General features: G+C 64.0%; 51 protein-coding genes (1 of these 51 running past the window's edge). 14 read left to right on the top strand and 37 right to left on the bottom strand.

Features of this window, described 5'->3' with window-relative positions:
• Together JVX98_RS08960 and JVX98_RS08955 are read right to left on the bottom strand one after the other, a co-directional pair.
• Window positions 1-932, bottom strand: the start of a protein-coding gene (locus tag JVX98_RS08960; protein ID WP_371826539.1) for an efflux RND transporter permease subunit. It extends 2242 nt beyond the left edge of the window; 932 of the gene's 3174 nt are visible here — the first part of the coding sequence; it begins with the start codon at window positions 930-932; its stop codon lies beyond the left edge, outside the window.
• Window positions 929-2110, bottom strand: coding sequence for an efflux RND transporter periplasmic adaptor subunit (locus JVX98_RS08955; protein WP_205238358.1), 1182 nt, complete (start codon window positions 2108-2110; stop codon window positions 929-931). The genes JVX98_RS08960 and JVX98_RS08955 overlap by 4 nt, the downstream gene beginning before the upstream one ends.
• Window positions 2111-2425: 315 nt before the next feature.
• Here JVX98_RS08955 and JVX98_RS08950 point away from each other — a divergent pair, with 315 nt between their 5' ends.
• Window positions 2426-3247 carry a cyclase family protein gene (locus tag JVX98_RS08950; protein ID WP_192446711.1) on the top strand — a complete coding sequence of 274 codons (822 nt, stop codon included), beginning with the start codon at window positions 2426-2428 and terminating at the stop codon, window positions 3245-3247.
• Window positions 3248-3431: 184 nt separating this feature from the next.
• Here JVX98_RS08950 and JVX98_RS08945 read toward each other — a convergent pair whose 3' ends face one another.
• Entirely contained in the window at window positions 3432-3746 is a 315-nt protein-coding gene (locus tag JVX98_RS08945) for an EthD family reductase (RefSeq protein ID WP_205238357.1), read from the bottom strand.
• Between the two features lie 414 nt (window positions 3747-4160).
• Between JVX98_RS08945 and JVX98_RS08940 the strand changes: the two genes are divergently transcribed.
• From JVX98_RS08940 to JVX98_RS08930, 3 genes are all read left to right on the top strand, one after another.
• On the top strand, window positions 4161-4733 hold the full coding sequence (locus JVX98_RS08940) for a hypothetical protein (RefSeq protein ID WP_205238356.1): 573 nt from the start codon (window positions 4161-4163) through the stop codon (window positions 4731-4733).
• Window positions 4734-4855: 122 nt separating this feature from the next.
• Window positions 4856-5263, top strand: coding sequence for a carboxymuconolactone decarboxylase family protein (locus JVX98_RS08935; RefSeq protein ID WP_205238355.1), 408 nt, complete (start codon window positions 4856-4858; stop codon window positions 5261-5263).
• Between the two features lie 186 nt (window positions 5264-5449).
• Window positions 5450-7915, top strand: coding sequence for an ATP-dependent helicase (locus tag JVX98_RS08930; RefSeq protein WP_205239411.1), 2466 nt, complete (start codon window positions 5450-5452; stop codon window positions 7913-7915).
• Between the two features lie 27 nt (window positions 7916-7942).
• Here the strand turns inward: JVX98_RS08930 and JVX98_RS08925 are convergent, their stop codons facing one another.
• The 3 genes from JVX98_RS08925 to JVX98_RS08915 form a co-directional block, all read right to left on the bottom strand.
• Window positions 7943-8404, bottom strand: a complete 462-nt coding sequence (locus JVX98_RS08925; RefSeq protein ID WP_205238354.1) for a GNAT family N-acetyltransferase — start codon at window positions 8402-8404, stop codon at window positions 7943-7945.
• Between the two features lie 48 nt (window positions 8405-8452).
• Complete coding sequence (locus JVX98_RS08920; RefSeq protein WP_192446717.1) at window positions 8453-9088, bottom strand: cysteine hydrolase family protein; 636 nt, start codon at window positions 9086-9088, stop codon at window positions 8453-8455.
• Window positions 9089-9258: 170 nt separating this feature from the next.
• Window positions 9259-9930 carry a phosphoribosyltransferase gene (locus JVX98_RS08915; RefSeq protein ID WP_205238353.1) on the bottom strand — a complete coding sequence of 224 codons (672 nt, stop codon included), beginning with the start codon at window positions 9928-9930 and terminating at the stop codon, window positions 9259-9261.
• 327 nt (window positions 9931-10257) lie between these two features.
• On the opposite strand from JVX98_RS08915, the gene JVX98_RS08910 reads away from it, so the two are divergent.
• Window positions 10258-11502, top strand: a complete 1245-nt coding sequence (locus tag JVX98_RS08910; RefSeq protein ID WP_205238352.1) for a diguanylate cyclase — start codon at window positions 10258-10260, stop codon at window positions 11500-11502.
• Between the two features lie 169 nt (window positions 11503-11671).
• Window positions 11672-12166, top strand: coding sequence for a CreA family protein (locus tag JVX98_RS08905; protein ID WP_205238351.1), 495 nt, complete (start codon window positions 11672-11674; stop codon window positions 12164-12166).
• A gap of 241 nt (window positions 12167-12407) precedes the next feature.
• On the opposite strand, the gene JVX98_RS08900 is transcribed toward JVX98_RS08905, so the two are convergent.
• From JVX98_RS08900 to JVX98_RS08890, 3 genes are all read right to left on the bottom strand, one after another.
• Window positions 12408-12710 carry a hypothetical protein gene (locus tag JVX98_RS08900; protein WP_192446721.1) on the bottom strand — a complete coding sequence of 101 codons (303 nt, stop codon included), beginning with the start codon at window positions 12708-12710 and terminating at the stop codon, window positions 12408-12410.
• A 258-nt stretch (window positions 12711-12968) separates the two neighbouring features.
• Window positions 12969-13433 (bottom strand): chemotaxis protein CheW, encoded by a 465-nt coding sequence (locus tag JVX98_RS08895; RefSeq protein ID WP_034792537.1) that lies wholly within the window; start codon window positions 13431-13433, stop codon window positions 12969-12971.
• Between the two features lie 2 nt (window positions 13434-13435).
• A complete protein-coding gene (locus JVX98_RS08890) occupies window positions 13436-15535 on the bottom strand; it encodes a methyl-accepting chemotaxis protein (protein WP_205238350.1) in 2100 nt (699 codons plus the stop codon).
• Between the two features lie 369 nt (window positions 15536-15904).
• Here JVX98_RS08890 and JVX98_RS08885 point away from each other — a divergent pair, with 369 nt between their 5' ends.
• The 3 genes from JVX98_RS08885 to JVX98_RS08875 all read left to right on the top strand — a co-directional run bounded on the left by JVX98_RS08885 (window position 15905) and on the right by JVX98_RS08875 (window position 17965).
• Entirely contained in the window at window positions 15905-16063 is a 159-nt protein-coding gene (locus JVX98_RS08885) for a hypothetical protein (RefSeq protein ID WP_205238349.1), read from the top strand.
• A gap of 266 nt (window positions 16064-16329) precedes the next feature.
• Window positions 16330-16929, top strand: coding sequence for an SCO family protein (locus tag JVX98_RS08880; RefSeq protein WP_205238348.1), 600 nt, complete (start codon window positions 16330-16332; stop codon window positions 16927-16929).
• Between the two features lie 160 nt (window positions 16930-17089).
• Window positions 17090-17965: a 50S ribosomal protein L11 methyltransferase gene (locus tag JVX98_RS08875; RefSeq protein ID WP_205238347.1), complete on the top strand. Its 876-nt coding sequence runs from the start codon at window positions 17090-17092 to the stop codon at window positions 17963-17965.
• A gap of 212 nt (window positions 17966-18177) precedes the next feature.
• Here the strand turns inward: JVX98_RS08875 and JVX98_RS08870 are convergent, their stop codons facing one another.
• Complete coding sequence (locus tag JVX98_RS08870; RefSeq protein ID WP_205238346.1) at window positions 18178-18450, bottom strand: hypothetical protein; 273 nt, start codon at window positions 18448-18450, stop codon at window positions 18178-18180.
• A gap of 579 nt (window positions 18451-19029) precedes the next feature.
• Between JVX98_RS08870 and JVX98_RS08865 the strand changes: the two genes are divergently transcribed.
• On the top strand, window positions 19030-20865 hold the full coding sequence (locus tag JVX98_RS08865; RefSeq protein WP_205238345.1) for an aminopeptidase P family protein: 1836 nt from the start codon (window positions 19030-19032) through the stop codon (window positions 20863-20865).
• An 84-nt stretch (window positions 20866-20949) separates the two neighbouring features.
• Here the strand turns inward: JVX98_RS08865 and JVX98_RS08860 are convergent, their stop codons facing one another.
• From JVX98_RS08860 to panC, 4 genes are all read right to left on the bottom strand, one after another.
• On the bottom strand, window positions 20950-21264 hold the full coding sequence (locus tag JVX98_RS08860) for an AzlD family protein (protein WP_043615991.1): 315 nt from the start codon (window positions 21262-21264) through the stop codon (window positions 20950-20952).
• A 2-nt stretch (window positions 21265-21266) separates the two neighbouring features.
• Window positions 21267-21980 (bottom strand): AzlC family ABC transporter permease, encoded by a 714-nt coding sequence (locus JVX98_RS08855; RefSeq protein WP_043615959.1) that lies wholly within the window; start codon window positions 21978-21980, stop codon window positions 21267-21269.
• 211 nt (window positions 21981-22191) lie between these two features.
• Window positions 22192-23013 carry a 3-methyl-2-oxobutanoate hydroxymethyltransferase gene (panB, locus tag JVX98_RS08850; RefSeq protein ID WP_192446728.1) on the bottom strand — a complete coding sequence of 274 codons (822 nt, stop codon included), beginning with the start codon at window positions 23011-23013 and terminating at the stop codon, window positions 22192-22194.
• Between the two features lies 1 nt (window position 23014).
• Window positions 23015-23890 (bottom strand): pantoate--beta-alanine ligase, encoded by an 876-nt coding sequence (panC, locus tag JVX98_RS08845; protein WP_192446729.1) that lies wholly within the window; start codon window positions 23888-23890, stop codon window positions 23015-23017.
• Window positions 23891-24139: 249 nt separating this feature from the next.
• Here panC and JVX98_RS08840 point away from each other — a divergent pair, with 249 nt between their 5' ends.
• The 3 genes from JVX98_RS08840 (at window position 24140) to JVX98_RS08830 (ending at window position 26037) form a co-directional block, all read left to right on the top strand.
• Entirely contained in the window at window positions 24140-24439 is a 300-nt protein-coding gene (locus JVX98_RS08840; protein ID WP_192446730.1) for a hypothetical protein, read from the top strand.
• 330 nt (window positions 24440-24769) lie between these two features.
• A complete protein-coding gene (locus JVX98_RS08835) occupies window positions 24770-25177 on the top strand; it encodes a VOC family protein (protein WP_192446731.1) in 408 nt (135 codons plus the stop codon).
• Between the two features lie 206 nt (window positions 25178-25383).
• On the top strand, window positions 25384-26037 hold the full coding sequence (locus JVX98_RS08830) for a CatB-related O-acetyltransferase (protein ID WP_205238344.1): 654 nt from the start codon (window positions 25384-25386) through the stop codon (window positions 26035-26037).
• A gap of 31 nt (window positions 26038-26068) precedes the next feature.
• Here the strand turns inward: JVX98_RS08830 and ligA are convergent, their stop codons facing one another.
• The 10 genes from ligA to aqpZ all read right to left on the bottom strand — a co-directional run bounded on the left by ligA (window position 26069) and on the right by aqpZ (window position 39562).
• Window positions 26069-28222, bottom strand: a complete 2154-nt coding sequence (ligA, locus tag JVX98_RS08825; RefSeq protein ID WP_205238343.1) for an NAD-dependent DNA ligase LigA — start codon at window positions 28220-28222, stop codon at window positions 26069-26071.
• 75 nt (window positions 28223-28297) lie between these two features.
• The gene (locus tag JVX98_RS08820; protein WP_205238342.1) at window positions 28298-29287 is read right to left on the bottom strand and encodes a hypothetical protein; all 990 of its coding nucleotides are present in this window, start codon (window positions 29285-29287) and stop codon (window positions 28298-28300) included.
• Window positions 29288-29446: 159 nt separating this feature from the next.
• Window positions 29447-31120 carry a DNA repair protein RecN gene (gene recN / locus JVX98_RS08815; protein WP_192446735.1) on the bottom strand — a complete coding sequence of 558 codons (1674 nt, stop codon included), beginning with the start codon at window positions 31118-31120 and terminating at the stop codon, window positions 29447-29449.
• 36 nt (window positions 31121-31156) lie between these two features.
• Entirely contained in the window at window positions 31157-32023 is an 867-nt protein-coding gene (locus JVX98_RS08810) for an outer membrane protein assembly factor BamD (protein WP_043615925.1), read from the bottom strand.
• Between the two features lie 173 nt (window positions 32024-32196).
• Window positions 32197-33150, bottom strand: coding sequence for a UDP-3-O-acyl-N-acetylglucosamine deacetylase (gene lpxC / locus JVX98_RS08805; protein WP_205238341.1), 954 nt, complete (start codon window positions 33148-33150; stop codon window positions 32197-32199).
• A 334-nt stretch (window positions 33151-33484) separates the two neighbouring features.
• A complete protein-coding gene (ftsZ, locus tag JVX98_RS08800; protein ID WP_192446737.1) occupies window positions 33485-35272 on the bottom strand; it encodes a cell division protein FtsZ in 1788 nt (595 codons plus the stop codon).
• A 97-nt stretch (window positions 35273-35369) separates the two neighbouring features.
• Window positions 35370-36701, bottom strand: a complete 1332-nt coding sequence (gene ftsA / locus JVX98_RS08795; protein WP_034792498.1) for a cell division protein FtsA — start codon at window positions 36699-36701, stop codon at window positions 35370-35372.
• A complete protein-coding gene (gene ftsQ / locus JVX98_RS08790; protein WP_205238340.1) occupies window positions 36698-37648 on the bottom strand; it encodes a cell division protein FtsQ/DivIB in 951 nt (316 codons plus the stop codon). Before ftsQ ends, ftsA begins: the two co-directional genes overlap by 4 nt.
• Window positions 37636-38562: a D-alanine--D-alanine ligase gene (locus JVX98_RS08785; RefSeq protein WP_043615911.1), complete on the bottom strand. Its 927-nt coding sequence runs from the start codon at window positions 38560-38562 to the stop codon at window positions 37636-37638. Before JVX98_RS08785 ends, ftsQ begins: the two co-directional genes overlap by 13 nt.
• A gap of 313 nt (window positions 38563-38875) precedes the next feature.
• Window positions 38876-39562, bottom strand: coding sequence for an aquaporin Z (gene aqpZ, locus JVX98_RS08780; RefSeq protein ID WP_192446739.1), 687 nt, complete (start codon window positions 39560-39562; stop codon window positions 38876-38878).
• Between the two features lie 323 nt (window positions 39563-39885).
• On the opposite strand from aqpZ, the gene JVX98_RS08775 reads away from it, so the two are divergent.
• A complete protein-coding gene (locus tag JVX98_RS08775; protein ID WP_192446740.1) occupies window positions 39886-41196 on the top strand; it encodes an MFS transporter in 1311 nt (436 codons plus the stop codon).
• A 167-nt stretch (window positions 41197-41363) separates the two neighbouring features.
• Here JVX98_RS08775 and JVX98_RS08770 read toward each other — a convergent pair whose 3' ends face one another.
• The 13 genes from JVX98_RS08770 to mraZ form a co-directional block, all read right to left on the bottom strand.
• On the bottom strand, window positions 41364-41921 hold the full coding sequence (locus JVX98_RS08770; RefSeq protein WP_205238339.1) for a hypothetical protein: 558 nt from the start codon (window positions 41919-41921) through the stop codon (window positions 41364-41366).
• 150 nt (window positions 41922-42071) lie between these two features.
• Window positions 42072-43046, bottom strand: a complete 975-nt coding sequence (gene murB / locus JVX98_RS08765) for a UDP-N-acetylmuramate dehydrogenase (protein ID WP_205238338.1) — start codon at window positions 43044-43046, stop codon at window positions 42072-42074.
• A gap of 2 nt (window positions 43047-43048) precedes the next feature.
• Window positions 43049-44458, bottom strand: coding sequence for a UDP-N-acetylmuramate--L-alanine ligase (gene murC / locus JVX98_RS08760; RefSeq protein ID WP_205238337.1), 1410 nt, complete (start codon window positions 44456-44458; stop codon window positions 43049-43051).
• Window positions 44455-45579 (bottom strand): undecaprenyldiphospho-muramoylpentapeptide beta-N-acetylglucosaminyltransferase, encoded by a 1125-nt coding sequence (gene murG / locus JVX98_RS08755; RefSeq protein ID WP_205238336.1) that lies wholly within the window; start codon window positions 45577-45579, stop codon window positions 44455-44457. Before murG ends, murC begins: the two co-directional genes overlap by 4 nt.
• 3 nt (window positions 45580-45582) lie before the next feature.
• Window positions 45583-46737: a putative lipid II flippase FtsW gene (ftsW, locus tag JVX98_RS08750; RefSeq protein WP_192446744.1), complete on the bottom strand. Its 1155-nt coding sequence runs from the start codon at window positions 46735-46737 to the stop codon at window positions 45583-45585.
• Window positions 46738-46833: 96 nt separating this feature from the next.
• A complete protein-coding gene (murD, locus tag JVX98_RS08745) occupies window positions 46834-48225 on the bottom strand; it encodes a UDP-N-acetylmuramoyl-L-alanine--D-glutamate ligase (RefSeq protein ID WP_205238335.1) in 1392 nt (463 codons plus the stop codon).
• Between the two features lie 7 nt (window positions 48226-48232).
• Complete coding sequence (mraY, locus tag JVX98_RS08740) at window positions 48233-49333, bottom strand: phospho-N-acetylmuramoyl-pentapeptide-transferase (RefSeq protein ID WP_043615886.1); 1101 nt, start codon at window positions 49331-49333, stop codon at window positions 48233-48235.
• 233 nt (window positions 49334-49566) lie between these two features.
• On the bottom strand, window positions 49567-51021 hold the full coding sequence (locus JVX98_RS08735) for a UDP-N-acetylmuramoylalanyl-D-glutamyl-2,6-diaminopimelate--D-alanyl-D-alanine ligase (RefSeq protein WP_205238334.1): 1455 nt from the start codon (window positions 51019-51021) through the stop codon (window positions 49567-49569).
• Between the two features lies 1 nt (window position 51022).
• Window positions 51023-52486 carry a UDP-N-acetylmuramoyl-L-alanyl-D-glutamate--2,6-diaminopimelate ligase gene (locus JVX98_RS08730; protein ID WP_205238333.1) on the bottom strand — a complete coding sequence of 488 codons (1464 nt, stop codon included), beginning with the start codon at window positions 52484-52486 and terminating at the stop codon, window positions 51023-51025.
• Between the two features lie 66 nt (window positions 52487-52552).
• Entirely contained in the window at window positions 52553-54301 is a 1749-nt protein-coding gene (locus JVX98_RS08725; RefSeq protein WP_192446748.1) for a penicillin-binding protein 2, read from the bottom strand.
• Window positions 54301-54684: a hypothetical protein gene (locus JVX98_RS08720; protein ID WP_043615877.1), complete on the bottom strand. Its 384-nt coding sequence runs from the start codon at window positions 54682-54684 to the stop codon at window positions 54301-54303. Before JVX98_RS08720 ends, JVX98_RS08725 begins: the two co-directional genes overlap by 1 nt.
• Before the next feature lie 6 nt (window positions 54685-54690).
• Window positions 54691-55716 (bottom strand): 16S rRNA (cytosine(1402)-N(4))-methyltransferase RsmH, encoded by a 1026-nt coding sequence (gene rsmH / locus JVX98_RS08715; RefSeq protein ID WP_205238332.1) that lies wholly within the window; start codon window positions 55714-55716, stop codon window positions 54691-54693.
• Between the two features lie 14 nt (window positions 55717-55730).
• Window positions 55731-56171, bottom strand: coding sequence for a division/cell wall cluster transcriptional repressor MraZ (gene mraZ / locus JVX98_RS08710; RefSeq protein WP_192446750.1), 441 nt, complete (start codon window positions 56169-56171; stop codon window positions 55731-55733).
• Between the last annotated feature and the right edge of the window lie 600 nt (window positions 56172-56771).

The raw sequence follows: 56771 nt of genomic DNA, 5'->3' as shown, positions 1-56771 counted from the left end.
CGCACGATGCCAAGGCCGATGCCCTGGCGACCATTGGAGCGCAGCGCTGTCGTGCCGGTGTCGGGCCCGAGCGTCACGGTGGCAACGTCGCGCAGCCGCACATTGTTGACGAGGATCAGGTTTTCGAACTGCTCTGGCGTCTGCAGGTCGGCCGTGGCGCGCACCGAGATGTCCTGGCTGGCGCTGGTCAGCTTGCCGGCGGGAACGTCATAGGAGGCATTGGCGAGCGCTGTCCTGAGGTTTGCGACCGTCACCCCGCGCCCGGCGAGCTTCGCCTGGTCGAGGTCGATGCGGAAGATCTTCTCCTGGTCGCCATAGACCGCGACGTCGGCCACGCCTTCGACGGCAGCGAGCCGGTCGCTGATCTCGTTTTCGACGAGCAGCGTCATGTCTTCCATCGACATGGTGTCGGAGGTGAGCGCGAGGCGCATGATCGGCTGGCTGTCGGCATCGGCCTTGACGATGCTCGGCTCGTCGACATTGTCGGGCAGCTGGTTGCGCACCCGGCCGAGCGCATCGCGGATGTCGTTGGAGGCCTGGCCGATATCGGTCGTGTCGGAGAACTGCAGCGTCACGCGGCTGCGACCGAAGGACGAGGTCGAGGAAATGTCGCGGATGCCCTGCACGCGCGAAACGGCGCCCTCGACCACCGAGGTCACCTCGCGGTCCATCGTTTCGGGTGCTGCACCATCGAGCGTCGTCGTTACCGAGATCACCGGCTGGTCGACCTGAGGCAGTTCGCGGATTTCGATGCCGTTCCAGGCCGCAAGGCCGGCAACGACGATCAGCGTGTTGACGACCAGCGCAAATATCGGCCGGCGGATGAAGAGTGCGGTGAAGCCGGTCTTGCCGCGCTCGCGGGCCGACGCCTTGTCGCCGCCTCCCCCGTGACCGCCGCCGTGGCCGCTCGACTGACTGTCGCCGCCGCTCACTTGGTTTCCTCCGCAACCTTCTGCGGTTCCTGCTTATTCTCGCGGCCGGCAATGCGCACGGCGCCGCCGTCGCGCAGGCGCTGCACGCCCTCGGTGACGATCTCGTCGCCTTCCTTGAGGGCAGCGTCGACGAGCACCTTGTCCGGGTTGCGCTGGATGATCTTGACCGGCACCTTCTCGCTCTTGTCGCCCGAGACGCGCCAGATATAGGAACCCTCCGAGCTCCACTGGATCGCCAGCGGATCGACGGTCGGATAGGTGTCGCCGTCAAACGCGACGGTCACGGAGAAGGACATGCCCGCGCGCAGCTTGTCGTCAGGGTTTTCGAGCCGTGCGCGCACGCGCAGCGTCCGGCTCGCCTGGTCGAGGCGGTTGTCGATCGCGTGGATCGCGCCGTCGAGCTTGTTTGCCGGCTCGGCAATCGCAAAGGCGGTGACCGGCTGGTCGACGCTGATCTTGTTGGCGAAACGCTCCGGCACCCAGAAATCGACGAGAATTTCCGAGCGGTCGTCGACGACGGCAATCGGCGTCGTCGTCGTGACGTAGTCGCCGACATTGACGGTGATGATGCCGACAACGCCCTTGGAGGGGGCGACGATGTCGCGGCGCTTGAGGTCGAGCTCGGCGGTCTTCAGCGCCAGTTCGGCGGTCTGCATGGCGATCTCGGCGTCGCGCACATCCACCGCCGACACCGCCCGCGCCGTGCTGAGGTTGCGGTAGCGCTCGACCTTTTCGCGGGCGCTGTCGCGTGTCAGCCGCGCCTGGTCGGCGGCGATCTTCTGGTCGTCGCTGTCGAGCCTGGCGATCACCTGGCCTTGCGCCACTTTCTCGCCGGAACGCACGAGGATTTCGGTGAGGTTGCCGGTTGCCGTCGGCGTCACGGTGACGGAATGGATCGCCTCGCCGTTGCCGATCGCGTTCAGCCGGTCGTTGACGACGGACGTGCCCGAGGGGCGGACCATGACGAGGATGGCATTGTTGCCAGCCTGCCCGCGGCCGTTGCCGCGTTCGCCGCCCGCGCCGCCTTCGGCGCCGGGCTTGGACAAGGCATCGATCAGCGGGTGCGAAACACCGATCGCCGCCAGCGTTTCACCGGCGCCGGGCACAAACCGCACCCAGACGCCTGCGCCCACGAGAAGCACAGCGGCGCTCACCGCAAGCTGTTTCCAAACCCGCATTCAAGTCTCCGAATTAAGCAAAAAACACGCCCCAGCGCGGCGCGGCCGGCGGTTCGTTCCGATTGCCCGGAGTATCCCTGTTCACGCGTGTCGGGGCAATGACAGAATACCATCATTACGCAATTGTAATAAAAGCGAATTTGTTGGCGGGATGATGACGCACCGACGCTTCGTTCGACGCTTCGCAGCTTTGTCCAGAAATTCAATAGACAATTACCATTTACAGCCGCCGACACTGCGCTATCCTGCAACCGCCGGCAGCGTCTTTCGGCCGGCTTTGCGCCTGTCTTCAGGCCTCTTGGGGGAGAGAAGTCGATGTGCGATGCCTGTGTCATGGAAACGGTGAAAGAGCGCATGCTCTCGCGCCGCAGCTTCTTCAAAGCCGCCGCGGTCGGCACCGCGGGCCTTGCCGCCGCAAGCGTGGGCGCGGCACCGCCGGCGCTCGCGCAGGGGCATTCAAGCGTCACCGACCTGACCCACGAACTGCACGAGGACTTCCCGACCTTCTTCGGCCAGCAGCAGTTCTTCCGCGAGGAAAAATTCAACTACGCCAAAGACAAGTTCAACATGTTCGAGCTGCGGGTGAACGAACACACCGGCACCCATGTCGATGCGCCGCTGCACTTCTCAGCCGATGGTCTCTCCGTCGCCGAATTGCCCGTCGACAAGCTGGTGGTGCCGCTCGTGATCGTCGATATCAGAAAGAAGGCCGAGAACGATGCCGATGCGCAGGTGACGCCCGACGATCTCAAGGCCTGGGTCTCAGCCAATGGCGAAATCCCGGAAAACGCCTGCGTCGCCATGCTGTCAGGCTGGGGCGCCCATTTGGGCACGGACAAGTTCCGCAATGCCGATGGCGCCGGCAAGCTGCATTTCCCCGGCTTTCACGTCGAGGCGGCCAAATATCTCCTCGAAGAGAGCAAGGCGGCCGGCATTGCCGTCGATACGCTCTCGCTCGACCACGGCCCCTCGCCCGATTTCGCCACGCACTATGCCTGGCTGCCGGAGGGACGCTGGGGGCTGGAGGCGGCAGCCAATCTCGACAAGCTGCCGGTGAAGGGCGCGACGCTCATCCTCGGCGCACCGAAACACCGCGGCGGCACCGGCGGCCCGGCCCGCGTCTTTGCACTGGTCTAGGTCACGGACTTAGGTTTTGGATGAAGCGAGCCTGACGGGAGCAAGGTGGTTCGCTTCCACGGCGAACCACATGCTCGCGATCGTCGACCAGCTCGACACCGGCTGCGTCACCATGGATCATGGTGCGCCAACACGACGCCGGTCTCGGAAAGGTCAACGGCGACGCCTGACGCGCCGAAGCACCCTACCCGCCAGCGACTTCACTGATCTGCACGATGGGCGCGATATCCGTATAGTTGGCGACATCCGCGGAGATCTCGGCGCGGTGCGGACCTAGCGCCTCCTGGAATGTCTCGAGGCACGGCGCGTAGACGTGGCACGCCGCGACGAACTGCGGCGCGCTTCCAGGCTCGCGCCCCGCAAGGCCCTTGTCGATCTCGTAGCGCAGACAGGCATCGCCGAGCCGCTCCTGAAGCAAGGGCATGTGGGTGGTGCGGTAGTAGTCGTGGTCGAACTTCGTGCCGCCATCGGCCGGATAGTAGACGCTCATCTTGATCATGGTCGGGCTCCTGTCTGAACGCCGCTCCGAGCGTCCGAAGCTACTTCTAGGTCACCGACCTATGGAGCACAACCAGCTTTTGGCTGGAACACGTTTGACGAGAGCAAGGTTGTTTTCGCTATGCTTTTCGAAGTGGGTGACGACGGCACGCACGTGCCTGAGTTTGCTGACGCAGGCGTTCGGCGAAGTTGGCGGCGGAAGACGGTGCTGAAGGCGGGCAGCGTTTCTGGGCGGCAACAATGCCGCGGGGCTGATCGAGCGCGGCAAAGGAAGGCGCCGGTTTGCGGCGGCCTGCCTTCGGGCGTATCTTGAGCGGCGGTACGGACAATGGCGGGGTCGTCATGGTGCCACGCGCTTATCGCCTGACATTTGCACTCCTCGGCGCGGGCCCGATTCTTGGCGGGCTGTCAAACCGTGACTGTCCAGGCGGACGACACGACCGGCCCGACCACAAAACTCGAAATCACCGGCATCCTGGACGACCACGGCAACCCCGACCCTGTCTTCAACGACAGCCGTTGCTGCGACCGGCGGCGAAGCGTTCCCGATCTGGCGCCGCTCACCATCGCGACTTCGGCCGAGGATCCCGAGAGCGGCGTGCGCGACATTGCCGTCTGGATCTGGGCGATCAAGCGGTGCCGCTACGACGACAGCACGGGCGATTTTCAGATCACGCAATCGACCGTCGCCGCTGCAGGCACGGCTTCGGGTACGTTTCCATCAGGCAGTTCCGTGCCGCTCAGCCGCGCCTCGACGGCAACTGTCCGCATGGCCGACACACCCTATGGGGCCTGCAACCCCAAGACCGTCACGAACGCCAGCGGCCAGACACGCGTGGTCGCCGCGCGGCCGACGGGCTTTTGCGGCCGCAGGGTCTTCATCGTCACGCAGAACGGCAACGCCTATCAGGGCTCGAGCAAGGGCGTGCTGTTTACGACGGGACCGTTCGGCGCGAACAATCAGCCCTGCAGCGAAATCCCCAACTGAACGCATCGGCGACGGCTCCTCAAACGCAACGCTGGCAATCGCTGCAACGTCGGCTATCGTCGTCGCATCAAGCGACCGGCCAGCCGGCGTGCCGCCACCAACGACAACAGCGAAGGAGCCCCATGAGCACCGTAACCCCGCCCCCAAATCCGGAAGCCCATCCACGCGTCAAGGCCGTGTTCGACGACATCCGCGCCACCCGCAAGTCCGATTTCATCAACAATATGTGGCTGTGGCTCGCCTTCGACCCGGAGCTTCTGGAACAGACCTGGCGCGACGTGAAGGCGGTGATGGCAACGCCGTCTGCGCTCGACCCGCTGGTCAAGGAGATGCTCTACATCGCCGTTTCCGTCACCAATGGCTGCGGCTACTGCGCCCATTCCCATACGGCGGCGGCAAAAGCCAAGGGCATGAGCGATGCCGAGCACGCGGACCTGCTCCGGGTGATCTCGCTTGCCGCTCGCACCAACCAGCTGGCGACCGCGTTGCAGGTGCCCGTCGATCCCGCTTTCGACAAAACGGCTGGGTGAAGCATGTCGCGCAAAAGTGTGAAGCGGTTTTGTGGCGACGACATGCGACAAACGAAACAGGCCCAAGAATAAGCGGTCTCGAAATCGCCTGTCTTTCCACAGGCTTGGTACGGCCAGCGCAGAAAACGGAATAAAAGAAGAACATCCTTTCTGGCCTTTCCCCACCGAATCACTACATTGAGCCGCATGATGAGTGGTTTCGACGACATTCCCTTCTTCGACGAGGAGCCGGCGCCGCGCAAGCAGCAGCCCGCCCCCGCAGGTGTTCCGGCAACTGGCGGCATTGCTGCGCGCGCCATGGCGGCGCGCGATCGCGCCCAGCCGCGCCCGGATTATCTCCAAGGCCTCAACCCGGAACAGGCCGAAGCCGTCGAGACGCTGGATGGTCCAGTCCTTGTGCTTGCGGGCGCCGGCACCGGCAAGACCCGGGTGCTGACGACGCGCATCGCCCATATCCTGACGACCGGCCGCGCCTTCCCCTCGCAGATGCTCGCGGTGACCTTCACCAACAAGGCGGCGCGCGAGATGAAGGAGCGCATCGGCGTGCTCGTCGGCCATGCGGTCGAAGGCATGCCCTGGCTCGGCACCTTCCACTCGATCGGCGTCAAGCTCCTGCGCCGCCATGCCGAACTCGTCGGCCTGCGCTCCGATTTCACCATTCTCGACACCGACGACGTGGTGCGGTTGATCAAGCAGCTGATCCAGGCCGAAGGCATCGACGACAAGCGCTGGCCCGCCAAGCAGTTCGCCGGCCTGATCGACGGCTGGAAGAACAAGGGGCTCGATCCCGCCCAGATCCCCGAGGGCGACGCCCGCGCCTTTGCCAACGGCAAGGGCCGCGAGCTTTACGCCGCCTATCAGAACCGGCTGTTGACGCTGAACGCCTGCGACTTCGGCGATCTTCTGCTGCACCCGATCCGCATCTTCCGCATGCACGCGGACGTGCTGAAGGACTATCACGACAAGTTCCGCTACATCCTCGTCGACGAGTACCAGGACACCAACACGGCCCAGTACATGTGGCTGCGGCTGCTCGCCCAGCGGCCGAAGGGCGTCCCGCAGAACGTCTGCTGTGTCGGCGACGACGACCAGTCGATCTATGGCTGGCGCGGCGCGGAGGTGGACAACATCCTGCGCTTCGAGAAGGATTTCCCGGGCGCCAAGGTGATCAAGCTCGAGCGCAACTATCGCTCGACCGAACATATTCTGGGCGCCGCCGGTCACCTGATCGCCCACAACGAGGGCCGGCTCGGCAAGACGCTCTTCACCGACCGCACCGATCCGGATGACGAGAAGGTGCAGGTGCACGCGGCCTGGGATTCCGAAGAGGAAGCCCGCGCCGTCGGCGAGGAAATCGAGCAGCTGCAGCGCAAGGGCCACAAGCTCAACGACATGGCGATCCTGGTGCGCGCCTCCTTCCAGATGCGCGAGTTCGAAGACCGCTTCGTCACGCTTGGCCTCAACTACCGCGTCATCGGCGGCCCGCGCTTCTACGAACGCCTCGAAATCCGCGATGCCATGGCCTATTTCCGCCTGGTCTGCCAACCGGCCGACGATCTCGCCTTCGAGCGCATCGTCAACACGCCGAAGCGCGGCCTTGGCGACACCACCGTGCGCACCCTGCACGACTATGCCCGCGCCCGCGACATTCCGATGCTGGCGGCCGCTTCAGAGATCATCGAGACCGACGAGCTGAAGCCGAAGGCGCGCAAAGCCCTGTTCGACGTCGTCACCGACTTCCGCCGCTGGCAGAGCCTGCTTGAAACAACCGTGCATACCGAGCTTGCCGAGCAGATCCTCGACGAGAGCGGCTATACGGCGATGTGGCAGAACGACAAGACGGCCGAAGCCCCCGGCAGGCTCGAAAACCTGAAGGAACTGATCCGCTCGATGGAAGCGTTCGAGAGCCTGCGCGGCTTCCTCGAACACGTGGCGCTGGTCATGGATGCCGAGCAGAACGAGAACCTCGACGCCGTCTCGATCATGACGCTGCACTCGGCCAAGGGCCTGGAGTTCGACACCGTCTTCCTGCCGGGCTGGGAGGAAGGCCTGTTTCCGCACCAGCGCGCGCTTGACGAAGGCGGCCGCTCGGGCCTCGAGGAAGAACGCCGCCTTGCCTATGTCGGCATCACCCGCGCCAAGCATCGCTGCCACATCTGGTTCGTCTCCAACCGCCGCATCCACGGCCTCTGGCAGTCGACCATGCCGTCACGCTTCCTCGAGGAGCTGCCGCTTGCCCATGTGGACGTTGCCGAAAACGAACAGTCCTATGGCGGCTACGGTCGCGGCGGCTACGGCCAGTCGCGCTTCGACAAGGCCGACCCCTTCCAGAACAACTATTCGACCCCCGGCTGGAAGCGCGCGCAGCAAAACCGTTCCGACGCCACCCGCGACAACTGGGGCACCCGCTCCGGGCACGCGGTCGAGCGCATCGGCTACGGCGAAAGCGGCCCGCGCGGCCGCACCATCGACGGCGAGCTGGTGGCGAAATCGACAGCTACCGAACCCTCGCGCTTCTCGGTCGGCGACCGCGTCTTCCACATGAAGTTCGGCAACGGCAACATCGCCGCCATCGAAGGCAACAAGCTCACCATCGACTTCGACCGCGCCGGCCAGAAGCGTGTGCTGGACGGGTTTGTCGAGAAGGCGTGAGACCTGGGTAGGCGCGGCCCGCCGCCCTCAAACCACCTTGCGATACACCAGAAACCCCGACTTCTCCGCCACCTTGTCGTAGAGCGTCATCGCCGTCTCGTTGGTCTCGTGGGTCATCCAGTAGACGCGCGGCGCGCCGATGGCCCGTGCCGCCTCGTAGACGCCCTCGATCAGCGCCCGGCCGACACCCTTGCCGCGCGCCTGCGCGTTGGTGAAGAGGTCCTGCAGGTAGCAGTTCGGCTGGATCATCGTCGTCGAGCGGTGGAAGAGATAGTGGGTCAGCCCGATCAGCCGCCCTTCGCTTTCGGCCACAAGCGCGTGAACGGGCTCATAGGCATCGAAGAAGCGCGACCAGGTCATCGCAGTGATCGCCGGGTCGAGCGCCGTTTCGCCGGAGCGGCCGTAAAAAGCGTTGTAGCCGTCCCAGAGCGGCAGCCACTGCTCGTAGTCGGTGCGGGCGATCGGGCGGATGTGAAGGTTTTCGGTCATTGCAAGATCCTGAAACGGGATGAAATCGAAGGAATAGCTGAAGCGGTGTTACCGTTTGGTCATCGCCGCGGTGATTGCCTGAACGTCGGTCATGATCGCATCGCCCATGAAGGCGATGTTTTCCATCGCGCGCTCGCCGGCCTCGTGATGCCCCGCCCCGCAGGCGTCGCGCACGACGACCGGCACGAGGCCGAGATCGGTCGCATGGCGCACGGTTGGGTCGATGCCGATTTCCGTGGCGATGCCGCAGATGGCAAAGGAAGTCAGCCCGAGGTCGCGCAGGATCATGGCGAGCGGCGTGCCCTCGAAGGCGGAAAACGTGATCTTGTCGAGGATCGCCTCGTCCGCGCGCGGCGCAAGTTCGGGCACCAGCTCGAATCCGGGCGTGCCGCGCAGGAACCAGGGATGCACCGCTTCCGGATTGTCCGTGCGCTGCCAGGCCATTGCTTGGCGCAGCTGGAAGGCGCCCATCAGAGGCTTCGGCATCGATAGATGCCTAAGAAAGATCACCGGAAATCCGCCGGCCCGCGCAGCGTCCAGCACCTTCAGCACCTTGGACAGTACCGCCGGGCCGTTCTTGACCTGATTGGTAATCCCCACCTGCATGTCATAGACGATGAGCGCCATCCGATCAGGCCGACAGAAATCCTCAAGCGTCTTTCCGATTTCCAGTTTCGCGGCCATGACATCTCCTCCGGGCACCTCCTCCGGCGCCCCTCTCCCGGCAACATCGCGCGCCGGGAATGTGGCGCGGCAGAAGGAGGCTTGCAAGACGATTTCGGCCGCCTCACGCAACTATTCGGATGCCTGGCCAAAGTCGCGGCAACCGGAGCCGAGCTTGACCGGAACAGGGATCAATCGCGCTCATCGCGCAGCCGCGCCTTCTCCATCAACGCAATTACCTCCTCGTCCGCCGTCTGCTCGAAATTGCGGTAGTAGAGCCCGACAGCACGGAAGGCAAAGGGTGTGGCGAGACAGACGACACGATCGACCTCGCTGCGCAATTCCGTGAGCTCACTTTTCGGCGCCACCGGAACGGCAAGCATGATGCGTCCCGCCCCCATGCGCCGCAGCGCCTTGATCGCTGCGCGCACGGTGCCGCCGGTGGCGATACCGTCGTCGACGAGGATCACGTCGCGGTCCCGGGGCGACGTCGGCGCACGGTCGCCGAAATAGAGGGTGCGGCGGCGCAGGATCTCGGCGCGCTGACGCTCGATCTCGGCCTCCAGATAGCCTTTCGGCGGGCGGACCAGCCGGATCGCTCGGCGGTTGAGCACCAGTTCCGGCTCCTCGCCGTCGACCAGCGCGCCCAGACCGAATTCTTCATGCCCCGGCGCGCCGATCTTCCGAACGATCAGGATTTCCAACGGCGCGGCGATATGGATCGCGATTTCATAGGCGACCGGCACGCCACCGCGCGGCAGCGCCATCACGAGCGGATCGTCAAGGCGCTCGCCTTCGACCGCGTGCGCCAACTGGCGCCCGGCATCCGCCCTATCCTCGAAGAGCCACGTTGCCGTGAACATGTCGCCTCTCCCGCCTTGTTTTCCTGCTCCATCATCGGCTTGAAAGGGGACGGAAATACCCGGCCCGGGGTTCAAATCGCACCGTCTGAAGAGCATCATCCGGGCCTACCCGCGCCACCGCTTGCGCGCGCCTCATCGCCTGTCGGCGCGCCCTCTCCCGGTTGATCCGGCGCCGCTGTGAACAACCGCGCCAATCCCGGCCAATCGCTAAAATTGCAACGGATTTCGCCGGGTTTCGTTAAGGCGCCATCGCTACCAATTGGCGTCACATATCTGGCTGAGACGCAAGCCGCCTTTGTTGATTTTAGCACGACAGGCCGTTTCGAAATGAGCTTTCTCCCTGCCATATCGATCATCGCTCTTTTGGCGATGCTCCCTGTGCTGATTTCCCTGCGGGCCTCGATGGTCGAGGGAGGCACGGATTTCGCAGCCGCCTGCGCCATCGCAGCCGCGGCGACGCTGTTTCTGATGCTGTCCGAGATCCCAGCGCTGCGGCCGTTGTCGCTGATCGGCATCGTCTTTCTCGTGGGCGCCTGCCTTTTCGTGCTCTCGGGCTTTCACCGGGCGCTCGGTGTCCTCCGGCCGATATCGACGCCGCTGGTCGCTGCCGCCTCGATTTCGGCCGTGGTGCTGCTGATTGCCGCCTTCGGCCCGCAGAGCGCGACATTGCACGCGCTGTCGGCCGTCGGCATTGCCGCCGCCTTCGTGCTGATCATCGCCGTCTGTTCGCAGCATCGGCGCACCGCGCCGGGGCCGATCGAGCGCCTGTGCGTCATCGGTTGCGCCGCCGTCGGCTGTTCCGCCCTGATCGCGGTCACGATCTTCTCGCCGATTGCCCACGGGACCGACGAAACCCCGCTGGCGTCGGCCAGCTGGGACTTCGCCTGCGTCGCGCTCAGGTACTTCTACCTGCCTGTGCTGTTCCTCGGCGTGATCCTGATGATCCAGAACCGGGTGATCACCGACCTCAAGAGCGCCATTGCCCGCGACGAGTTGACGGGCGCCTTGTCGCGCCGCGCCCTGCTCGACCTTGGACAACGCACCCTGGCCGTCGGTTTCGCGCGCCAGAGGCCCGTCACCTTCCTGCTGCTCGATCTCGACTATTTCAAGCAGATCAACGACCGCTACGGCCACGCAGTTGGCGACACGGCGCTCGGCCATTTCGCCGGCACCGTCGCTGCCTGTCTCGGCGGACGCGGCACGCTTGGGCGCATTGGCGGCGAAGAGTTTGGCATCGTCCTGCCCAACCACTCGGAGGACGCCGCATTTGCGGTGGCCGAGGAGATCGGCCGCACCGTGCGCGATACACCGATCGGCCGCTTCGACCGCCCGATCCGGCTGACGGTGAGCATTGGCCTTGCCGAAGCCGAGCCCGGCGATACGATCAGCGACATCATGATCCGCGCCGACATGGCGCTCTACGACGCCAAGGCCGACGGCCGCGACCGCTGCACCATCGCCGGCCGCTTCCAGCCCGAGGCCAGCGCACGGGCGCTTGCCGCCGCCGCCGCGCAGATGCGGGCCGCCGAAACCCGAAACCTCGAGCCGCAGCTTCTTCGCGGCACCGCCTGAGCCGGCGGCGCCTGAGCCGGCGGCGCCTTGTAAAGCGAACTGGCGAACCTATGTGAACCTCGCTGCCCGCGCACGTGTGTCCTTGGAGCTGCTCCGGTGAAAAACACGCGCGAATTCATATCGATACGGCGCCCTTGCGTGAGACGTCAGGCGCTGCAGGAGGACACCCATGTCGCGTTCGCTTCGTGCGCTCTTTTTTGCCGGCCTTGCCATCGCCGCCACCGCCCTGCCTGCCCGCGCCGAAACGGTGGGCGAAGTCGGGGTCGACTGGCTCGGCAACGACATCATGATCGATGCGGTCACCGACCCGAAGATCAAGGGCGTGACCTGCCATGTCACCTATTTCGACCGCAGCGTCATCGACCGGCTGAAGAACGGCAACTGGTTTGAGGATCCGTCGAACAATTCGATCGCCTGCCGGCAGACCGGCCCGATCGAAATCGGCGATATCGATCTTTCCAAGGAGGGCGAAGAAGTGTTTCGCGCCGGCTTGTCGCTCGTCTGGAAGAACCTGCTCGTCACACGGATCTACGATCGCAAGAACGACACGCTGATCTATCTGGCGCATTCGCGCGAATTGACGGATGGCTCGGCGAAGATGTCGATCACCACCATTCCGCTCTACGGCCAGACGGTCAATTGGCAGAACGGCAAGCCGCAATAGGAGCGGCCCCTGCCGCCGGGATCGGCGCGCAAGGCGATCGGTCAAGGTTGAAAGCGCCTGCCCCTTCGCAGGCGCTTCCGAAACCTCTTCGGTGCGGAACAGGGAGAAGTCTGGGAGCAACCCGTTCCGCTTTCGTGCATGCCTGAAGTGCCATGCGTTCAAGCGAACGCACAAGGACTTCCTGGCACATTCATTTCAAATCAACTGTCCGCTTCAAGCGTTTCCACTGGAGCGGGATAGTCTAGTAGGCCGTCGGCGGAACGATGCCCTGGTAATAATCGCCATCGCCGCCCTGGTATTGGCCATAGGGATTGCGGTCGCGATAGACCGGGGTCGGTGCTGCAGGTCTGTTGATGCTGCCCGTCGACATCGTGTCAACCGAAGCGGTCGGCCGCTTCATCGGCGTCATCGTCTTGTGCGTGTTCATCGTTCCGGGAGGGTTGTTGACGTCGATGCCCGGATAGTAGCTATCGGCCAAAGCCGGTCCGGCGATGACCATCGTAACGGAGAGCACGGCGGCGAGTTTCCTGAGAGAGATTGTCATAGGTTCAACTCCTGTTTGCGAGACAGGCACCCGGCCTCCGTTCGGGCACCAGCAACAATCATAAGTTAGTACAAGTATCGTCGCCGGCCGCATGACGTTTTGTCACAATGGCATCCCCCAAGCGTGAAGTTCATTGCCGAAGTTTAACTTGACCGTATCGTTCCAGAACGGGCGAAACTGGCCGGAAATCATGCCGAAATGCAAGAAAGCCCCGGCGCCGATGCGCCGGGGCTTTCTCAAGCGACAAACAAGCTTGCCTCAGGCGGCCTGGGCCAGCTCGTCGGCGATGACCGTGTCGAGGTTGAGGAAGCAGACCATGGTCTTTTCGAGCGCGACAATGCCGCGGCAGAAGGCGCGCTGCGCTTCCGGGATGATCTCCGGCGCCGGCTGCAAAGCTTCGCTCTTGATCGTCATCATGTCAGAGACCTGCTCGACGAGCAGACCGACAAGCTTGCCGGCGATATCGGTAACGATGATCGCCGAGCGCTCCGACGGCTCGGTCATCTTCATGCCGAGGCGGGCCGCCATGTCGATGACCGGAATCACCGCGCCGCGCAGGTTGATGAGACCGAGCACGTAGGGCGGCGTGTGCGGCATCGGGGTCACCGGCGCCCAGCCGCGGATTTCGCGGATCGCCATGATATCGATGCAGAATTCCTGGTCGCCGAGGTGGAACGACACGATTTCGAGATAGGCACCGGACTGCTTGATTGCGTTGCTCATGATCAGAATTCTTCCCAGTTCTCACCGGAGGCCGTCGTCGACGGCACCGAGCCCGGTTTGTTGCCGAATGCGCCCGCAAGCTTGCCCATCAGGGCCTTGGCGGGGGATGGAGTTGGAAACGAGGCCATTTTGGCCGCGCCGATCTTGCGCAGAGGCACCGCTTCGCTGGTGCCCTTGGCTGCCGGCCGCTGAACGGCTGAAACCGAAGGTGCTTTTGCCTGCACCGGTGCAGCTGTCCTCGTCGCCGGCGTCACGGGCGCCGGCGCCGCCGTCGGCATGGCGCGCTGCATCGTGTGCCCCTCGCGGAACTGGCCGACGAGGTCCGTCAGTCGCTCCGCGTCCTGCGCCAGTGTATGGCTGGAGGCGTTGGTCTGCTCGACCATCGCTGCGTTTTGCTGCGTCATCTGGTCGAGCTGGCCGACGGCCGTGCTGATCTCGTTGAGGCCGGTCGACTGTTCGCGCGCCGCCATCACGATCGAGGTCATCAATTCGTTGATGCGCGCGACATCGGTGCCGATCCGACCGAGCGCCTCGCCGGTCGCCTGCACCAGCTTGACGCCTGAGCCGACCTCGGTGCCGGAGCGGCCGACGAGTGCCTTGATGTCCTTGGCAGCACCGGCTGCCCGCTGCGCCAGCTCGCGCACTTCCTGCGCAACGACCGCAAAACCCTTGCCGGCCTCACCTGCGCGTGCCGCCTCGACGCCGGCATTCAGCGCCAAAAGGTTGGTCTGGAAGGCGATTTCGTCGATGACGTTGATGATCTTGCCGATCTCGTTGGAAGCGCCTTCGATGCGCGCCATCGCCGAGATAGCCTGGCCGACGATGCGGCCGGACTCCTCCGCATTGGTGCGGGTCTGGTCGACCATCTGGCTCGCCTCTTCGGCGCGCTGGGTCGCGGTGCGCACGGTCACGGTAATTTCGTCGAGCGCTGCCGAGGTCTGTTCCAGCGAGGCGGCCTGTCGCTCGGTGCGCCGCGCCAGGTCATCGGCGGCGGTGCGCATCTGCTTGCCGTTGGATTCGATCGAAAGCGCATTCTCCTTGACGCTCGAAAGCACCACGCGCAGCCGCTCCACCGTCTGGTTGAAGTTCTGCCGGAGCTGATCGAGGTTTCCGTCGAACGGCCGGTCGATGGCAACCGCCAGATCGCCGTCGGCCAGCTGCGTCAGCGCGCGGCCGAGAGTGTCGATCGCCGCCTGGATGCGGCGTACCGCCTCCTCGCGCTCGTGCTGCTGCTGTTCGCGCTCCTTCTCGATTTCGCGCCGGCTGTGTGCGGCACTCTGTTCGAGCGATTGCTTCTCGATCGCCGACAGGCGGAAGAGGTCGACGGAGCGCGCCATCGCGCCGATTTCGTCGCCGCGGTCGAGTGCTTCCAGCTTGGTCGAGAGTTCGCCTTTCTGGATCCGCTGCATGCCGTCGCGCAAGGACAGAATGCCCTGCCTGAGCGTGCTGCCATGGAACCAGAGCAGATAAAGCAGCGTCGCCATGGCAAGGAGGCCGGAGGCGAGCTGAAGCTGGAACGCCTGGTCGGAGGTGGCGCGCGCCTCGGCGACACGCGTCTGAACCAGCGTGGCTGCCGCCTCGGAGAGATTGGCGAGCGCTTGAGCGACCCGTTCGCCGGCGCCGTCGATCGCATCGTCGATCTTGCCGAAGTCGTCGGCCGAAGCCTTGCCCTCGATCAGCGCCTTCAGGTCCGTGCCGATCGCCTGACGCAGTTTGGCGACGTCGGCGTCAAAGGTCGAAAGCGCATCGCTGCGGCCGAGCAGGGCGGCCAGCGCCTTGATGTCGGTCGATTTCGTCTCGAGCAGCTTCAGGATCTCGGCGATGCTGGCGGCGCGCGCCGGCTGGATCGCGCCCTCCTCGCGGTCGATGATGCTGTCCATCGCATTGAGCACGAGATTGGTGGTCGCAAGCCGGACCTCGTCGACCGTGGTCAGCCCGTTCTGCGCGGCGAGCGCGCCTTGCAGGGCATCGTTGGCCTGGCGGCCCTCGTACCAGCCGACGCCGAGCACGGAGCCGAAACCGACGAAAGCGGCACCGGCAAGCGTTGCCAGCCGTTGGCTTACGGAAAGATTGCGCTTCAATGGGGAAGATGCGGCAGTCATAGACAGTCCATGCTCACGGACCCGGCGCGGGCCGGATCCTCCGTTAGGATCGATGCGGAAAACCGGGCTCGATCAAACCGGATGACCTCATGTCATGTCGGAGCACAACGCTCCCCCCGCGCTGGAAAAACACTGTCAAACAGACCTTAAACATTCGCTAAGGCGGGCGCCGATCCCCAGGGAAAACACGGGTATTTTCGAAATTGCGCATATTTGTTGCAAGCGCCGGTTTTCACGGCCTTGCGTGCACAATCGACCGGCGCGCCGGGCGCCGCTTTTCACCCCGCTCTGGTCGGGCCCATGCAGAACCACGGTCCGTCGGCAAGCACGTCCGCTTCCCCTTGCCGCCCGAACTGCTATGATGACGCCATGAACACGAAGACCGCGCGCTCGATCCGCCTTCCCCTCGCCGCAATCCTTGCGGCCGCGATCGCTGTCGTGCTGCTGCTTGCCTTCCGCGGCTGGATGGAGAACGGCGCCGAGATGTTCCTGGCGCTTGCCCAGTCCGGCCTTTCCTGGTGCCTCTAGCATAGACTAGCGTCGCCGAGACCGGACGCCGCCCCTGACCTTTAAGTTCTCCCGGACAGTGTTGACTCGGGAGATTGCCACACGGCCCCGTCTCCCCGTCATGAGGGGGAGAAGGTCGCGACAGCGGGCTGAGGGGCAGTTCCCGACCGCAATGCACCGCCACAACCTGCGGCAATTGTCCCATTTGCGCGGGGTCCGTGAAGGCGGTATCAAGGGCCGATCAACCGGACACGGCCGTCTTCGGCCCCAACACATCGGTAGCACGCATGAAAACCATCCGCATCGTCCTTTGGGCCGCCGTCGTCGTCATGGCGGGTATCCTGGGCTGGCTGACCTATGAAATGACCCAGTCGAAGCAACAGGCGGCATCCGGCCCCTTCGGCGTTCCCTTCACGCTGGTCACCCAGGACGGCAAGGAAATCACCGAGAAGGCCTTCACCGGCAAGCCGACGGCGCTCTTCTTCGGCTTCACCCATTGCCCCGAGGTTTGCCCGACGACGCTGTTCGAACTGAACGGTTGGCTGGAAAAGGTCGATCCTGACGGCACCAAGCTGCAGGCCTATTTCATCACCGTCGATCCCGAGCGCGACACGCCTGAGATCCTCGGCCAGTACGTTTCCAACGTCTCCAAGCGTATCACCGGCATTTCCGGCCCGGCCGACAAGGTCATGGAAATGGTCAAGGGCTTCCGCGTCTATGCCAAGAAGGTTCCGGTCGACGCCGCCAAGCCCGATGGCGACTACACGATGGACCACACCGCATCGGTGTTCCTGCTCGACGCCAACGGCAAGTTCTCCGGCACGATCGCCTACGAGGAGAACCCGGAAACGGCGGTCAAGAAGCTGGAAAACCTGACCAAGGGCTGAGCCCTTCGATCCTGACCTGAAGATGCAAGCGCCGGCCCCGTCCGGCGCTTTGCCTTTGCAGGGCAATCGTGATAGCGCACAGCACACGATTGCCGACGCTCGAGCGCACCCCTTCACGGCCTGGTGCGGGCGGCGGATTTGCCAGCCGAAGGACGGACCCTTGAGCGAGATCAGACTTTTCGTCACCACCACCGAGAAGCAGGCGGAAGCCGTGCTCGACCGCATGAGCGAGGTCTTCGGCGAAGAGGACTATGCCATCGGCACGACGGAAGTCGACGAGAAGCGCGACATCTGGGAAGCCTCGATCTACATGATGATGGTCGACGAGGAGAGCGTGAACGAGCGTCTCACCGAGGCCCTCTCCGAAAACTTCGCCCATCTGCCGATCGAGCGCGAAGTGCTGCCGGATATCGACTGGATCGCCAAGTCGCTCGAGGGTCTGGCGCCGGTGCGCGCCGGCCGCTTCGTCGTGCATGGGTCGCATGACCGCGACAAGGTCAAGACCGGCGAGATCGCCATCGAGATCGACGCCGGCCAGGCCTTCGGCACCGGCCACCACGGAACGACTGCCGGCTGCCTCGAAGTGCTGGCCACCGTCGCGCGCACCCGCACCGTTCGCAACGTGCTCGATCTTGGCACCGGCAGCGGCGTGCTGGCGATTGCCGCCTGGAAGCTGATGCACGTGCCGGTGCTTGCCACCGACATCGACCCGATCGCCACCCGCGTCGCCGAGGAGAACGCCCGCGTCAACGGCGTCGTCACCGGCATGACTTTTGCGACAGCACCCGGCTTCCACTCGACAGCCTTCAGCACCAACGGCCCGTTCGATCTCATCATCGCCAACATCCTCGCCCGCCCCTTGATGAAGATGGCGCCGCAACTCGTCGCCAACCTTGCCCCCGGCGGCTCGGTGATCCTGTCCGGCATTCTCGCCGAACAGCGCTGGAAGGTGCTTGCCCACTACAACGGCCAGCACCTACGCCACGTGCGCACCATCTGGCGCAACGGCTGGGTGACGATTCACCTGGAGAAGTGAGCGGGTAACGATTGGCGCTGCCCCTTACCCGGCCTGCCGGGCGAAGCGGCTTGCGGCGCCACTCCACTCAGAGATTAAACTCCAAATCACAACGACCGCCACCGTGCACCCCCTCCGCCCGCGTGGGAGGGGAATGGGCTACGGCCTGGGATTTGGATCGACATGAAAACTAGGTAGCAATTGCCGCCAGGATTTGCGGGTATTCGGAGGCTTTACACCGAAGGACGCTGGGTTTCTGTCAACCAATCAAACTCGACCAGTGCTTCGCGCTCGGCTAACGCCGCGCCTCCAAAGAGACCGAAGTCTCCATAAATCGGCTTCCAACCTTCAGCGATAAGTTCTCCGTCGATCACGTTTTGATACCACTCCTCAGGCTTGATAACGTACGCGCCGTCTTCGCGCTGAACGATCCAAACGCGCTTCAGGTTGTCGTTGCCCTGAAGAACTTTGACCCGTTTGTCTGTAGTCGCGGGCTCTCGCTGCATCTTATCCATCTCATCAAGGGCTGGGTGGGATTCATCAAACGCACCGGAAGCACGACGGAGAATGTCGGCTATGCGGTTTAGCGGGTTGCGGGAAAAACGAAAAGGCCGCCTCGTCCTTCATGACGGGCGGCCTTTCGAAACTAAGGCGATGCCAGAGGCATCGCCTGCTGGTTGGCTTGTGGCCAACCATGCCCGCGAGCCTGAGGAGGAGGAGTGCTCGAGCGGGCGTCTACTGTTCCGAAGCTGACCACCCTTGAGGGAGGAGGAGAACAGAGTGACCAACTATTCTCGGAACCGCAGCTTTTTTGAACCACCGGATGTTCGTCCGTGTTCGTTGAGGCGGCTTATAAACTATTATTCCGATAGAGAAAGAGTTTTCTGAGCATGGGTGCCATGCGCTGAGCGCATATGTATGGTAAATGGGCAATTGCTCTCTTACCGCAGCACAACTGCAGCTTTGCACGAACCGCGGATCAGGCCGCCATCGCAGGATATCGCCTCTTTCCTCCAAAGGGCCGTTTCCGCTAACATGGCCCATCTTTTCCCGCGGTTTGCCGCTCAATCTACCGGAATTCCCTCATGTTTCAGTCTTTTGAAGTCACCTCCACGCCACAGTTCGGCAAGGAGCGCACCGAAGCCCTGCGCGCGTCCTTCGCGGCCCTCGGCATCGACGGCTTTCTCGTGCCGCGCGCCGACGAGTTCCAGGGCGAGTACGTGCCGGCCTCGTCCGAGCGCCTGTCCTGGCTGACTGGCTTCACCGGTTCGGCCGGCGTCGCCCTCATCACGCAACGTGAAGCCGTCGTCTTCGTCGATGGCCGCTACGTCACCCAATTGAAGGAACAGGTCGATGGCGCGGTCTTTACCGGTGGCGACCTCATCGGCGAGCCGCCGCATCTCTGGCTGGAAAACCATGGAACCAAGGGCTTCAAGCTCGGCATCGATCCCTGGGTGCACACCGGTGCGGAAGTCCGCCGGCTGGAAAAGGCGCTCGCCACCCTCGGCGGTTCGCTCGTCTTCCTCGATCACAACCCGCTCGACAGGATCTGGACGGACCGTCCGGCTGCCCCGCTCGGCAAGGTGACGATCCAGCCGATCGAGCATGCGGGCACGCTCGCCAAGGACAAGATCGCGACGATCGCAGCCGGCCTTTCCAAGGCGGGCGCCGAAGCCGTCGTGCTGACCGACCCCTCCTCCGTCGCCTGGACCTTCAACATCCGCGGCTCCGACGTGCCGCACACGCCGCATCCGCTCGCGCGTGCGATCATCCACGCCGACGGCCGCGCCGAGATCTTCCTCGACAAGCGCAAGACCGGCATCGAACAGGAAGCCTATCTCACCCAGATCGCCGAGATCGCGGCACCGTCGACCTTCGACGATCGCTTGGCCGCGCTCGGCACTGCCGGCGCGTCCGTCATGATCGATCCGGACCTCGCGTCCTTTGCCATTTCCGAGCTGGTCCGCGCCAAGGGCGGCAAGATCGTCGAGGCGGTCGATCCCGCCCGCCTGCCCCGCGCCCAGAAGAACACGGCCGAAATCGAAGGCTCGACCCGCGCCCATCTGCAGGATGGCGCCGCCATGGTCGAGTTCCTCGCCTGGCTCGACGGCCAGCAGCCGGGCACGGTGACCGAGATCGCTGCTACCAACCAGCTGGAAGCGGCGCGCACCACCGTCGGCGAGCGCATGCAGAACCCGCTGAAGGACATCTCCTTCGACACGATCTCCGGCGCCGGCGCGCATGCAGCGATCATGCACTACCGCGTCAACACCGCCACCGACCAGGCGATCGAGGCGGGCACCATGTTCCTGATCGATTCCGGCGCGCAATACATCAACGGCACCACCGACATCACCCGCACGGTCGCCATCGGCGCGGTGCCGGAAGAGCAGAAGCGCTTCTTCACCCTGGTACTGAAGGGCATGATCGCGATCAGCACGGCCCGCTTCCCTAAGGGCTCGCGCGGCGTCGATCTTGATCCCTTGGCGCGCATCGCGCTCTGGAAGGCGGGCGCCGACTATGCCCACGGCACCGGCCACGGCGTCGGCTCCTATCTCTCGGTGCATGAGGGGCCGCAGCGCATCGCCCGTCTTTCGACGCAGGAACTGCTGCCCGGCATGATCCTCTCCAACGAGCCCGGCTACTACCGCCCCGGCGCCTTCGGCATCCGCATCGAAAACCTCATCGTCGTGCAGCCGGCAACGATGGTCGACGGTGGCGACCTGCCGATGTTCGGCTTCGACACGATCACCTACTGCCCGATCGACCGCCGCCTGGTGCTGCCGGCGCTGTTGACCGACGAGGAACTCGCCTGGTTCAACGCCTATCACGCCGAGACGCGCGAAAAGCTGATGCCGCTGCTGGCGAGCGACGAGACCCGCGCCTGGTTGAAGGCCGCAACGGAAGCGGTCTCACGCTGAGTCAGTCGCCGACCGACACAATAAAAAACGCCGCGCTCCTTGAGCGCGGCGTTTTTCATTTCCGGTATCGGACGTCGATTGGCCCTACATCACCAGGTGGCGGATCACCATCACTACGACCCAGCCGATGACAAGCATGCGCAGCGTCGAGAGGTTCAGCCCGAGCGCGATGGCAAAGGCGATGAACATAGCGATCGTGACGTCGAGCCCGCCATAAACGAAGGCCGGCGCGACGAGCGTGGTGAGAACGGCTGCCGGAACGGCGTTCAGCGCCGCCTCCAGCCGCGGCGGGATCTGCTTCATCTGGGTGATCAGGATGTAGCCGCCGACACGCGTCAGGAAGGTCGCAACGGCCGCGGCGACGATCAGATAGATGAGGTTCAGGTGCTGCGGATCCATCGTCATGCCTCCTTCTCGACAGCCGGCGCTGCAGCCTGTCCGCTTGGCGGCAGGATGGCGGCGAGCAAGATGCCGGCGAGCGCGCCGATGCTGACATGCCAGGGCGAGCCGACGAAATGCATGCCGGCGACGGAAGCCAGCCCCGAGACGATGACGATCGGCAGGAACCGGTCCCGCTTGCGGAAGCCCATGACAAGGCCCATGAAATAGACCGGCAAGAGCACATCGAGGCCGATTGCCTTGGGATCGCCGATCATCTGCCCGAAGATCGCGCCGACCAGCGTGTTGATGATCCAGGGAACGTAGATGATCAGCCCGAAGCCGAGATACCAGGCAAAGGTGATCGGCAAGCCGCGCTCACCGCGCTTCTCGGTCTCGGCATATTGCGGATCGACCAGCAGGAAGAAGGCGAGGAACTTCTGCCCGAAGGTGAAGTGCCGGACATATTTGGCGATCGAGGCCGAATAGAGCACGTGGCGGAAGTTGACGGCAAAGACCGAGAGCACCACCAGCCAGGGCTGGACATGGTTGCCGAAGAGCTCGATGCCGACCATCTGGCTGGCGCCGGCATAGACGGTCGCGCTCATGAAAACCGCATCGGCAATGGTAAAACCGTTATCGACCGCAAGCGCCCCGAACAGCGCGCCAAAGGGCGATGCTGCCAGCATGATGGGAAAGCCGCCGCGGACCCCTTCCCAGAATTCATCTTTTTTCATGGAAACCTCCGCCGGCCGAGGCGATGACGCGCCGCGCGGCCGGTGCCGGACTGATAGGCGCTTGCGCCCCCGGCAACAATTCAAATGCGCTGATACAATGATTGAATTTTATGATGCCTCGGCGAACGAGGCTTGAACAAAAGGCGCACCGATCAAGAAACCGGTACGCTTTGTCGCTTGGAACATGCGGCCCGCGCGGGCCAGCTGCCGCCTACTTCTTGACCTGGAACGTATGCTCGATACCGGGGAAGGTGCGCGCCTTCACCTCGTTTGCATATGCCTCGGCCGCCTTGGAGATGGCCGGTGCCAGTTCGGCGAAATGCTTGACGAAGCGCGGCTTGAAGTCGTTGAAAAGGCCGAGCATGTCGTCGGAAACGAGGATCTGGCCATCGCAGGCCGGCGATGCGCCGATACCGATCGTCGGCGAGCGCAGCTCGGCGGTAATCTCGCGGGCGACCGGCTCGACCGTCCCCTCGATCACGATGCCAAACGCGCCGGCATCGTCGATCGCCTTGGCGTCGCGGCGGATCTTTGCCACTTCCTTGTCGTTGCGGCCGACCGAGCGATAGCCGCCTGTCGTGTTGACGAGTTGCGGCATCAGCCCGACATGGCCAAGCACCGGAATGCCGCGGCTGACGAGGAACTCGACCGTCTCGGCCATCTCCGCCCCGCCCTCGAGCTTCACCGCGCTGCAGCCGGTTTCCTTGAGGATGCGCGCGGCACTGCGGAACGCCTGCTCCTTCGATTCCTGGTAGGAGCCGAAGGGCATGTCGACGACGACGCAGGCCCGCTCCGACCCGCGCATGACCGCCTGGCCATGGGCGATCATCATTTCCAGCGTGACGCCGACGGTGGTGTCGAGCCCATAGAGCACCATGCCGACGGAATCGCCGACCAGCAGGAAATCCACATGCGGATCGAGCAGCCGGGCGATCGGCGTCGTATAGGCCGTCAGGCTGACGATCGGGCGTTCGCCCTTCAGCGCTTCGATGTTGGCGGGGCTGAGACGACGCTTCTGTGACTGCACGCTCATGTCAGGCAACCTTTGCAAAGGACGCGGATTTCGGGGCGATCACACGGTTGTCGAGCAGCTTCGTCGTGCCGAAGCGGACGAAGAGAAGCAGCAGCACCGGCCGGTCGCCGATGGTTTCAAGCGTCTCCAGCGTCTCGGGATCGCGGACCGCCACGACCTCGGGCTTCGCCAGCGGCTCGCCCGCAAGGAAGGCGGTCACGGCCTTTTCGAGTGCCGCGACATCGTAGACGCCGGATGCGACGAGACGGGCCGCCTCATCGAGCGCCTTCGGCACGATCGCCGCCGCACGCCGCTCTTCCGCCGTCAGGTAGACATTGCGCGACGAGCAGGCGAGCCCGTCGGCCTCGCGGACCGTCGGCACGCCGATGACGGTCACCGGCTGGGCAAGGTCCTCCACCATGCGGCGGATGATCTGCAGCTGCTGGAAATCCTTCTCGCCGAAGTAGGCACGATCGGGCCCGACGATGTTGAAGAGCTTGGTAACGACCGTGGCGACTCCGGCGAAATGGCCGGGGCGCACCGCGCCCTCGAGCTCGCTGCCGAGCGTCGGCACGTCGACCGCAGTCTCCATCGGCCGCGGATACATGTCGGCCACACCGGGGGCGAAGAGATAGTCGACGCTGCCCGCTTCGAGCATCGCCTGGTCGCGAGCGAGATCGCGCGGATATTTGGAGAGGTCTTCGTTGGCGCCGAACTGCAGCGGATTGACGAAGATGCTGGCCACGACGATGTCGTTTTCCTCGCGCGCCCGGCGCATCAGCTCCATATGGCCGACATGCAGGTAGCCCATGGTCGGCACGAAGCCGACGGTCTGGCCGGCACGTTTATGCTCGGCAAGCGCTGCACGCAGCTCGGCGATGGTGGTGAACGTCTTCATCTCCGGACCCTCCAATCCGCGCCGGCGCCCTGCCCTTTGGGATGCTGGCGCGCTGCCTTCGGAGATGGTCGCGACCTGCTCCGTGAAAAGGCATTTGCATAAAATTCGGCTGCAATCCTCTATCTTGTGCAGCGCAAAAAAACAATCGGATTGATGACAGGTTGATGACGCGCGGCCGCGCTTGACTTCCACCGACAGCCTGTCACGGTTGGCCATCGATGCCACCTGCAACCCACGCTGGAGAGCGAGATGAAACCCTGCCTGCGCCTTCTCGGCCTTCTTGTCCCGACGCTTGCCTTCGCCGCGGCCGCCGAAGCCAAAATCCCGCTCGTCAACGCCACCTGCCCCGGCAAGATCGAGGTCCATGCCGACGAAGGCGGCCCGATCTACATCAATGGCAAGGAAGCGAAGCTCAAGGTGTTCAACGAGAACTACTACGAGGCCAAGGGTGCGGGCGTTACCATCTCGCTCAGCATCAATCCCGACGGCTCGCCGAGCGTGTCCTACACCGGCAAAGGCGGCGCCAACGGCATCTGCACCGTGAAGTGACAATGGCACCAAGCCGCGGCGCGCCTTCGAGCGCCCTTTGAGGCTGCACGCAGCCGCTAGCACCCGTCGATCCAATAGCAGCTTCGACGCAGGCCCCGCTCCGCTTGAAAACCTGAAGTTGCGCCCCACATCCGCCCGGCTCGAAAAAATCTTTGAGCCGATGTCGGGACCGTCGACCGGCGTTCGTCCTTAGGGCAACTCCAGGAAAAGTGCGACGCGGTTTTCCGTCCGGAGTTGCGTCAATCAAAGAGTTGGATCGCTTCGCGGTTTCGGAAAAACAACGAAGTGATCAGATCCGTAAAACACAAAATCCATTCCAAGGAGCATTTCATGCGCATGATTTTCGTAAACCTGCCGGTCAAGGATCTGAAGGCCTCGCGCGCATTCTTCGCCGCGCTCGGCTTCACCTTCAACGAGCAGTTCTCCGACGATACGGCCGCTTGCACTGTGATCTCGGACAATATTTTCGTCATGCTCCTGACCGAACCGAAGTTCCGTGACTTCATCACCGGCGAGATCAGCGATGCCCGCAAAGGCACCGAAGTCATCACCGCCCTTTCTGCCGGAAGCCGCGCCGAATGCGACGACATGCTCGCCAAGGCGCTCGCTGCCGGCGCCAAGCCCTGGAAGCCGGCGCTCGACTACGGCTTCATGTACGGCATTTCCTTCCAGGACCTCGACGGCCACGTCTGGGAGTTCATGTGGATGGACCAGGAAGCAGCCCAGCAGCAGGGCTGATGATCTCAGGCAGTACCCCGAAACCTTGCGCCTGCCGCCCAAAGTGGCGGGCGTTTTTGTGTGATGGAATGGTCGCAGTGCCGGCCAGAGCTTCCGGTCGGCGCTCGATTTGAGAAGAAAGCGGTCGGTAAATCCGATAGTTGGGACGGAATACGAAAGGCGAGCGGACGCAGCTTCGCTTGCAAGCATTGAGAATGAGGAACCCCATGTCCACGAAGGTCGAAGCCAAGCATTGGTCCAAAGTCGAGCTTCTGCACGAGACCGTGCGCAACCCGAACATCCATGTGCGCGGCACCAACAGCTACTACAGCAACGCCTGGACCGGTTCCTTCGAGGAAAGTGTGGTTCGCTACCTCTATGGCGACGACTACAGTCTAAAGGCCTGGGAGCCGCAATGGCCGATCGACCAGCTGCGGATCGGCGACTATGTCGCGATTGGCGCCGAGGCGGTGATCCTCATGGGTGGCAACCACACCCATCGCACCGATTGGGTGAGCCTATATCCCTTCCTCGAAGTGATCGGCGAAGCCTATGTCGGCAAGGGCGACACCCTCATCGGCGACGGCGCCTGGATCGGCATGCGGGCCATGATCATGCCGGGTGTGACGCTGGGTGAAGGCGCCGTCGTGGCGTCGGGCGCCATCGTCACGAAGGACGTTGCACCCTACACCATCGTTGCGGGGAACCCCGCCCGCCCCGTCCGCCAGCGCTTCCCCGCGGCCGATGTCGAGACGCTGCTTGCGCTCGGCATCTACCGGTGGGAACGAGCAAAGTTCGACGCGCTGCGCCGTTTCATCTGCGCCGACGATATTGCCGCCCTCAAAGCCGCCTCCGAAGAGTACGACAGCAGGCAGGCTTAACGACGCTCCGCCGATTGCCAACCGGCGGGGATCACCCGCCGATCAGCGCCAGCCACTCGTCCTCGTCCATGGTCGCGACACCGAGTTCGCGGGCCTTGTCGAGCTTGGAGCCGGCCCCCGGGCCGGCAACCACGATATCCGTCTTCTTCGATACGGATCCGGCCACCTTGGCGCCGAGGCTTTCCGCCTTGGCCTTGGCCTCGTCGCGCGTCATCTTTTCAAGCGAACCGGTGAAGACGACCGTCTTGCCGGCGACCGGGCTGTCGCTGGCGACCGGTGTTTCCGCCGCCTCCGGCGTCACCTCGGACAGCAGCCGGTTGACCACTTCGAGGTTGCGCGGCTCCTTGTAGAACTCGACGATGGCGCGGGCGACGACCTCGCCGATGCCGTCGATGCTGTTGAGTTCGTTCCAGGCGTCGCCCGTAAACGTCGAAGCCTCGCTCATCGCCGTGCCGAAGTGTTCATAAGTGCCGTAGGAGCGCGCCAAGAGCTTCGCCGTCGTCTCGCCCACATGGCGGATGCCGAGCGCGTAGATGAACCGCTGGAGCGCGATGGAGCGGCGCGTATTGATGGCGTCATAGAGCTTGCGCACGCTGACGCGGCCGAAGCCGTCGATGTTTTCGAGCTTGGTGAGCGACGCCTCCTGGCGCTTCTCCAGCGTGAAGATGTCGGGCGCCGTGCGGATCGAAAGCGTCGGATCCTCGCTTTCGAAGAAGAACTCGATCTGCTTGGAACCGAGGCCCTCGATGTCATAGGCGTTGCGCGAGACGAAGTGCTTGAGGTGCTCGACCGCCTGGGCGCGGCAGACGAAGCCGCCGGTGCAGCGGCGTACCGCATCCACCTTGCCGGTCTTCTCGTTGATGTCGCGCACCGCATGGCTGCCGCAGACGGGGCATGTCGTCGGGAAACGATAGGGCTCGGAGCCTTCCTTACGCTCGTCCATGACGACATCGACGATCTGCGGAATGACGTCGCCGGCGCGCTGGACGATCACCATGTCGCCGATGCGGATGTCGCGGCCCTCGCGGATGGGCTCGCCCGAATTGCCGAGACCCTTGATGTAATCCTCGTTGTGCAGCGTCGCATTGGTGACGACGACGCCGCCGACCGTGATCGGCTCCAGGCGCGCAACCGGCGTCAGCGCGCCGGTGCGGCCGACCTGGATGTCGATTGCGGTGAGCCGGGTAAATGCCTGCTCGGCCGGGAACTTGTGGGCCGTCGCCCAACGCGGCGAGCGCGAGCGGAAACCGAGGCGGGCCTGCAGGTCGAGCCGGTCGACCTTGTAGACGACGCCGTCGATGTCGTAGTCGAGATCCGGCCGTTCGCGCTCGATGTGGTGGTAATGTTCGAGCAGCGCATCGGCCGAGGAGAGCCGCTGCATCAGCGGGTTGACGGGGAAGCCCCAGGACTTGAAGACCTCGACCATGCCCATCTGCGTATCGGCGGGCATGTCCGAAATCTCGCCCCAGGCATAGGCAAAGAAACGCAGCTTGCGGCTCGCCGTCACCTTGGCGTCGAGCTGGCGCAGCGACCCGGAAGCCGTGTTGCGCGGGTTGACGTAGAGCGGCTTGCCGAGCGCCGCCATCTCGGCGTTGAGGGCGGCAAAATCCGACTTCGCCATGTAGATTTCGCCGCGCACCTCGACGATATCAGGCGCGCCCGCCGGCAGCGTCTGCGGGATCATGCCGATGGTGCGGATGTTGGCGGTGACGTTTTCACCGGTCGTACCGTCGCCGCGGGTTGCGGCCGTCACCAGCCGGCGGTTCTCGTAGCGCAGCGACATGGAGAGCCCGTCGATCTTCGGCTCCGCGGTAAAGGCAATCGAATTGTCAGGCAGCTGACCGAGGAAGCGATAGACCGAGGCGACGAAATCGCGGGCGTCCTCGTCGGAAAACGTGTTGTCGAGCGACAGCATCGGCCGGGCATGAACGACCGGCTGGAAGGTGACGGAGGGGGCGGCGCCCACCTTCCTCGACGGGCTGTCCTCGCGGATCAGCGCCGGAAAACGCGCCTCGATCGCGTCGTTGCGCCGCTTCAGCGCGTCATAGTCCGCATCCGAAATCTCAGGCGCGTCCTTGCCGTGATAAAGCGCGTCGTGGCGCGCAAGCTCAGCCGCAAGAAAGGCAAGCGCTTCGGCCGCTTCCGCTTCGTTGAGATTCTCGACGGGTTTCAATTCTTGGGACATGCGCGACAACTCCGGATTCGGAGTCGTTTTGTAGAGCAACCGCTGGGAAAGAAAAGACCGTCCGGCGCCGTCAACTCACGCGCCCGTGGCATTGGCCCTCCCCGTCGCGAGCCCGCCAAGCGGCCGGACATCCAGCTCGCACCAGCGTTCATAGCGCTTCTGATAGCGGCCGCGGATGGCCTCGAGGTCCTTTTTCTGGACGCCACGCTTGCAGTAGATCCATTTGCCTTTCGCCTCGCCACGCATAACCCGGCTGACCGGCTGCAGGCCGAACATCTTCAGGATCGCGGCCCCGCCCTTGTCCCAGCCGATGCTGTAGATGTCGATGCCATCGGGCGGGAACGTGTGGTGTTCGAGGATCGCCGAGACCGTCGCCCAGACGAGGATGCCGTTCTGCCGCCGACGCTCGGCACGCATGGAATCGAGCAGGAAGCTCAGGTTGAGGATGGTCGCGAGATAGACGACTTTCGCCTTTCGCGCCTGTGGGTGGGCGAGCAGGCCGCTCGCCAAGAGATTGTCGAAGGCATAGTGGCCCTGCAGGAACAGTTTGAAGTGGTTCTTCTCGAAGGCGTAGTAGTCGATGAAGCCGAAGATGTTCTCGTCGGGATCCTGGAGGCAGATCAGGCTGTAGGGATCGGAATGGAACGCTTTCATATCCTCTTCGGGATCGATCGCGCCGCTGCGAAACACACCCTGTGCCTTGCGGACCACATCATAGGCGACCGCCGTCGGCGCCGGGACGCGGACAAGATAGGAACGGTCCCCACGCGCGCAGGGCGCCACAAGCGCCAACGGCGTGGCTTCGTCCACGTTCGGCGGTTGAGGATCGGCCACCTCCTCCGCCGGCCCGAACTGTGAGGCACGTCTTAGCCTTGCGACAAGGGTTGCTGCAATCACGGCGATCGCAACGCACGCGACCACCCCGAAGCCGCCCAATTCCTGGTTCGCGTCCCTTATGGTCAGGATAAGGCCGGCATAGGCGAGCGCGATGAGCAGGATCAGTTCCGGATGCGCACGCATCTGCGCAAACCGGATCTCCAGTCTATGCTGAAGTTTCTCCCACATGATCGAAGTGCCCCAACCGCAGAGGAAATAGAACACGGGTGCAGCGGCGCAACAATTCAACCAAAAGGCTTAGGAAGCCCAAGCCCGTGGGCTCGGATGGGCACTCTGAGGAGATCGCATCCTAAAGCCGCCAATGTTTCCACTTGGCGGCAGGACGATCTAGCCGTTGCCGGAAAGCAGGCGAGCGGCTGCCGCCCTCGCCTCTTCGGTGATCGAGGCGCCGGCCAGCATGCGGGCGATTTCCTCGGTGCGCGCCTTGTCGTCCATGCGGGCGACACGGGTGGAAATCATCTCGGCCTTCTCGGCCGAAGGGCCCTTGGAGATCAGGAGATGCGTTGCCGCGCGGGCTGCGACCTGCGGCGCATGGGTGACGGAAAGCACCTGAACCGTCGCCGAAAGCCGCTTCAGCCGCTGGCCGATGGCGTCGGCCACCGCACCGCCGACACCGGTGTCGATTTCGTCGAAGACGAGCGTCGGCGCCGAGCCGCGATCGGCAAGCGCCACCTTCAGCGCAAGCAGGAAGCGCGAAAGTTCGCCGCCCGAGGCGACTTTCATGATCGGCCCCGGCCGCGTGCCGGGGTTGGTCTGGACGTGGAACTCGACAAGGTCGATGCCGTCGACCGTCGGCAGCGACGGATCGCTTTGTACCTCGACCATGAAGCGTGCGCGCTCCAGCTTCAGCGCCGGCAGCTCGGCCATGACGGCGTCGGAAAGTGCTGTCGCGGTATGGCGACGCTTTTCGGAGAGCGAGCGCGCCGAAGCGTCGAACGCTACCCGCGCCACGCCGACCTGTGCATCGAGCTGCTTCAACTTTTCCTCGCCGGCATCGAGATCGGCGAGATCGGAAATCATGCGGACTGCAAGCGCCGGCAGTTCCGTGACCGGAACCGAATATTTGCGGCTGGCGGCACGCAGCGCGAACAGCCGCTCCTCCACCCGCTCCAGTTCCTTCGGGTCGAATTCCGTATTGCGCAGCGCCCGCTCGACCGACATCTGCGCGTCCGAAAGCTGGTTGAGCGCTCCATCGAGCAGTTCGACCGTTTCTTCGAGCAGGCCCGGCGCCTCCTGGCTCTTGCGCTCGAGACGGCGCACGAGCGAGGCGATCAGCGGAACCGGCGACGCGTTGCCGTTGAGGAACTCCGAGGCCTCGTTGATGTCGCCGGCAATGCGCTCGGCCTTCATCATCCGCGCCCGGTTCTCGGCAAGCTCGTCTTCTTCGCCGTCGCGGGGGCTGAGCTTCTCCAGTTCTTCGACCGAGGACCGCAGGTAGTCCGCCTCGCGCGCGGCCGCCTCGACCCGCTCGCGGTGTTTCTTCAGGCCGCGCTCGGCATCCTTCCAGGCGCGATAGAGTTCGCTCACATGCGCCGCTTCGTCGGCCGTGCCGCCGAAGGCGTCGAGCAGCGTGCGGTGCGCGTCGATGTCGACGAGCGCGCGGTCATCGTGCTGTCCGTGGATTTCGACGAGCGTCTGCCCGAGCTGGCGCATCAGCTGGACGCTGATCGGCTGGTCGTTGACATAGGCCTTGGTGCGGCCGTCGGCCGACTGGACGCGACGGAAGATCAGGTCTCCGTCGTCGTCGATGCCGTTTTCCCTGAGCATCAGCCGCGCCGAATGCCCCATCGGTACGTCGAAGACCGCCGTCACCTGCCCCTTGTCGGAGCCGTGGCGGACGAGCGAGCCGTCGCCGCGCCCGCCAAGGGCCAGCGACAGGCTGTCGAGAAGGATGGACTTGCCGGCCCCGGTTTCACCGGTCAGCACCGATAGCCCGGCGTCGAAATTGAGATCAAGCCGTTCAATCAGGACGATATCGCGGATCGAAAGCTGGGCAAGCATCCGGGGTCATATCTTCCTAGAGGGCGCTGATTAAGATCAGGCGCCGACGAGTTTCTTGGCGGCACGCGAGATCCAGGAGTTGCCGCTTTCACGTGGCTCCAGGCCACCCGACTGCAGCAGCTTGAACGAATCGGAGTACCACTGGCTGTCCGGATAGTTGTGGCCGAGAACGGCGGCAGCGGTCTGCGCCTCCTGGGTCACGCCCATCGCGAAGTAGGCTTCCGTCAGACGGGCGAGCGCCTCTTCCACCTGGTTGGTGTTCGGGTACTGCTCGATGACGACGCGGAAACGCGACACGGCGGCAAGGTATTCCTTGCGCTCGAGATAGTAGCGCCCGACCTGCATTTCCTTGCCGGCCAGCTGGTCGCGGGCAAAGCGGATCTTCGACTTGGCGTCGTCGACATATTCGGAGTCCGGGTAGCGGTCGACGACCGCCTGCATGGCTTCGATCGCCTTGAAGGCCGGCTTCTGGTCCTGCGTCACCGCCGGGATCTGCTTGGTATAGGCGAGACCCTGGATGTACTGCGCATAGGCCGCGTCTTCCGACTGCGGATAAAGATTGAGGTAGCGGCCGGTGGCGTTGATCGCCTCCTGGTACTGACCGTTACGATAGGAAACGAAGGCGTTCATGACCAGCGCCTTGCGGGCATATTCCGAGAACGGATGCTGGCGGTCGAGCGCTTCGAACTTGCGCGCCGCCTCAGTCGTCTTGCCGGCATTGAGGTTGGCAAGGCCCTGATTGTAGAGCACTTCCGGCGGATCGGTCTCCGCCGTCAGCTTGGTGATGTCGATATCGGGATCGTTCTGGCAGGCGGTGATCAGGGCGCTGCCGGCAACAGCCGCGACAATGACGGCGGCGACGCGCGCTGACTTCTTCAAATCCACAGAAACTGCAAGAACCATCGGATATTCCCGTTCCACTCTGCGGGCATGGACCCCGCCAGACATGCGCTTTTAGAGCAAGTTACCTTCAGACCGCAACGTCATGATCGGTGATTCATGCAAATTTGTGGCAGCTCTATCATGAAAATGCCGGCCTTTCGGCCGGCGACTGGAGGAGATGATGACTTTTCTTGTTATGCGGACCAGGGCGCGAAGCCCGGAGCTGCCACCGCAACCATATCGCGCGCGCGGGTACGCTGGCGCGGGGTTGCCGTTTCGACGACTTCGTAGGCCGTCGGGTCGCTGAGCAGTGCCTTCAGCGCGTTGGCGTTCATCTTGTGGCCGCCGCGGTGGGAGCGGTAGCAGCCGATGAACGGCGCGCCGGCGAGCGAGAGGTCGCCAACCGCATCGAGCGTCTTGTGGCGCACGAATTCGTCGGTGTAGCGCAGGCCCTCGACGTTGATGACGGCGTTGTCGTCGGAAATGACGACGGAGTTTTCGAGCGAGGAGCCGAGTGCGAAGCCGGCGGCCCAGAGGCGTTCGACATCACGCATGAAACCGAAGGTGCGGGCACGCGACAGTTCGCGCTTGAAGACGGACGGCGTCATGTCGCCCTTCCAGGCCTGGCGGCCGATCAGCGGGCAATCGAAATCGATCTCAACCTCGAAGCGCATGCCGTCATAGGGCGTGAACTCCGACCAGGAGGCGCCTGATTCGATACGCACCGGCTTGACGATGCGGATGTAGCGACGCTTGACCGCAAGGGCGCGAACACCCACCAGCTCGATCGCGTCGATGAAAGGTTCGGAGCTGCCGTCCATGATCGGCATTTCGGCGCCGTGCACTTCGACCGTGAGGTTGTCGAGACCGAGCGCGTAGATCGCAGCCATGACATGTTCGATCGTGGCGATCGAGGTCGCCGGCGACATGCCGAGAACAGTGCAGAGATCGGTGTTGCCGACCTGCGAGGAAACCGCCTTGTATTCGCTGACCCGGCCGTTGGACAGGACGCGCTGGAAAACGATGCCCGCATCGGCTTCGGCCGGGTGGAAGGTGATCGACACTTCCGCACCGGAGTGAACGCCAATTCCCTTTAGCGTTACCGGGCTTGCAATCGTCGTCTGAAACCCGAGCAATTCGATTCCCATTCTCGTCACTTTCAATACCTGTGGCCGATGGCCAAAACCTGCTGGTGGACGCAACAATCTTCAGGGCACAAGAAAGATGCCCGAGAGTCCCGGCTCAACGACCGGTCCTCTGCGTTTCGAACAGACAGCGCTTGATCGAATCGCATGCGTCCCCAATTCCGAGTCTGAAAATAGGAGTTTGGAGGCACCATTCCAAATCACTGTTCGTTTCGCTTTGTTACGCATTTGCGACGGTCCGTAACATGGAACCAAACACCTGAAATGATGAACAAAATGCAAAAATGCCCGGGCAGTTGCCCGGGCATTCGGCAAGGTGAAGGAACGGGCCTTCCAATCAGTTCGATTGACGGCGCAGGAACGCCGGGATCTCGAGCTGATCATCTTCTTGCGGGCGCGCCTGCGGCGAAGCGCGACCGTGATCGTCAAGCTGGCCGCGACGCGGCGCATAGAGGCTCGCTTCCGGCGAGAGCGGCCGGCGCTGCTGGGAAGCAGCGGTCGGTGCGGAAGCCGTCATGTCGGCGGCTGCCGGGGTCTGTTCGCGTTCACGCAGGCCAAGCGAGCTGGTGATGCGGTTGAGCAGGCCCATCGGGCCGCGCTCTTCCGCGATCGGGGCAGCCGGCTGTGCGCGGCGGTCCATCTCGGCCTTTACGACCGGCGGGAAGTCTTCGACCTTCGGCATGCGAACCTGTTCCGGCTGCTGGCGCATGACCGGAGCGACGGGCTCCTGGCGCATGATCGGCTGCGGCTGGGGCTGAACCGGCTGCATCTGCGGCTGCGGCTGGCGCATGACCGGAGCGGCTTCTACCGGTGCAGCACCGGCGAAAAGCTTGCTCTGGGGACGAAAGTTGTCTTCGTGCATCGGCTGCTGAACCGGAGCCTGGGCCTGCACCTGGGCGGCGCGGGTGGCGATGTCGAGCTCGCGTTCCATTTCGGCTTCGCGGATGGCGGCGGCGATCTGGTCGGCGGTAGCCTGCTGCTGCATCGGCTGCTGAACCGGCTGGGCGACAGGCTGCTGCATCACCGGCTGGTGAACCGGGGCCGGCTGGTGCTGGGCAACGGCCTGCGGCTGCTGGGCCGGAACGGCGGCAGACGGACGGACGACCGGCTTTGCTGCTACCGGACGAAAGTCGGCGGAACGACCCGCCACCTCCGCGGCCGTACGGTCGATGCCGGTGGCAACGACCGAGACGCGGATGAGGCCTTCGAGATCTTCGTCGAAGGTCGCGCCGAGGATGATGTTGGCATCCGGGTCGACTTCTTCGCGAATACGGGTTGCCGCTTCGTCGAGTTCGAACAGGGTGAGGTCACGGCCGCCGGTGATCGAGATCAGCAGGCCCTGCGCGCCCTTCATCGAGGTTTCGTCGAGCAGCGGGTTGGCGATCGCGGCTTCGGCTGCGGCCAGTGCGCGGCCTTCGCCCGAAGCTTCGCCGGTGCCCATCATCGCGCGGCCCATTTCGCGCATCACCGAGCGGACGTCGGCGAAGTCGAGGTTGATGAGGCCTTCCTTGACCATGAGGTCGGTGATGCAGGCAACGCCCGAATAGAGAACCTGGTCGGCCATCGCAAACGCGTCCGCAAAGGTCGTGCGGTCGTTGGCAATGCGGAAGAGGTTCTGGTTCGGGATGACGATCAGGGTGTCGACCGACTTCTGCAGTTCGGCGATGCCCTGGTCGGCGAGCCGCATGCGGCGCGCACCTTCGAAATGGAACGGCTTGGTGACGACGCCGACCGTCAGGATGCCCTTGTTGCGGGCGGCCTGTGCGACGATCGGGGCTGCACCGGTGCCGGTGCCGCCGCCCATGCCGGCGGTGACGAAGCACATGTGGGTGCCGTTGAGGTGGTCGATGATCTCATCGATGCACTCTTCGGCGGCCGCACGGCCGACTTCCGGCTGCGAACCGGCGCCGAGACCTTCGGTGACGGCAACACCCATCTGGATGATGCGCTCGGCCTTGGTCATGGTGAGTGCCTGGGCATCCGTGTTGGCGACGACGAAATCGACGCCCTGGAGGCCTGCGGTGATCATGTTGTTGACGGCGTTGCCGCCACCACCGCCCACACCAAAGACGGTGATGCGCGGCTTCAGCTCCGTGATATCCGGCTTCTGCAAGTTGATAGTCATAGTCCCGTTCCTTCTGTTTTCTGGCCGCCTTGCCGAGCCGGCCAAATCTTTCAGTTTGTCTTCACAGGCCCCGTCCCTGTTCGGAGCCAGCCGTCACTCAAAAGCTTTCTTTCAGCCACTGGCCCATGCGGGCGATGCGGCCGTTGCCGGCGCCGAGCGCCGAGAACATGCCGCCGTGGGAGGCATGGGTCTCGAGGTCGGCGACCTGCGGATAGATCATCAGGCCGACCGCCGTGGAGAAGGCCGGACCCTTGGCAGCGGCCGGCAGCCCGGAAACCCCGAGCGGACGACCGATGCGAACATTGCGGGCGAGGATGCGGCGGGCCGCTTCCGGCAGGCCGGTCAGCTGGCTGGCGCCGCCCGTCAGAACGATGCGCTTGCCGACGATCGGGCTGAAGCCCGAGCGCTGGATGCGATCGCGGATGAGTTCCAGCGTCTCTTCGATGCGGGCGCGCACGATGCGCGACACGAGGGCGCGCGGCACATGCGTCGGCTGATCGCGGTCGTCCTCGCCGATCGGCGGAACCGAAACGATATCGCGCTCGTCGGCGCTGTTGGGCAGGGCCGAGCCATGCACGACCTTCAGCCGTTCGGCATCCTCGATGCGGGTCGAAAGACCACGCGCCAGATCCGTCGTCACGTGATGGCCGCCGAGGCTGACAGCGTCGGCGTGAACCAGCTTGCCTTCGGCAAAGACCGAGATCGTCGTCGTGCCGCCACCCATGTCGATCGCCGCACAGCCGAGCTCGACCTCGTCGTCGACGAGTGCTGCAAGACCGCTGGCATAGGGGGTGGCAACCATGCCCTCGACCGAAAGGTGAGCGCGGTTGACGCAGAGTTCGAGGTTCTTCAGCGCTGCCCGTTCGGCCGTCAGCACATGCATGTCGACGCCGAGAACGTCGCCGAACATGGCCAGCGGATCGCGGATGCCGCGCTCGCCATCGAGCGAGAAGCCTGTCGGGAGCGAGTGAAGGATGGCGCGGTCGGAGCGCAGCGACTGCTGGCCGGCAGCCGACAGAACCTTGCGCAGATCGTTGGCGTCGACTTCCTGGCCGCCGAGATCGATCGTCGCGGTGTAGACGTCGCTCTGCAGCCGGCCGGCCGAAACGTTGACGATCAGGCTGTCGATGGTGAGGCCGGCCATGCGCTCGGCCGCGTCGACGGCGAGCCGGACGACGCTCTCGACCGCATCGAGATCGGCGACGACGCCGTTCTTGACGCCGCGGGATTTCTGGTGGCCGATGCCGATGATTTCGACGCTATGCGTACGGTTGGGCAGGATCTGGCTTTCGGCGCGCGGCGTCAGCCGGCCGATCATGCAGACCACCTTGGTCGAACCGATATCCAGCACCGAGACGACATGAGACCGCTTCGAGGAAAGCGGCTTCAGGCGCGGCAGGCCAAAGCTGGAGGAACCGAACAGACTCATATGCGGCCTTCTTTCTTCTTTTCGGTCTCCTGCGCCTTCAGCATCTTGTCCCTCGCCTTCAAGGCAACTTCGCGCCGGGTCACTGCGTCCGGCGTCAACTGAACTGTTGTTCTGTCTTCAAGCCTCAGATCCACGGCAGCGATGTCGCGCTCGAGGAGCTGGTGCTGGCTTTCCATGTCGGAGAGCACCTTCATCGCCCGGGCGACGTCGTGCTCCGGCAGCTTGACGACGATGCCGTTGTCGAGGCGCAGGTCCCAGCGGCGGCCGGCCACGCGAACGAAGGCCTTCACCCGCGAGCGGATCTCCGGCCAGCGGGAAAACTCGTCGTAGAAATCTGCGGCCGCCGTTTCGGCGTCACGACCGACGAAGAGCGGCAGCGCCGCAAACTTGTTGTCGCGCAAGGGCGCGATCACGCTGCCGCTGCGCTCGATCAGCGAAAGGTCGGAACCGTGCTGCCAGATGCCGAAAGCCTTGCGCTCGGTGAGGCTGACCTCGATGGTGCCGGGATAGATCTTGCGAACGGTAACGCCCTGCACCCAGGGCATTTCCGCAATCAGCTTGCGCGCCTCGGCGATATCGAGCGCCACCAGCGACGTCGTGCCGTCGAGGCCGAGCTGCTGGAGAATGTCGATTTCCGAGGTCTGGTCGTTGCCTGAAACCTTGACGTCTTCGATCGCAAAGCCTGCGGCCGTGGTCGAGGCCTGTGCGAAATTCTGCGTGTGGCCGCCGAGCGACATGCCGTAAAAGCCGGTTGCCGCGAAGAAGGCGATTGCCGACAGCGTGCCGGTATGAGCGGGAAAACGAACGCGGCCAGCACCGAGGCTGACGAAGAAGCGCACGACACGACGAAGCGGACGCGGCAGTACGCGCGCGCCGTCCACATCGGCGGCGGCGGCGCCATCGAGGTGACGAACCCTCTTGCCCCTTTTGCCCCTCAACGCAAACACGACGCGTCCTCCACCATCCAACTCAAAAACTCACCGAAGCTGTAGCCGGCATGCGCGGCCATCTCGGGCACCAGGGAGGTCGGAGTCATGCCGGGCTGGGTGTTGATCTCCAGCCAGATCAGCTCGCCCTCAGCGGAGGAACTGTCATCGAAACGAAAGTCGGATCGGCTGACGCCCCGGCAACCGATTGCCTGATGCGCCTTCAGAGCGAGTGTTTGTATTTTTTGGTAAATATTTGGTGAAATCTGTGCCGGAATGACGTGGCGCGAACCACCTTTTACGTATTTGGAATCATAATCGTAGAAGGCGTGGCCCTGCGGGATGATTTCGGTGACGCCAAGCGCCTTGTCGCCCATGACACCACAGGTCAGTTCACGGCCGGCGACATAACGCTCGACCATGATTCGGTCGCCGTAGCGCCACTCGCTCGAGGTTACCACCTGCGGCGGATGCGACTGATCTTCCTTGACGATCACGACGCCGAAGCTCGAGCCTTCGGACACCGGCTTGACGACGTAAGGCGGCTTCATCGGATGCTTCGGACCGAAGGCATGGCGGTCCATGACCTGCGCATCGGCGACCGGAATACCGGAAGCAGCCGCTACGTGCTTCGCCTGCGCCTTGTCCATCGCGAGCGCCGAGGCAAGCACGCCGGAATGGGTGTAGGGGATCTCGAGATATTCGAGGATGCCCTGGATCGTGCCGTCCTCGCCGAACGGACCGTGAAGAGCGTTGAAGGCAACGTCGGGGCGCAGCGCGGCCAGCGTCTCTGCAACCTTGCGGTCGACGTCGATGCGGGTGACGCGATAGCCGGCAGCCTCCAGGGCATCCGCACAGGCAGCCCCGGACGACAGGCTAACCGGTCGCTCCGAAGAAAATCCGCCCATCAGGACAGCCACATGCTTGCCGTTCATTCAAACCCCCAGACAATACGCCACTATCGCAAGGTTTCCTTGCGTCTGGCTGGCTCCCGCCCTCGCGAGTCAGCTGTGCCATTGGGGTCACTAGAACGTCATTAAGGTTAACGAACCGTTTACTTTCGTTAACCCCAGTCAGGAAATGAAACGCCACCTGCAGGCGCAGGCGCATGTGGAAACAAGGCATTTTAGCGAGAGATCAAAGGGTTGCGGAGCAATCTTGAATCTAATGCATAAACAGAAGAAAAAAATGAAAAAACCCGCCGCATCGAGGGCGGCGGGTCCATGCGTGACGGTATCCTGACCTTGATCAGTCGTCGTCGCCGACGATCTTCCAGACGATGCCGGCGATCGCCGCACCGACGATCGGCGCCACCCAGAACAGCCACAGTTGCGACAGCGCCCAGTCACCGACAAAGAGCGCCTGCCCTGTCGAGCGGGCCGGATTGACCGAGGTGTTCGTCACCGGGATCGAGACGAGATGGATCAGGGTCAGCGCCAGCCCGATGGCGATGGGCGCGAAGCCCGCCGGCACCCGGCCATGGGTGGAGCCGAGAATGATGAACAGGAAGAAGAAGGTCAGCACCACTTCGGCCACCAGCGCCGCCGTCAGCGAATAGCCGCCGGGTGAATGCTCGCCATAGCCGTTGGCAGCAAAGCCGCCGAGCTGGAAATCGCCCTTGCCGCTGGCGATCACATAGAGGACGGCGGCAGCCGCAATCGCGCCCAGCACCTGGGCGATGACATAGCCGACAAGGTTCGACGCCGGGAACTTGCCCGCGACCGTCAGGCCGACGGAAACGGCCGGGTTGAAGTGACCGCCGGAAATACCGCCGACCGCATAGGCCATGGTCAGGACGGTGAGACCGAAAGCGAGGGAGACGCCCAGATAACCAATACCGACGCCGGGAAGAGCAGCAGCCAGCACCGCGCTGCCGCAACCGCCAAAAACGAGCCAAAATGTACCGAGAAATTCTGCTGAAAGCTTTTTGAACATGCATTCGCTCCTGAAAAACGAAGCCGATCGCTTCAGTTGCCCACAGTTTGCCACAATTTGATTCCCGTCAATCCGGGCTGTCGAGCCGCACCACGCGCCCGCAAAGCGTGAGCTTTAGCCGGCAGCAGGCCGGTTGGGCGCAACCGGAAAGCCAGCTCCGTGCGGCCGGCCCTGGGCCGCGCCGCGGCAGAAGATTGCTGCGCATGGCGGTGATATCGTTCGCACTTCTTACGGTATCAGGGTTTCGCCATGCCGAAACTTGCGTTAAGAGGCCCTCACCCGCCTCCCAAGACGGTATGAAATCCACATCAGGAATTATGATAATGACAGACGCGACAACCTCCCTGTCGCCGAAGGACAATGCGTCAAAGCACGCGGCAGTGAACTCCCCTGCCCGGGTGCTGTTCGCAAGCCTCGTCGGCACGACCATCGAATTCTTCGACTTCTACGTTTACGCCACCGCCGCCGTACTGGTGTTCCCGCACCTGTTCTTCCCGGCCGCCGATCCGACCTCGGCAATGCTGCAATCCTTTGCGACCTTCTCGATCGCCTTCTTCGCCCGCCCCTTCGGCGCCGTGATCTTCGGCCATTTCGGCGACAAGGTCGGCCGCAAGGCGACCCTGGTGGCCGCGCTCATGACCATGGGCATCTCCACGGTCGTCATCGGCCTTCTGCCGACCTATGCGTCGATCGGCGTCGCAGCCCCGCTCTTGCTCGCCCTTTGCCGCTTCGGACAAGGCCTCGGGCTTGGCGGCGAATGGGGCGGCGCCGTGCTGCTCGCCACCGAGAACGCGCCGGAGGGCAAGCGCAGCTGGTACGCCATGTTCCCGCAGCTCGGCGCACCGATCGGCTTCATCCTGTCGGCCGGCACCTTCCTCATCCTCGGCGAAGTCATGAGCAACGAAGCCTTCCTCGCCTGGGGCTGGCGCGTGCCGTTCATCGCCAGCATCCTGCTGGTTGCCGTCGGCCTTTATGTCCGCCTGAAGATCACCGAAACGCCGGAGTTCCAGAAGGCCGTCGACAAGCACGAGCGCGTGCAGGTGCCGATCATGGAGATCTTCCGCTTCCACAAGCGCAGCCTGGTGCTCGGCACTTTCGTTGCGCTTGCGACCTTCGTGCTGTTCTACCTGATGACCGTCTTCTCGCTCTCCTGGGGCACGGCGAAGCTCGGCTATTCGCGTGAGCAGTTCCTGGTCGTGCAGATGACTGGCGTCGTCTTCTTCGGCCTGATGATCCCGGTTGCCGGTATCCTGTCGGACCGCTTCGGCCGTCGCCTGATCCTGATCATCACCACCATCGGCATCGGCGTCTTCGGCCTGTTCATGGCGCCGCTCCTGGCGGGCGGCATCGGCGGTGCGTTCCTGTTCTCGATCATCGGCCTCGGCCTCATGGGCCTCACCTACGGCCCGATCGGCGCAGCACTCGCCGCCCCCTTCCCGACCTCGGTGCGCTACACTGGCGCCTCGATGACCTTCAACCTCGCCGGCATATTCGGCGCGTCGCTGGCGCCCTACATCGCCACCTGGCTCGCCACCAACTACAGCCTGGATTACGTCGGCTACTACCTGCTCGCCGCCGCCGCCATCACGCTTCTGTGCCTGGTGCTGTCGACGGAAGACGAGGTTTCGGCCTGATCACGACTGGCCGCGCCTAGCGCGGCCGATCACAACCAAGAAGGGCCGCAGCGGCAACGCTGCGGCCCTTTCGCTTAGCGGGTGCTGTTTGCGAAGCCTCCGAAGCCAAACCGATGACGATCGCAGCAGGCAATGGCCCGGCGCCAGCAAAGCGCGGATGGCTCGGTTCACTCCATGAGGTCCGGATCGTCGGCGCAGTCGCCGGTCATGGCGCAGCTAGAGCCGACCTGCCGCGTGGACTTGGGAAGACGCGCAATCAACTCGCAGCGATGCATCGATTCCGCAAGAATATTGTCGACCTCCGTGCCGTCGATCATGACAACGCCGTTTCGGATGGCTGGGTGAGTGCCGTTCGCGATCGTCATCGCGACGATGCGGATGGCAGCGTTGGCGTAGTGGCACGGCCCCATTGAGAGTGCGATCTGCTGCCAATCGGGCGTCGCGTTCGCTTGCTCCGGCTGCTCATAGAACTTTGCCAGGATGTCGAGGAAATCGCCATCTTTCATCCGGATCTGTTCGGCCAGCTTCGCAAGCTCGATCTGGTCGCCTGATTTTACGAGATCGGCAACCCTGGCTTCGAGACGCTGGGCGTCAGCACCGTCACCGAGCGAGGCGACGGCGGCTTGCAGACGCACCTCATCCATAGCCTTGACGGGCGCAAAGAACGCAAGATTGGCCAATAGGGCTGAAACGGCGAGCAACCTCGCATACGATAGTCTTTGCAAGCAACGCACTCGAGCTTTCTCCTCGACCGTGATTGAGCAGGCGACCCGGCACTCTGCAAAGGCGCTGGCAGCCGCTTGCCGCCCGCCGGAAGAACAAGAGGCCGCAGCGCTTCCGCCACGGCCTTTCAGATTACGTCTCGCAACCCAGCCTTAAGCGATGCCGCGGCCGAGGAATTCCTTGATCTCGTAGCCCGGCATGAAGGTGCCGATGCGCTTGATTTCCCATTCGAGCCGGACGCCCGAATGTTCGAGCACGCGCTGGCGAACGGTTTCGCCGAGATATTCGAGCTCGTAACCGGTCGCCTGGCCGGTGTTGATCATGAAGTTGCAGTGAAGCGGCGACATCTGCGCGCTGCCGATCATCATGCCGCGGCAGCCGGCCTCGTCGATCAGCTTCCAGGCCGAATGGCCCTCGGGGTTCTTGAAGGTCGAGCCGCCCGTCTTCTCGCGGATCGGCTGCACGGTTTCGCGATGCTGGCGCACGGCGTCCATGTCGGTGCGGATCTTGTTCTTGTCCTCGGCATAGCCTTCGAAAACCGCATGGGTGAAGATCAGGTCCTTGGCTGCCGCGGAATGGCGATAGGCGTAGCCCATGTCTTCATTCGACAGCACATGCTGGTTGCCTTGGCGGTCGACCGCATGGACCTCGACGACCCGCTCGCGGGTCTCCGCGCCATTGGCGCCGGCGTTCATGCGCAGCGCGCCGCCGAGCGAGCCGGGAATGCCGTAGTAGAAGTAGAAGCCGCCGATGCCGTGATCGAGCGCCATCGCCGCGATGTTCTTGTCCGGGCAGATCGCGCCCGCCTTGATGCGGTTTTCGCCGACGAGTTCCAGATCGCCAAACCCCTTGGCCGACAGCCGGATGACGACGCCGGGAATGCCGCCGTCGCGCACGAGAAGATTCGAGCCGACGCCGACAACCATGACAGGCACTTCAGCCGGCACCAGCTTCAGGAAGGTGATGAGATCGTCCGTGTCGTGCGGCTGGAACATGAGCTCGGCAAGACCGCCGGCGCGGAACCAGGTGACACGATCCATCGGCGCATCCGGCGTGATGCGGCCGCGCACGGCGCTGACGCCACTTCCGAGCGATTCCAGTAGTTTCTGACCGTTGACCTGTTTCATGCTCAATTTCCTGAAATATCCGCGAGTTCCTTAGGCAAGGCAGCCGCCCAGTAGGTGATGCTGCCAGCGCCCAAGAGAACCACAAAATCGCCGGGCTGTGCAATCTTGCTGACAACCGGCGCGATTGCTTCCGGACCGGAAACAAAACGGGCGTCGCGGTGGCCGCCTGCCTTGATGCGATCGACCAGTTCTTCCGCCGTAGCCCCCTGGATCGGCTCTTCACCCGCCGCATAGACCGGTGCGATCAGGATCGTGTCGGCATCGTTGAAGCAGGCGGAGAATTCCTGGAACAGGCTCGAAAGGCGCGAGTAGCGGTGCGGCTGGTGCACGGCGATGATGCGGCCCTGGCAGGCCTCGCGCGCAGCGCGCAGCACTGCCTTGATCTCGACCGGATGGTGGCCGTAGTCGTCATAGACGCGCACGCCGTTCGTCTCGCCGGTCAGCGTGAAGCGGCGCTTCACACCGCTGAAGGAGGCGAGCCCCTTGGCGATCGCTTCCGGGCTGACGCCGAGGCGCTGCGCAACGGCGATCGCTGCGGTGGCGTTCGACACGTTGTGGCGTCCGGGCATCGGCAGGCGCAGGTCCTTCATCGGGATCACCTGGCCGGTGCGGCGGCGGCGGATCTCTATGTCGAAGACGGAGGTGGCGCCGTCCATGCGGATGTTGTGGAAGCGCACGTCGGCCTGCGGGTTCTCGCCGTAGGTGACGACCTTGCGGTCCTCGATCTTGCCGACCATGGTCTGCACTTCCGGATGGTCAAGGCAGAGCACCCCGAAACCGTAGAAGGGCACGTTCTCGACGAATTGGCGGAAGGCCGCGCGCACGGCGTCGAAATTGCCGTAGTGGTCGAGATGTTCCGGGTCGATATTGGTGACGATGGCAACGTCGGCAGGCAGCTTCAGGAAGGTGCCGTCGGATTCGTCGGCCTCAACCACCATCCACTCGCCCTCGCCCATGCGGGCGTTGGTGCCATAGGCATTGATGATGCCGCCGTTGATGACGGTCGGGTCGAGCCCGCCGGCTTCCAGCAATGCTGCGACCATCGAGGTCGTCGTCGTCTTGCCATGCGTGCCGCCGATCGCGATCGCATTGCGGAAGCGCATGAGCTCGGCCAGCATCTCGGCGCGGCGCACGACGGGCAGGAACTTTTCGCGCGCGGCGATCAGTTCCGGATTGTCCTTCTTGATCGCGGTCGAAACGACGATCACCTCGGCATCGCCGAGGTTCTCGGCCTTGTGGCCGACGAAGACTTCGATGCCCTTGGCGCGCAGGCGCTGCACATTGGCGCTGTCGGACTGGTCGGAACCCTGAACCTTGTGTCCGAGGTTATGCAGCACCTCGGCGATGCCGCTCATGCCGATGCCGCCGATACCGATGAAATGGACCAGCCCGATGGTTTTCGGCATTTTCATGAGCGTGTTTCCCTGAATTTCTCGACTGTCAAACCGCTGGCAATAGCCTCTACGAGGGATGCAAGCAAGCTTGCAGCGTCCGGCTTGCCGGTTTCCCGGGCATTTGCCGCCATCTCGGCGAGCGATTGCGGCTTGCCGATCGCATCGTTGAGGATGCCGGCAAGACGGTCGGCCGTGAGTTCGCCTTGGGCGATCACGCGCGCGCCGCCCTTGGCGGCAAGCGCTGCCGCATTGGCCGCCTGGTCGTGGTCGAGCGCATAGGGATAGGGCACCAGGATCGCCGGCCGGCCGATGACCGCAAGCTCGGAAACCGTCGAGGCACCGGAGCGGCAGATGACGAGCTGGGCGCCGGCGATGCGCTCGGCCATGTCGGTAAAGAAGGACGAGACTTCGGCCGGTACGCCGAGCTTCTCATAGGTGGCGATCACGCCGTCCTTGTCTTCCGGCCTGGCCTGCTGCGTGACCTTGAAGCGCTGGCGAACCTCGTCGTCGAGACGGCAGATCGCCTGTGGGACCGCCTTGGAGAAAAACTGCGCACCCTGGCTGCCGCCGAAGACGACGAGATGAAACGGCGCGCCGCCGACGGCCGACGCATAGGGTGTCTTGGCCGCGGCAAGCACCGCCGGGCGTACCGGGTTGCCGGTCGTCACGGTTTTCGCGGCAAAGGCGCCCGTGCCCTCGGGCAGGAAGCCGCCGGCGATCGCCTTGACGCGCGAGGCCAGCGCCTTGTTGGCGCGGCCCATGACCGCATTCTGCTCGTGGATGATCGACGGCACGCCCATGCCGGTGGCGGCAAGCAGCGGCGGCACGGTCGGATAACCGCCGAAACCGACAACGGCCTTGGGCTTCAGCCGGGCAATCAGCTTGCGCGCGGCGCGCATGCCCGCCCACAGCGTCCAGAGCGATTTGACGACGGTCACCGGGTTCTTCGAGCCGATCGTCGCCGAGGGCACGACATGCACCTCGTCGGCCGGGAACTTGCCGGCGTAACGCTCGGCGCGGCTGTCGGTGACCAGATGCACCGAATAGCCCATGGCCTTCAGCTCATGAGCCAGCGCTTCTGCCGGAAAGAGATGGCCGCCGGTACCGCCGGCGGCAAGCAGGATGATGCCTTTAGTCATATTTTACTCCGCCGGCACACCGATGCCGGACCGAAACAGGCTGCGCTCCACGGCGCGCTTCTCCGGGCGGTGACGGGTCAAGGCCAGGATGAAGCCGGCAGTGACGCAGATCGCCACCATGGACGAGCCACCATAGGAGATCAGCGGCAGGGTCATGCCCTTGGCCGGAAGCAGTTCGAGGTTCACGCCGATGTTGATCATCGACTGGATGCCGATCTGGAGCACCAGGCCGGCGACGGCGAACCGGTTGAAGTCGTTGCGTTCGCGGAAGGCATGGTTGAGGCCGCGCATCACCAGGAAGGCGAAGATCATGACGATGACCATGCAGAAGACGATGCCGAATTCCTCGGCCGCAACGGAGAAGACGAAGTCGGTGTGGCTGTCCGGAATGATGCGCTTGACGATGCCTTCACCCGGGCCACGGCCGAACCAGTCGCCGCGGATGATCGCCTCGCGGGCCGTGTCCATCTGGAAGGTGTCCCCTTCGCCGGTCAGGAACTTGTCGATACGGGCCGCCACGTGAGGCAGCATCGTATAGGCGACGAAGAAGCCGCCGAGCGCAGCACCCCCAAGCAGGATGATCCAGAGCCAGGGCATGCCGGCCATGAAGAACATGCCGCCCCAGACGGCGGTCGTCAGGATCGTCTGGCCAAGGTCAGGCTGGGCGACAAGCAGGGCCGCGACGATGCCGAAGAGCAGGATGGCGAAGAGATTGCCGGGGATTTCCGGCTGGCGCGCATGCTCCGAGAACAACCAGGCGCAGACGACGACGAAGGCCGGCTTCATGAACTCCGACGGCTGGATCGAAATCCCACCGAACGAAATCCAGCGCATCGAGCCCTTCACTTCCTCGCCGATGAAGAGCACCAGCACCATCATGCCGAGCGAACCGGCAAGAAGCAGGATGGCCGCCCGCCGGACCTGGCGCGGCGAGAGGAAGGAAATGCCGACCATCACCACCAGCGACGGCAGAAGGAAGAGCGCGTGACGCCGGACGAAGTGGAAGCTGTCGAGGCCGATACGCTCGGCAACCGCGGGGCTCGCAGCAAACGACAGCATGAAGCCGACGCCCATCAACAGGATGAAGGTCGCCAGAAAGAACCTGTCGATCGTCCAGAACCAGTCGGCCACGGGGCCACGTTCGGCTCGGCTTACCATCTTGTCAGTCCCCTTCTCCGGCGCCCATCGCGCCCACGTCCGAAATCCCGCACCACCTTCCGCATCGACCGGCACGCCTGCGCGCCGGTCGAGGGATCAAATCAGCATCGTCACGCCTTCGATCGCGCGCACATGGCCGACGAAGGCATCGCCGCGTACCTCGAAGTTCTTATACTGGTCGAAGCTTGCGCAAGCCGGTGACAGCATCACCGCCGAACCGCCCGTCTCGTCGCTGCCGGCATCAGCCGCGGCATGCGCCACTGCCTGCTCCAGCGTGCCCGAGATCTCATAGGGTACCGCATCGCCGAGCGTCGCGGCGAAGGCCGGTGCAGCCTCACCGATCAGATAGGCCTTGGCGATCTTCGGGAAGAAAGGTGAAAGCGTCGTGATGCCCCCTTCCTTCGGCAGGCCGCCGGCAATCCAGTAGATGCGGTCATAACTCGAAAGCGCAGGCGCCGCCGCATCCGCGTTGGTCGCCTTGCTGTCGTTGACGAAAACCACCGCGCCCTTGCGGCCGACCGGCTGCATGCGGTGCTTGAGACCGGGGAAACTCTTCAGGCCCGCGTGGATTTCCGCAGCGCTGACGCCGACCGCAAGGCAGGCGGCAATCGCAGCTGCCGCGTTCTGGGAGTTGTGACCGCCGCGCAGCGTCTGGATACCGTCGAGATCGACGAACAGGCTGGACGTGCCGCCCTCGGCCTTCAGGATGCGCGAGCCCTCGGCATAAAGGCCGCTTGCCAGCACATGGCGGCGCGAAATGCGCACGGTCTTGGTACCGGCGCGCTCGACGCGATCGGCGATCAGCGCCGAAAAACTGTCGTCGACGCCGACGATCGCCGTGCCGCTGCCGGCAACCAGCCGTTCCTTGATGTCGGCGTAATGCTGCATCGTGCCGTGGCGATCGAGATGATCCGGCGTGAGATTGAGCAGAATGCCTGCGGTCGGGTTCAGCGTCGGCGCCAGATCGATCTGGTAGGACGAGCACTCGACCACGTAGAAGCGTCCGGCCTTCGGCGGATCAAGCGTCAGCACCGCGGTGCCGATATTGCCGCCGAGCTGGGTGTCGCGGCCGCTCTCGCGCAGGATATGGGCGATCAGCGCCGTCGTCGTCGACTTGCCGTTGGTGCCGGTAATCGCGATGAAGGGGCAATCGGGCGCATGCGCACGGCGCTCGCGCACGAAAAGTTCGACGTCGCCGATGATCTCGACGCCCGCCGCATGGGCGAGATCCACGGTCCAGTGGGGCTTCGGATGCGTCAGCGGCACGCCGGGCGAAAGCACGAAGGCGGCAAAGGCCGCCCAGTCGACCGTGCGCAGGTCCGCCGTCGGCACGCCTGCGGCAGAAGCCTTGGCGACGCTGTCCGGGTTGTCGTCCCAGGCAGTGACCGCGGCGCCACCGGCAACGAGCGCCTCAGCCGTGGCCAGCCCCGAACCGCCGAGACCAAAGAGAGCGACTTTCCTGCCCTTGAAGGAAGTGACCGGGATCATCGTCCGCTCACCGCAGCTTGAGGGTGGAGAGGCCGACCATCGCCAGGATAACGGCGATGATCCAGAAGCGGATCACGACCTGGCTTTCGGTCCAGCCCTTCTTTTCGAAGTGGTGGTGGATCGGCGCCATCAGGAAGACGCGGCGGCCGGTGCGCTTGAACCAGAAGACCTGAATGATGACCGACAGGGTCTCCATGACGAAGAGGCCGCCGATGATGATCATGACGATCTCGTGCTTGACGGCGACGGCAACGGTGCCGATCAGGCCGCCGAGCGCCAGCGAGCCGGTGTCGCCCATGAAGATGGCGGCCGGCGGTGCGTTGAACCAGAGGAAGCCGAGGCCGGCGCCGATGACGGCGCCGAGGATGACGGCAAGCTCGCCGGTGCCAGGCACGAAATGGATCTGCAGGTAGTTGGCGAAGACGGCGTTACCGGCAAGGTACGCGATCAGGCCGAAGGCGGCAGCGGCGATCATCACAGGCACGATCGCGAGACCGTCGAGACCATCGGTCAGGTTTACGGCATTGCCGGCGCCGACGATGACGAAGCCGCCGAACAGCACGAAGAAATAGCCGAGATTGACGATCAGGTCCTTGAAGAAGGGGAAAGTGACGGAGGAGCCGAAGGTGGAGCCGGACGGGCCGCTCGAGAGCGAGGCCTGCATCATAAAGAACACGGCGATCGCCGCGATCACGAACTCGATGCCGAGGCGCGCCTTGCCGGAAAAGCCCTTGTCCGACTGCTTCGTAACCTTGAGGTAATCATCGTAGAAGCCAATGGCGCCGAAGCCGAGCGTAACGAGCAGCGTCGAGACCACGTAGACGCTGGACAGATCGGCCCACAGCAGCGACGAAACGACGATGCCGGCCAGGATCATCAGGCCGCCCATGGTCGGCGTGCCGGCCTTCTTGAAATGCGTCTGCGGCCCGTCGGCGCGGATCGGCTGGCCCTTGCCCTGGCGGATGCGCAGCGAGGCAATCATCGCAGGCCCGAAGAGGAAGACGATCATGGCCGACGTGAAGAGCGCCGCACCGGTGCGGAACGTGATGTAGCGAAAAAGATTGAAAAACTGAAAGTGGTCCGCCAGTTCCACGAGCCAAATGAGCATAAGGGACCTTTCCCCAAAGGTTTCCTGCACAATGATGCAGCAGTTTAAAGTGTTACAGCGAAGCTTTCCCGCCCCGGGAATAGCGCGGCGCCGTAGTATTTCGAAACACGTCCAACAGAATCATCTGAAAAACGATACGCGCTTGCATGAGAAAGTGTTAGGGCGCGCCGCCTAACCTCAAACTGTATCCACCGCGCCATCATGGGCGGTGCCGCCGGCTCTTTTATTGCCTGCTATCCCTCGGCTTCGGATCCCTCGGCCGCGTATTCCTCGGCTTGCGCCGCCGGATAGGTCTCGATCAGCGCCTGAACGATCTTGGCGCAGCCGGTCCCCTTGGACGACTTGACCATGACGACGTCGCCCGGCGCGACAGCGGCCAGCGCGTAGGCTTTGAGATCCTCGACGCTCTCGCGGTAAACAACCGAAACTTCGGGCGGCAGCGCGTCGCGCAGGTGCGCCATCAGCGGCCCGGCGAGCCACACGTCGGTGATGCCGGCTTCGATGAGCGGACGGGCAAGTCCCGCATGCACCTCGGCCGCGTGTTCGCCCATTTCCAGCATGTCGCCGAGCACGGCAACCCGACGGCCGCCGACCGGCGGCTCGCTGTCGCGCAGCAGCGAAATCGCCGCCCGCATCGAACTCGGATTGGCGTTGTAGCTCTCGTCGATCAGCTTCAGCGTACCGCTGCCGCTGACAAGCGTATGGCGCCGGCCCCTGCCCGTTTCGGCCTGCATGGTTGCGAGCGCCGAAGCCGCATAGTCGAGATCGCCGCCGGCAAGCTTGACCGCTGCCAGAACCGCGACCGCGTTCTCGGCAATGTGACGCCCCGGTGCGCCGATCGCGACTTCGAGCGTGCGACCGCCGATGCCGGCCCAGAGAATGGAGCCCTCCGCACCGCCGCTGAATTCGACCAGCCGGAATTCGGCCTTCGGGTTGGCGCCGAAGGAATGGATATGGCTGACGCCGGCTGCAGCCGCAGCGTCTTCGAGCAGTTTGTACTGCGGGCTGTCGTGAATGATCAGCGCGTGGCCGCCATTGACGACGCCTTCGAAGATCTCGGCCTTCGCTTCGGCGATCTGGTCCAGGCTCTCGAAATTGCCGAGATGGGCGGCGGCGATGCTGGTGACGATGGCCACGTGCGGGCGCACCATGGCGGTCAGCGGCCGGATCTCGCCCGGATGGTTCATGCCGATTTCGAAGACGCCGAAATCGGTCGCCTCGGGCATGCGTGCAAGCGTCAGCGGCACGCCCCAGTGATTGTTGAAGGAGGCGACCGACGCATGCACGCGGCCCTGCGGCTGCAGCACGTGGCGCAGCATCTCCTTGGTGGTCGTCTTGCCGACCGAACCGGTGACGGCTATGATCTTGGCGGCGCTGCGGTCGCGCGCGGCACAGCCGAGCCGGATCATCGCCTCGAGCACGTCGTCGACGACGATCATCGGCGCATTCAGCCGTCCGAGCGCCGGCAACTTGCCTTCGCTGACGACCAGCACCGCTGCGCCGTTGGCGAGCGCGATGCCCGCATAGTCGTGGCCATCCACGCGATCGCCCTTGATCGCGAAGAAAGCTTCGCCCTTGCCGATCGAGCGGCTGTCGATGGAGATCCCCGAGATGCCTTCAGGCAGATTGCCGACCGGCCGGCCATTCATGGCGGCCAGGAGATCGCTGCTTGTCCAGAGCCAGTTCAAATCACAAGCCTCCCAATGCCTTGCGGACCTCCGCATGATCCGAGAAGGGCAGCGTGACGGAGCCGATCGTCTGCCCCTCCTCGTGCCCCTTGCCGGCGACGATCAGCGTGTCGCCGGTCTTCAGCATGCCGACCGCCGTGCGGATCGCCGTGGCGCGGTCGCCGATTTCGATCGCGCCCTTGGCCGCCGCCATGATTTCGGCGCGGATCGCGTCCGGCACTTCCGAGCGCGGATTGTCGTCGGTGACGATCGTCACGTCGGCAAGCCGGGTGGCGATTTCGCCCATGATCGGGCGCTTGCCCTTGTCACGGTCACCGCCGCAGCCGAAGACCACGACGACGCGGCCAGTCGTGAACGGGCGCACCGAGGCGAGCACGTTTTCGAGCGCATCCGGCTTGTGGGCGTAGTCGACATAGGCGAGCGCGCCGTCCCTGGTCTGGCCGACCAGTTCGAGGCGACCGGAGGCACCCTGCAGCTTTTCAAGCGCGGAGAAGGCCGCCTTGGCGCTGATGCCGGTGGACATGGCAAGGCCTGCCGCAACGAGCGCATTGGCGACCTGGAAGTCGCCGGCGAGCGGAATGTGGATTTCGAAGATGTCGTCGCCGACATGCACTTCGGCCGACTGCTTGTGGCGGAAATGTTCGACCCGCTTTAGCGAGATGTAATCGCCCTTGCGGCCAACGGTGCGCACGTCGAGCTTGGCCTTGCGGGCAGCCGCGATCGCCTGGTCCGACCATTGGTCGTCGGCAAAGATCACCGCCGGCGCGCCCTTCGGCAACAGCGCCTCGAACAGCCGCATCTTGGAGGCCATGTAGTGCTCGACCGTCGGGTGGTAGTCCATGTGGTCGCGGCCGAGATTGGTGAAGGCGGCAGCCGCAAGGCGCACGCCGTCGAGCCGGCTCTGGTCGAGACCGTGGCTGGAGGCCTCCATCGCCGCATGGGTGACGCCTGCATCGGCAAGTTCGGCGAGCAGCTTGTGCAGCGACACCGGATCGGGCGTGGTCAGCGAACCGTAGTCGTTACGCCCGGGGGCGACGACGCCGGTCGTGCCGATCATCGCGGCTGCAAGACCGGAATGCGCCCAGATCTGGCGGGTAAACGAGGCGACCGAGGTCTTGCCGGCGGTCCCGGTGACGGCGACCATGGTTTCCGGCTGGCGGCCATAGAAGGCAGCGGCAGCGCGGGCGAGAAAGGCGCGGGGTTCGGAAAGCTTGAGCACGGGCGCCGCCGAGGCGTCGACGTCAGAGCCCGTTTCGGTGACGACGGCGACCGCGCCGCGCTTCAGGGCGTCGGCGACGTAGGTGCTGCCATTGGCCTTGCTGCCGGAAACGGCGACGAAGAGATCCCCTGGCTGAACCTGCCGGCTATCCGCCGTCAGTCCGGCAACGTCAATATCGGCGGCAGCGCCGCTCAATTGCGCCGAAAGTTCCGGGAAGTTCGATCCCGCCAGGTCTTTGATCTTCATGAACGCACGTCTCGCATCGATTTCGATCCGCAAGAATCGCGAATCGTCCGCTTTCTCATTTCATGTCTAATAAGACACAAGCAAGGCAGAACCGTCTTCTCCAAACTTTGGTTCGACACCGAGCAGCGGCGCAGAGCGGCTGATGATGTCGCGAACCATGGGAGCCGCGTTCGAGCCTGCGGTGCGCCCGCCACCTTCGCCGGTCTTCGGCGCGTCGATGAAGGTCAGCACGATGTATTTCGGATTGTCGATCGGGAAGGCCGCGAGGAAGGCGTTGAAGTTCTGGTCGCTGGCATAGCGACCATTGACCACCTTGTCGGCCGTGCCGGTCTTGCCGCCGACGTTGAAGCCCGGAACCAGCGCGCGCTTGCCCGAGCCGGCAATGCCGTTCCAGCGCAGGAGGAAACGCATGTCGTCGCTGGTGCTCTTCTTGACGACGGGCGTGGCGACTGCGTCGGCCTGCTCTTCGGTGCGCGGCAGGAAGGTCGGCTCGATCAGCTTGCCGCCGTTGACGAGTGCAGCCCCCGCGACCGCCGTCTGCAGCGGCGTCGTCGAGACGCCGTGACCGAAGGAAATGGTGACCGAGTTGATCTTCTTCCACTCGCGCGGCTGGCTGGGCGTCTTCACTTCCGGCAGCTCGGTCGGCAGCTTGGAAAGCAGGCCGAGGCGTGTCAGGAATTCCTTGTGCCCGGGAATGCCGACGAGGTCGGCGATCTTCGCCGTGCCGATGTTCGACGAATACTGGAAGATTTCCGGAACGGTCAGAACACGACGCTTGCCGTGGAAGTCCTTGATGGTGAAGCCGCCGATGCGGATCGGCGCCGAGGCGTCGAAGCTGTCGTTGAGCGTCACCTTGCCGGAATCAAGCCCCATGGCGATGGTGAAGGTCTTGAAGGTGGAGCCCATCTCGAACGTGCCGTTCGACATGCGGTTCATCCAGCCCTCTTCCGCCCCTTCGGCCGGCTTGTTCGGGTCGTAGTCGGGAACCGACGCCATGGCCAGCACTTCGCCGGTGTGCACGTCGAGCACGACGGCGCCGGCAGCGAGCGCCTGGTAGTTCTTCATGCCGGCATCGATCACGTCGCGCACGATGTTCTGGACGCGCACGTCGATCGAGAGTTTCACCGGCTCGAGCTTGGCGTCGCTGGTCATGCCGATCGCGGCAAGGTCGGCCAGCCCCTGGCTGTCGATGTAGCGCTCCATGCCGGCAACGCCGCGGTTGTCGATGTTGACGTGGCCGAGGATATGCGCAGCGGTGTGGCCGCCGGGATAGAAGCGGCGCTTTTCCGGACGGAAGCCGACGCCGGGAATGCCGAGCGCCAGGATCTCCGACTGCTGCTTCGGGGTCAGTTGGCGACGCAGCCATTGAAAGCGCGATTTCGACTTCAGCTTGTTGTAGATTTCGCGGGTATTGATATCCGGCAACACCGTCGCCAGCCGCTCCACCGCCTCGTCGGCATCGACGATCTTGTGCGGCTCGGCGTAAAGCGAAACCGTGCGGATGTCGGTTGCGAGGATCTCGCCGTTGCGGTCGAGAATGTCGGGGCGCGACGCCATCAGGTTGTCGGCGCGGCCGATGCTCGACACCGTCTCGGGCGCCGCCATGCCGTATTGCACCAGGCGGCCGCCGATGACGGCATAGACGATGCCGAAGCTGCAGATCACGATGGCGACCCGGTTCTTCGCCTGGTTCGTGGTCTTCTTGCGTGTCCCCTGGAAGGTGACGTTGACGCCGCTTTCGGCCGGTCGGTTGTTGCCGCCCGCCGAGAAGTGCGCCTTGCTTTTCAACACCATGATGCGGGAGAGAAACGACATCAGCGCGCCACCGAGCCAGTTGCGATCTTATCGGTCTTTTCGATGATGGCAGCGATGCCATCCTTGGCCGACTTGTCCTCGGGCACGGGCAGATCGGCCTTCATCATCGGCAGTTCCTGCGGCTGGGCGAGCTGCGTCGAGGGGGTCGGCACGAGCTGCAGGTCGGCTCCGAAGGCGCCGACGAGGCGCTCAAGCCGGTTCGGCTGGGTCAGAAGCGCCCAGTCGGCCCGAAGCAGGTCGATCGTGTCTTCCTCGAGCTTGATCGCCACGTCGAGCCTGCGGACTTCCTCAAGCTTGTTTTCGGCGCGATGCTTGATCGTATAGGTCACCGTGGCCGCGGCCGTCATGACGACGATCAGAACGATATCGAACGTTCGAAGCATGTCTTGTCAGCCCCCCAGCCGTGCAAGGCTTGCCAGTTCCGGCAGATTGAAAATGGACAGATCGTTTCCCGGCGACTGAGCCTCAGTGCGGATACCGGCGCGCAGCTTGGCGGAGCGCGCACGCGGATTGAGGGACGCTTCTTCCTCGCTGGCCGACACCATAGGCTTGCCAACTGGCGTGAAGGTTGCCGCCCGCGCCGAAACCATGGGCAGGTGGCGCGAACCGCTGGCCTTGCCGGAGCGGTCCTGGAAGAAGGCCTTGACGATGCGGTCTTCGAGCGAATGGAAGGTAACGACGACAAGGCGGCCACCGGGCTTCAGCGCCCGCTCGGCCGCAAACAGCGCCTCGGCCAGTTCGCCGAGCTCGTCGTTGACGAAGATGCGCAGCGCCTGGAAGACGCGGGTCGCCGGATGGATCTTGTCCTTGGCCTTGCGCGGCGTCACCACCTCGATCAGGCCGGCAAGGTCGCGGGTCGTTTCGAAGGGCTGTTCGGCCCGACGCTTCTCGATGGCGCGGGCGATACGGCCCGCCTGCTTCTCTTCGCCGAGAAAACCGAAGATGCGAATGAGGTCGGAGACCTTGGCGCGGTTGACGACGTCGGCGGCAGAGACGCCCGAAGCCGACATGCGCATGTCGAGCGGCCCCTTCTTCTGGAAGGAGAAGCCGCGCTCGGCCTCGTCGATCTGCATGGAGGAAACGCCGATATCGAGCACGACGCCATCGAGCCCGCCCTCGGGCGCCTGGGCGGCAAGATCGGAGAATTGCGCATGAACGAGCTTCAGCCGACCGCCCCACTCGGCGACCTGCGCCTGGCCGGCGGCAATCGCCGTCGGGTCGCGGTCGAGCGCGATTACGTCGGCACCGGCTTTCAGGATTGCGGAGCTGTAGCCACCGGCACCGAAGGTACCGTCGAGGATGACCTTGCCGGGCGCGGGCTCAAGAGCCGCAAGCACCTCCGGCAAGAGAACGGGAATGTGACGAACCGGTCCGCCTTCGGCTTCAGAAACACCTCCGCCTTGATCCGTCACCATTCCCTCTCTCCATTCTATTCTGGACGCAACCCCCGTGACTTGCGCCCTTCCCGGGCTGCCGCCTGCGCCTTTTGAAAGGCCTGCGGCTCCCAGAGCTGAAAATAATCGCCCCGCCCGACGAACATCACGTCGGTCGAGATCCCGGTGAAGTCGCGGATGAAATCCGTCATCATCAACCGGCCTTCCGGATCGAGCTTCACGAAGACGCCGCCCCCGTGAACCAGCAGCGACATCTCGTTGGCTTCCGGAGAAAACGGATCCTCGGCCGCCATCTGCTTCTCGAACCGATCCAGGAGCTCCGGCCCACCGACGCTGACCGCCGGAAAGACGAAATCCTGAAAACAGTATAGCTCCCGAACGCCCCCATCCGACAGCACGGAGCGAAACGCCGAGGGAACGGATACCCGCCCCTTCGCATCGATCCGATTGGTGGCATGTGACAAGAAGCGGTTCATAACGCGAAACGGCCGCCCAAGACTGACGGGCCACGATCATCGACCCGCGAGAACACGTCACTCCGCACACAAGACAGCCCCGCCGAACAGTGGAATGTCCGACCACCCTCCGAAGCCGGAAGGCACTGGAATCTTGCGATGTTGAGCCGCGAAGCAGCCCCTGCGCAGTGCCATTATGGGATATCATGGGACCATATGGGCGTCAATGGGAATGGATCGTAAACAGCCGTCGGGCTGATCAAATATTGATAGGTTGTTAAGTTTAACGAAGGGTTACGAAGAGACCCCCACCGTGCAGGAATGCGACGGTCGAACGGCTTCAAATCGTTGAAAAATCAGAATGTGAGAAAAAGCGCAGGAACATGCGCATTGCCACCGCCGGGCGCGATCGCGCGGAACCCAACCGGCAAAAAACCGAGGCAGCAGGCGCCGGCCACCCGCGGCCGCGAACGCAACTTCGCATCGCGGAGATGCCCGCGACGACGCGCCTCAGATCAAGTCTAGGGCGCCTTCCGCCCAGGGTCGGACTGCGCAACATTCTCGTCGATCGAGTTGTGACACGCTTCGAACGTACCGACCTGGCGGCTGTAGAGCTCTTTC

Source organism: Ensifer sp. PDNC004, from assembly GCF_016919405.1.
Classification (GTDB): domain Bacteria; phylum Pseudomonadota; class Alphaproteobacteria; order Rhizobiales; family Rhizobiaceae; genus Ensifer.
This window is presented reverse-complemented; position numbering and strand designations above follow the sequence as displayed.

What these genes read in the sequence shown, in the direction of transcription:
- panB (WP_192446728.1), bottom strand. Translation starts at nt 23,013, where the DNA reads ATGAGCGTGCAGTCACAGAAGCGTCGTCTCAGCCCCGCCAACATCGAA.
- aqpZ (WP_192446739.1), bottom strand. Translation starts at nt 39,562, where the DNA reads ATGTTCAAAAAGCTTTCAGCAGAATTTCTCGGTACATTTTGGCTCGTT.
- JVX98_RS08885 (WP_205238349.1), top strand. Translation starts at nt 15,905, where the DNA reads ATGAACACGAAGACCGCGCGCTCGATCCGCCTTCCCCTCGCCGCAATC.
- lpxC (WP_205238341.1), bottom strand. Translation starts at nt 33,150, where the DNA reads ATGGGAATCGAATTGCTCGGGTTTCAGACGACGATTGCAAGCCCGGTA.
- ftsZ (WP_192446737.1), bottom strand. Translation starts at nt 35,272, where the DNA reads ATGACTATCAACTTGCAGAAGCCGGATATCACGGAGCTGAAGCCGCGC.
- JVX98_RS08945 (WP_205238357.1), bottom strand. Translation starts at nt 3,746, where the DNA reads ATGATCAAGATGAGCGTCTACTATCCGGCCGATGGCGGCACGAAGTTC.
- JVX98_RS08910 (WP_205238352.1), top strand. Translation starts at nt 10,258, where the DNA reads ATGAGCTTTCTCCCTGCCATATCGATCATCGCTCTTTTGGCGATGCTC.
- JVX98_RS08895 (WP_034792537.1), bottom strand. Translation starts at nt 13,433, where the DNA reads ATGAGCAACGCAATCAAGCAGTCCGGTGCCTATCTCGAAATCGTGTCG.
- ftsW (WP_192446744.1), bottom strand. Translation starts at nt 46,737, where the DNA reads ATGGTAAGCCGAGCCGAACGTGGCCCCGTGGCCGACTGGTTCTGGACG.
- murB (WP_205238338.1), bottom strand. Translation starts at nt 43,046, where the DNA reads ATGAAACAGGTCAACGGTCAGAAACTACTGGAATCGCTCGGAAGTGGC.
- JVX98_RS08820 (WP_205238342.1), bottom strand. Translation starts at nt 29,287, where the DNA reads ATGTGGGAGAAACTTCAGCATAGACTGGAGATCCGGTTTGCGCAGATG.
- murD (WP_205238335.1), bottom strand. Translation starts at nt 48,225, where the DNA reads ATGATCCCGGTCACTTCCTTCAAGGGCAGGAAAGTCGCTCTCTTTGGT.
- JVX98_RS08865 (WP_205238345.1), top strand. Translation starts at nt 19,030, where the DNA reads ATGTTTCAGTCTTTTGAAGTCACCTCCACGCCACAGTTCGGCAAGGAG.
- JVX98_RS08720 (WP_043615877.1), bottom strand. Translation starts at nt 54,684, where the DNA reads ATGCTTCGAACGTTCGATATCGTTCTGATCGTCGTCATGACGGCCGCG.
- JVX98_RS08870 (WP_205238346.1), bottom strand. Translation starts at nt 18,450, where the DNA reads ATGCAGCGAGAGCCCGCGACTACAGACAAACGGGTCAAAGTTCTTCAG.
- murG (WP_205238336.1), bottom strand. Translation starts at nt 45,579, where the DNA reads ATGACTAAAGGCATCATCCTGCTTGCCGCCGGCGGTACCGGCGGCCAT.
- mraZ (WP_192446750.1), bottom strand. Translation starts at nt 56,171, where the DNA reads ATGAACCGCTTCTTGTCACATGCCACCAATCGGATCGATGCGAAGGGG.
- murC (WP_205238337.1), bottom strand. Translation starts at nt 44,458, where the DNA reads ATGAAAATGCCGAAAACCATCGGGCTGGTCCATTTCATCGGTATCGGC.
- JVX98_RS08855 (WP_043615959.1), bottom strand. Translation starts at nt 21,980, where the DNA reads ATGAAAAAAGATGAATTCTGGGAAGGGGTCCGCGGCGGCTTTCCCATC.
- JVX98_RS08920 (WP_192446717.1), bottom strand. Translation starts at nt 9,088, where the DNA reads ATGGCCGCGAAACTGGAAATCGGAAAGACGCTTGAGGATTTCTGTCGG.
- JVX98_RS08935 (WP_205238355.1), top strand. Translation starts at nt 4,856, where the DNA reads ATGAGCACCGTAACCCCGCCCCCAAATCCGGAAGCCCATCCACGCGTC.
- JVX98_RS08835 (WP_192446731.1), top strand. Translation starts at nt 24,770, where the DNA reads ATGCGCATGATTTTCGTAAACCTGCCGGTCAAGGATCTGAAGGCCTCG.
- ftsA (WP_034792498.1), bottom strand. Translation starts at nt 36,701, where the DNA reads ATGAGTCTGTTCGGTTCCTCCAGCTTTGGCCTGCCGCGCCTGAAGCCG.
- rsmH (WP_205238332.1), bottom strand. Translation starts at nt 55,716, where the DNA reads ATGGTGACGGATCAAGGCGGAGGTGTTTCTGAAGCCGAAGGCGGACCG.
- JVX98_RS08900 (WP_192446721.1), bottom strand. Translation starts at nt 12,710, where the DNA reads ATGACAATCTCTCTCAGGAAACTCGCCGCCGTGCTCTCCGTTACGATG.
- ligA (WP_205238343.1), bottom strand. Translation starts at nt 28,222, where the DNA reads ATGTCCCAAGAATTGAAACCCGTCGAGAATCTCAACGAAGCGGAAGCG.
- JVX98_RS08775 (WP_192446740.1), top strand. Translation starts at nt 39,886, where the DNA reads ATGACAGACGCGACAACCTCCCTGTCGCCGAAGGACAATGCGTCAAAG.
- panC (WP_192446729.1), bottom strand. Translation starts at nt 23,890, where the DNA reads ATGAAGACGTTCACCACCATCGCCGAGCTGCGTGCAGCGCTTGCCGAG.
- JVX98_RS08925 (WP_205238354.1), bottom strand. Translation starts at nt 8,404, where the DNA reads ATGACCGAAAACCTTCACATCCGCCCGATCGCCCGCACCGACTACGAG.
- JVX98_RS08725 (WP_192446748.1), bottom strand. Translation starts at nt 54,301, where the DNA reads ATGTCGTTTCTCTCCCGCATCATGGTGTTGAAAAGCAAGGCGCACTTC.
- JVX98_RS08730 (WP_205238333.1), bottom strand. Translation starts at nt 52,486, where the DNA reads ATGAAGATCAAAGACCTGGCGGGATCGAACTTCCCGGAACTTTCGGCG.
- JVX98_RS08810 (WP_043615925.1), bottom strand. Translation starts at nt 32,023, where the DNA reads ATGGTTCTTGCAGTTTCTGTGGATTTGAAGAAGTCAGCGCGCGTCGCC.
- JVX98_RS08785 (WP_043615911.1), bottom strand. Translation starts at nt 38,562, where the DNA reads ATGAACGGCAAGCATGTGGCTGTCCTGATGGGCGGATTTTCTTCGGAG.
- JVX98_RS08880 (WP_205238348.1), top strand. Translation starts at nt 16,330, where the DNA reads ATGAAAACCATCCGCATCGTCCTTTGGGCCGCCGTCGTCGTCATGGCG.
- JVX98_RS08930 (WP_205239411.1), top strand. Translation starts at nt 5,450, where the DNA reads ATGATGAGTGGTTTCGACGACATTCCCTTCTTCGACGAGGAGCCGGCG.
- JVX98_RS08860 (WP_043615991.1), bottom strand. Translation starts at nt 21,264, where the DNA reads ATGGATCCGCAGCACCTGAACCTCATCTATCTGATCGTCGCCGCGGCC.
- JVX98_RS08950 (WP_192446711.1), top strand. Translation starts at nt 2,426, where the DNA reads ATGTGCGATGCCTGTGTCATGGAAACGGTGAAAGAGCGCATGCTCTCG.
- JVX98_RS08840 (WP_192446730.1), top strand. Translation starts at nt 24,140, where the DNA reads ATGAAACCCTGCCTGCGCCTTCTCGGCCTTCTTGTCCCGACGCTTGCC.
- JVX98_RS08830 (WP_205238344.1), top strand. Translation starts at nt 25,384, where the DNA reads ATGTCCACGAAGGTCGAAGCCAAGCATTGGTCCAAAGTCGAGCTTCTG.
- JVX98_RS08890 (WP_205238350.1), bottom strand. Translation starts at nt 15,535, where the DNA reads ATGACTGCCGCATCTTCCCCATTGAAGCGCAATCTTTCCGTAAGCCAA.
- JVX98_RS08905 (WP_205238351.1), top strand. Translation starts at nt 11,672, where the DNA reads ATGTCGCGTTCGCTTCGTGCGCTCTTTTTTGCCGGCCTTGCCATCGCC.
- mraY (WP_043615886.1), bottom strand. Translation starts at nt 49,333, where the DNA reads ATGCTCATTTGGCTCGTGGAACTGGCGGACCACTTTCAGTTTTTCAAT.
- recN (WP_192446735.1), bottom strand. Translation starts at nt 31,120, where the DNA reads ATGCTTGCCCAGCTTTCGATCCGCGATATCGTCCTGATTGAACGGCTT.
- JVX98_RS08915 (WP_205238353.1), bottom strand. Translation starts at nt 9,930, where the DNA reads ATGTTCACGGCAACGTGGCTCTTCGAGGATAGGGCGGATGCCGGGCGC.
- JVX98_RS08955 (WP_205238358.1), bottom strand. Translation starts at nt 2,110, where the DNA reads ATGCGGGTTTGGAAACAGCTTGCGGTGAGCGCCGCTGTGCTTCTCGTG.